Source organism: Colwellia maritima, assembly GCF_022669015.1.
Taxonomy (GTDB): domain Bacteria; phylum Pseudomonadota; class Gammaproteobacteria; order Enterobacterales; family Alteromonadaceae; genus Colwellia; species Colwellia maritima.
The window spans coordinates 1,672,473-1,730,143 of record NZ_JAKKSL010000001.1 but is presented as its reverse complement, the minus strand read 5'-3'; the positions used below and the strand labels follow the sequence as shown (position 1 = coordinate 1,730,143).

At 36.9% G+C, this 57,671-nt stretch carries 46 protein-coding genes and 7 pseudogenes (2 of these 53 cut by a window edge); 20 read left to right on the top strand and 33 right to left on the bottom strand.

The window, feature by feature from the left end; all coding sequences use genetic code 11:
* The 6 genes and pseudogenes from L3081_RS08480 to L3081_RS08465 all read left to right on the top strand — a co-directional run.
* Window positions 1-224, top strand: the 3' portion of a protein-coding gene (locus L3081_RS08480) for an alpha/beta hydrolase family protein (RefSeq protein WP_242284873.1). The gene continues 193 nt to the left of window position 1, outside the view; only the last 224 of its 417 coding nucleotides appear in the window; the start codon falls outside the window, past its left edge; the stop codon is at window positions 222-224.
* Window positions 182-346: pseudogene (locus tag L3081_RS28995) on the top strand (lipase family protein); the annotation flags it as partial. The gene L3081_RS08480 and the pseudogene L3081_RS28995, both read left to right, overlap by 43 nt.
* Window positions 347-1,012 (top strand): hypothetical protein, encoded by a 666-nt coding sequence (locus L3081_RS08475; protein WP_338027191.1) that lies wholly within the window; start codon window positions 347-349, stop codon window positions 1,010-1,012.
* Window positions 1,013-1,059: 47 nt separating this feature from the next.
* Complete coding sequence (locus L3081_RS26645) at window positions 1,060-1,920, top strand: type VI secretion system contractile sheath small subunit (RefSeq protein ID WP_274620378.1); 861 nt, start codon at window positions 1,060-1,062, stop codon at window positions 1,918-1,920.
* Between the two features lie 16 nt (window positions 1,921-1,936).
* Complete coding sequence (locus tag L3081_RS26640) at window positions 1,937-2,509, top strand: type VI secretion system contractile sheath domain-containing protein (protein WP_338027190.1); 573 nt, start codon at window positions 1,937-1,939, stop codon at window positions 2,507-2,509.
* 385 nt (window positions 2,510-2,894) lie between these two features.
* On the top strand, window positions 2,895-3,389 hold the full coding sequence (locus L3081_RS08465; protein ID WP_242284872.1) for a hypothetical protein: 495 nt from the start codon (window positions 2,895-2,897) through the stop codon (window positions 3,387-3,389).
* 307 nt (window positions 3,390-3,696) lie between these two features.
* Here the strand turns inward: L3081_RS08465 and L3081_RS08460 are convergent, their stop codons facing one another.
* From L3081_RS08460 to L3081_RS08365, 22 genes and pseudogenes are all read right to left on the bottom strand, one after another.
* Window positions 3,697-5,613: a bifunctional diguanylate cyclase/phosphodiesterase gene (locus tag L3081_RS08460; RefSeq protein ID WP_242284870.1), complete on the bottom strand. Its 1,917-nt coding sequence runs from the start codon at window positions 5,611-5,613 to the stop codon at window positions 3,697-3,699.
* A gap of 4 nt (window positions 5,614-5,617) precedes the next feature.
* Window positions 5,618-6,295: a transglutaminase-like cysteine peptidase gene (locus tag L3081_RS08455; protein WP_242284868.1), complete on the bottom strand. Its 678-nt coding sequence runs from the start codon at window positions 6,293-6,295 to the stop codon at window positions 5,618-5,620.
* Window positions 6,296-6,370: 75 nt separating this feature from the next.
* A complete protein-coding gene (locus tag L3081_RS08450; protein ID WP_242284866.1) occupies window positions 6,371-7,009 on the bottom strand; it encodes an OmpA family protein in 639 nt (212 codons plus the stop codon).
* The gene (locus L3081_RS08445; RefSeq protein WP_242284864.1) at window positions 7,002-8,408 is read right to left on the bottom strand and encodes a TolC family outer membrane protein; all 1,407 of its coding nucleotides are present in this window, start codon (window positions 8,406-8,408) and stop codon (window positions 7,002-7,004) included. The genes L3081_RS08450 and L3081_RS08445 overlap by 8 nt, the downstream gene beginning before the upstream one ends.
* Window positions 8,409-8,470: 62 nt before the next feature.
* Window positions 8,471-9,844 (bottom strand): HlyD family type I secretion periplasmic adaptor subunit, encoded by a 1,374-nt coding sequence (locus L3081_RS08440; RefSeq protein WP_242284862.1) that lies wholly within the window; start codon window positions 9,842-9,844, stop codon window positions 8,471-8,473.
* Window positions 9,841-12,015, bottom strand: a complete 2,175-nt coding sequence (locus L3081_RS08435) for a type I secretion system permease/ATPase (protein WP_242284860.1) — start codon at window positions 12,013-12,015, stop codon at window positions 9,841-9,843. The genes L3081_RS08440 and L3081_RS08435 overlap by 4 nt, the downstream gene beginning before the upstream one ends.
* 101 nt (window positions 12,016-12,116) lie before the next feature.
* Complete coding sequence (locus L3081_RS08430) at window positions 12,117-19,142, bottom strand: Ig-like domain-containing protein (protein ID WP_242284858.1); 7,026 nt, start codon at window positions 19,140-19,142, stop codon at window positions 12,117-12,119.
* 371 nt (window positions 19,143-19,513) lie between these two features.
* A complete protein-coding gene (locus L3081_RS08425) occupies window positions 19,514-20,137 on the bottom strand; it encodes a PEP-CTERM sorting domain-containing protein (protein ID WP_242284856.1) in 624 nt (207 codons plus the stop codon).
* Between the two features lie 232 nt (window positions 20,138-20,369).
* Window positions 20,370-21,005, bottom strand: a complete 636-nt coding sequence (locus L3081_RS08420) for a PP2C family protein-serine/threonine phosphatase (RefSeq protein ID WP_242284854.1) — start codon at window positions 21,003-21,005, stop codon at window positions 20,370-20,372.
* A gap of 31 nt (window positions 21,006-21,036) precedes the next feature.
* Entirely contained in the window at window positions 21,037-21,441 is a 405-nt protein-coding gene (locus tag L3081_RS08415) for a PP2C family protein-serine/threonine phosphatase (protein ID WP_242284852.1), read from the bottom strand.
* Window positions 21,441-22,130, bottom strand: coding sequence for a type VI secretion system-associated protein TagF (tagF, locus tag L3081_RS08410; RefSeq protein ID WP_242284850.1), 690 nt, complete (start codon window positions 22,128-22,130; stop codon window positions 21,441-21,443). Before tagF ends, L3081_RS08415 begins: the two co-directional genes overlap by 1 nt.
* Window positions 22,131-22,135: 5 nt before the next feature.
* Window positions 22,136-25,194: pseudogene (tssM, locus tag L3081_RS08405) on the bottom strand (type VI secretion system membrane subunit TssM).
* A gap of 378 nt (window positions 25,195-25,572) precedes the next feature.
* A complete protein-coding gene (gene icmH / locus L3081_RS28130) occupies window positions 25,573-26,904 on the bottom strand; it encodes a type IVB secretion system protein IcmH/DotU (protein WP_242284848.1) in 1,332 nt (443 codons plus the stop codon).
* Between the two features lie 2 nt (window positions 26,905-26,906).
* Window positions 26,907-27,941 carry a type VI secretion system baseplate subunit TssK gene (gene tssK, locus L3081_RS08395; protein ID WP_274620377.1) on the bottom strand — a complete coding sequence of 345 codons (1,035 nt, stop codon included), beginning with the start codon at window positions 27,939-27,941 and terminating at the stop codon, window positions 26,907-26,909.
* Between the two features lie 34 nt (window positions 27,942-27,975).
* The gene (gene tssK / locus L3081_RS26625) at window positions 27,976-28,239 is read right to left on the bottom strand and encodes a type VI secretion system baseplate subunit TssK (RefSeq protein ID WP_274620376.1); all 264 of its coding nucleotides are present in this window, start codon (window positions 28,237-28,239) and stop codon (window positions 27,976-27,978) included.
* A gap of 48 nt (window positions 28,240-28,287) precedes the next feature.
* Entirely contained in the window at window positions 28,288-28,758 is a 471-nt protein-coding gene (gene tssJ, locus L3081_RS08390; protein WP_242284846.1) for a type VI secretion system lipoprotein TssJ, read from the bottom strand.
* 9 nt (window positions 28,759-28,767) lie between these two features.
* Window positions 28,768-30,579 carry a type VI secretion system-associated FHA domain protein TagH gene (tagH, locus tag L3081_RS08385; protein ID WP_242284844.1) on the bottom strand — a complete coding sequence of 604 codons (1,812 nt, stop codon included), beginning with the start codon at window positions 30,577-30,579 and terminating at the stop codon, window positions 28,768-28,770.
* A 231-nt stretch (window positions 30,580-30,810) separates the two neighbouring features.
* The gene (locus tag L3081_RS08380) at window positions 30,811-31,701 is read right to left on the bottom strand and encodes a prenyltransferase (protein ID WP_242284843.1); all 891 of its coding nucleotides are present in this window, start codon (window positions 31,699-31,701) and stop codon (window positions 30,811-30,813) included.
* A gap of 144 nt (window positions 31,702-31,845) precedes the next feature.
* On the bottom strand, window positions 31,846-32,685 hold the full coding sequence (locus L3081_RS08375; RefSeq protein WP_242284842.1) for a hypothetical protein: 840 nt from the start codon (window positions 32,683-32,685) through the stop codon (window positions 31,846-31,848).
* A 116-nt stretch (window positions 32,686-32,801) separates the two neighbouring features.
* Complete coding sequence (locus L3081_RS08370; protein ID WP_420839708.1) at window positions 32,802-33,782, bottom strand: NCS2 family permease; 981 nt, start codon at window positions 33,780-33,782, stop codon at window positions 32,802-32,804.
* Entirely contained in the window at window positions 33,727-34,245 is a 519-nt protein-coding gene (locus L3081_RS28990; protein WP_420839707.1) for a solute carrier family 23 protein, read from the bottom strand. The genes L3081_RS08370 and L3081_RS28990 overlap by 56 nt, the downstream gene beginning before the upstream one ends.
* A 223-nt stretch (window positions 34,246-34,468) precedes the next feature.
* Window positions 34,469-35,095, bottom strand: a complete 627-nt coding sequence (locus L3081_RS08365; RefSeq protein ID WP_242284840.1) for a TetR/AcrR family transcriptional regulator — start codon at window positions 35,093-35,095, stop codon at window positions 34,469-34,471.
* An 828-nt stretch (window positions 35,096-35,923) separates the two neighbouring features.
* On the opposite strand from L3081_RS08365, the gene L3081_RS08360 reads away from it, so the two are divergent.
* The 4 genes from L3081_RS08360 to L3081_RS08350 all read left to right on the top strand — a co-directional run bounded on the left by L3081_RS08360 (window position 35,924) and on the right by L3081_RS08350 (window position 39,277).
* Window positions 35,924-36,343 (top strand): hypothetical protein, encoded by a 420-nt coding sequence (locus L3081_RS08360; RefSeq protein WP_242284839.1) that lies wholly within the window; start codon window positions 35,924-35,926, stop codon window positions 36,341-36,343.
* A complete protein-coding gene (locus L3081_RS08355) occupies window positions 36,315-37,751 on the top strand; it encodes an SLC13 family permease (RefSeq protein ID WP_242285694.1) in 1,437 nt (478 codons plus the stop codon). Before L3081_RS08360 ends, L3081_RS08355 begins: the two co-directional genes overlap by 29 nt.
* Before the next feature lie 180 nt (window positions 37,752-37,931).
* Complete coding sequence (locus L3081_RS26620; protein WP_274620374.1) at window positions 37,932-38,285, top strand: DUF3422 family protein; 354 nt, start codon at window positions 37,932-37,934, stop codon at window positions 38,283-38,285.
* Window positions 38,243-39,277, top strand: a complete 1,035-nt coding sequence (locus tag L3081_RS08350; protein WP_274620373.1) for a DUF3422 family protein — start codon at window positions 38,243-38,245, stop codon at window positions 39,275-39,277. Before L3081_RS26620 ends, L3081_RS08350 begins: the two co-directional genes overlap by 43 nt.
* A 252-nt stretch (window positions 39,278-39,529) precedes the next feature.
* On the opposite strand, the pseudogene astE reads toward L3081_RS08350, so the two are convergent.
* Together astE and L3081_RS08340 are read right to left on the bottom strand one after the other, a co-directional pair.
* A pseudogene (astE, locus tag L3081_RS08345) lies at window positions 39,530-40,617 on the bottom strand (succinylglutamate desuccinylase).
* Between the two features lie 86 nt (window positions 40,618-40,703).
* Window positions 40,704-41,303: a replication initiation regulator SeqA gene (locus L3081_RS08340; protein WP_242284837.1), complete on the bottom strand. Its 600-nt coding sequence runs from the start codon at window positions 41,301-41,303 to the stop codon at window positions 40,704-40,706.
* Between the two features lie 268 nt (window positions 41,304-41,571).
* Here L3081_RS08340 and L3081_RS08335 point away from each other — a divergent pair.
* From L3081_RS08335 to L3081_RS26610, 8 genes and pseudogenes are all read left to right on the top strand, one after another.
* A pseudogene (locus tag L3081_RS08335) lies at window positions 41,572-42,398 on the top strand (alpha/beta fold hydrolase).
* Between the two features lie 155 nt (window positions 42,399-42,553).
* Window positions 42,554-42,775, top strand: coding sequence for a DUF2788 domain-containing protein (locus L3081_RS08330; RefSeq protein ID WP_242284835.1), 222 nt, complete (start codon window positions 42,554-42,556; stop codon window positions 42,773-42,775).
* The gene (gene ybfE, locus L3081_RS08325) at window positions 42,775-43,056 is read left to right on the top strand and encodes a LexA regulated protein (protein ID WP_242284833.1); all 282 of its coding nucleotides are present in this window, start codon (window positions 42,775-42,777) and stop codon (window positions 43,054-43,056) included. Before L3081_RS08330 ends, ybfE begins: the two co-directional genes overlap by 1 nt.
* A 37-nt stretch (window positions 43,057-43,093) precedes the next feature.
* Window positions 43,094-43,618: a flavodoxin FldA gene (gene fldA, locus L3081_RS08320; protein WP_242284832.1), complete on the top strand. Its 525-nt coding sequence runs from the start codon at window positions 43,094-43,096 to the stop codon at window positions 43,616-43,618.
* Between the two features lie 180 nt (window positions 43,619-43,798).
* Window positions 43,799-44,242, top strand: coding sequence for a ferric iron uptake transcriptional regulator (gene fur / locus L3081_RS08315; RefSeq protein ID WP_242284829.1), 444 nt, complete (start codon window positions 43,799-43,801; stop codon window positions 44,240-44,242).
* 124 nt (window positions 44,243-44,366) lie between these two features.
* Window positions 44,367-44,789: a methyltransferase family protein gene (locus tag L3081_RS08310; protein ID WP_338027187.1), complete on the top strand. Its 423-nt coding sequence runs from the start codon at window positions 44,367-44,369 to the stop codon at window positions 44,787-44,789.
* Between the two features lie 79 nt (window positions 44,790-44,868).
* Window positions 44,869-45,168: a glutamate racemase gene (locus L3081_RS26615; protein WP_274620372.1), complete on the top strand. Its 300-nt coding sequence runs from the start codon at window positions 44,869-44,871 to the stop codon at window positions 45,166-45,168.
* The gene (locus tag L3081_RS26610) at window positions 45,165-45,674 is read left to right on the top strand and encodes a glutamate racemase (protein WP_338027279.1); all 510 of its coding nucleotides are present in this window, start codon (window positions 45,165-45,167) and stop codon (window positions 45,672-45,674) included. Before L3081_RS26615 ends, L3081_RS26610 begins: the two co-directional genes overlap by 4 nt.
* 64 nt (window positions 45,675-45,738) lie before the next feature.
* On the opposite strand, the gene L3081_RS08300 is transcribed toward L3081_RS26610, so the two are convergent.
* A complete protein-coding gene (locus L3081_RS08300; RefSeq protein WP_242284825.1) occupies window positions 45,739-46,308 on the bottom strand; it encodes a PhnA domain-containing protein in 570 nt (189 codons plus the stop codon).
* 180 nt (window positions 46,309-46,488) lie between these two features.
* Between L3081_RS08300 and L3081_RS08295 the strand changes: the two genes are divergently transcribed.
* Both L3081_RS08295 and sstT read left to right on the top strand, forming a co-directional pair.
* Window positions 46,489-47,415 carry a diguanylate cyclase gene (locus tag L3081_RS08295; protein ID WP_242284823.1) on the top strand — a complete coding sequence of 309 codons (927 nt, stop codon included), beginning with the start codon at window positions 46,489-46,491 and terminating at the stop codon, window positions 47,413-47,415.
* A 57-nt stretch (window positions 47,416-47,472) separates the two neighbouring features.
* Window positions 47,473-48,697, top strand: a pseudogene (sstT, locus tag L3081_RS08290) (serine/threonine transporter SstT).
* Window positions 48,698-48,746: 49 nt separating this feature from the next.
* Here the strand turns inward: sstT and tilS are convergent.
* From tilS to fabZ, 8 genes and pseudogenes are all read right to left on the bottom strand, one after another.
* Window positions 48,747-49,763 carry a tRNA lysidine(34) synthetase TilS gene (gene tilS / locus L3081_RS28125; protein ID WP_338027277.1) on the bottom strand — a complete coding sequence of 339 codons (1,017 nt, stop codon included), beginning with the start codon at window positions 49,761-49,763 and terminating at the stop codon, window positions 48,747-48,749.
* Window positions 49,764-49,788: 25 nt separating this feature from the next.
* Window positions 49,789-50,094: a PP-loop family protein gene (locus tag L3081_RS26605; protein WP_274620371.1), complete on the bottom strand. Its 306-nt coding sequence runs from the start codon at window positions 50,092-50,094 to the stop codon at window positions 49,789-49,791.
* Window positions 50,095-50,208: 114 nt separating this feature from the next.
* Window positions 50,209-51,165 carry an acetyl-CoA carboxylase carboxyl transferase subunit alpha gene (gene accA / locus L3081_RS08275; RefSeq protein ID WP_242284821.1) on the bottom strand — a complete coding sequence of 319 codons (957 nt, stop codon included), beginning with the start codon at window positions 51,163-51,165 and terminating at the stop codon, window positions 50,209-50,211.
* Window positions 51,166-51,296: 131 nt separating this feature from the next.
* A pseudogene (dnaE, locus tag L3081_RS08270) lies at window positions 51,297-54,847 on the bottom strand (DNA polymerase III subunit alpha).
* Window positions 54,844-55,473 carry a ribonuclease HII gene (gene rnhB, locus L3081_RS08265; protein WP_242284819.1) on the bottom strand — a complete coding sequence of 210 codons (630 nt, stop codon included), beginning with the start codon at window positions 55,471-55,473 and terminating at the stop codon, window positions 54,844-54,846. Before rnhB ends, dnaE begins: the two are co-directional and overlap by 4 nt.
* 41 nt (window positions 55,474-55,514) lie before the next feature.
* Window positions 55,515-56,681: a lipid-A-disaccharide synthase gene (gene lpxB / locus L3081_RS08260; RefSeq protein ID WP_242284817.1), complete on the bottom strand. Its 1,167-nt coding sequence runs from the start codon at window positions 56,679-56,681 to the stop codon at window positions 55,515-55,517.
* A gap of 103 nt (window positions 56,682-56,784) precedes the next feature.
* Window positions 56,785-57,556 (bottom strand): annotated as a pseudogene (lpxA, locus tag L3081_RS08255) (acyl-ACP--UDP-N-acetylglucosamine O-acyltransferase).
* 21 nt (window positions 57,557-57,577) lie between these two features.
* On the bottom strand, window positions 57,578-57,671 hold the 3' portion of the coding sequence (fabZ, locus tag L3081_RS08250; protein WP_274620370.1) for a 3-hydroxyacyl-ACP dehydratase FabZ. Its footprint extends 374 nt past the window's final position; the window shows 94 of its 468 coding nt (coding positions 375-468); its start codon lies off the right edge, out of view; its stop codon occupies window positions 57,578-57,580.

The following is a 57,671-nucleotide window of genomic DNA, read 5'->3' as shown; positions in this document are numbered from 1 at the left end:
GTTTTGGTTACTGCACCCAAAGCAAAGATGCCAAGGAAGCTTTCATCGTCACACGAGGAACAAACTCCTTAGCTGATGTTTTAACTGATTTAGATGCCATTCCGATGAATACTGGTTTTAGTAATACCGCGGCAGCCGGTTTTGTTAAAACCTTCCAAAGTATTGAACTAAAAGTACAAGAATACCTGAATGCTTTGGAAATTACAATACAATACATTGTATAGGACATAGTTTAGGTGGCGCTCTAGCCACATTAATTGCCAATAAATATGCTCAAAATAGTAACGCTAATATCAAGCTTTATACTTTTGGCTCACCCAGAGTTTTTTACGGTACTGGTAAACAATTGACAAATATTGATTCATATCGCGTCTATCATGAAGCCGATCCGGTACCAATGCTAGGTCCCTTTCCTTTATCCCATTATGACGGTGGTATCAGAGTTGGATCAGGTATGAGTGTTTGTAACCCCTTTAAACATATGATGAGTTCATACAGTGCAGAATGCGGTAATAACTCATGGCAAGGCTTAATAACAACCCCTAAACCAGTGTCAGGCATTATAGATCAAGGTAAATCAATGATCAGTGCATCTGGAGCATGGATGTTTAGAGCACTACAACATATTATTACGTATGGTGTGGCAGCGTTAGGCTTAAGTGTTGGAGCTGCTATTTTTTCGACCTATACCGCTGTTGATATATTATTTAAAGTACTTCAAAAAGGCATATCTGAACTCTCATCTTGGATAATCATGCTTTTAAGAACAATGTCTAAATTTATTAAAAATGGTTGGGAGTCATCTAAAGCTAAAGCCAGTGATGCCTATTATAAATCTAAAAGTGTTATTTATTACATCATTGATCAATTTTTAGTAAAAATGAAACAATTAGCAATGAGTGCGCTAAGTGCAGCGAATAAAGTTATCGAAGCGAGTGCTAATGCAATGCGTACTATAGCTCCTATTGTAGGGGCTACTTATGGTTATACAGTTCCAATTATGTTTTTATAATGAAATAACTTCATTAATCGTTTACTCAGTTTATTTTGGAGATATCAATGTCAGGCGGCCTCAATTTTGAATATGGATTTAACACAACCACCTCTGTGCCTAATGATAAAGATACACCAATGAGAGTATACTTTTTAGGAGATTTTACAGGGGTTTCTAGTGCAAAAGAAAACACAAGTTCCCATTCAATTGTCGCTATAAATATCGATAACTTTGATGATGTCATGGTAAAGTTATCCCCCTCAATCGAATTACCCTCAGGAGAAAATCTCACTTTCCATGAACTTGAAGACTTTCATCCTGACAACCTATTTGCACATGCTATTTTTAACAATTTACGCCGTTTAAAACGAGAATTAAGTAACGCTTCCACTGCTGAACGAGCTACGCAAGAAATACTGTCTAATTACCAATGGGTAGATCAATCCCAAACACAGGGTGATAGCAGCCACACTATTTTAACCAGTGTAACGACGGAAAACGATACAGTTGAAAATAAAGATGATATGTTTGAACGTTTACTGGGACAAAAACAATCGCCACCTGATCCCTTAGCCCCCCAGACAGCAGCGAAAACAAAATCAAATACTGTAGACAGTTTAAATCAATTTTTAGCTACGCTACTCACTCCTCATATTATTAAAGAGGTGGCACCTGAACACAAAAACGTACTGAAATTTATTGATACTGCCATAGAAGAATTAATGAAATCCATCTTGCATTCAAAAGAGTTTCAAGCCTTAGAATCAGCTTGGCGTTCAATCAGAGATGTTATTTTTAATGCTCATTATGATGAAAGCTGTCAATTATTTTATCTTGTCAATACCAGTAAAAAAGAACTTAAAAACGCGGTAAGTGGTAATAACAGCTTTATAACAAAAATCAGCCAAAGATATACAAAACATTGATAGCGAATATTATGATGTGTTCATTGGAAACTATCAATTTTCTGACACAAATGATGATATTAATACTTTGAATTATTTAGCAAGCTTGGCAGAGACACTTAAATGCCAATTTATTGGAGCTGCAACGAATAGTTTAATCAATGCTGATCTTGGTTCGCTTTGGCATCAATTTAGACAAACACCTCAAGCGAAATGCACAGCGCTTAGTTATCCTCGAATATTACTACGTTTGCCTTACGGTAAAAAGCAAGATGAAATTGACACTTTTTCCTTTGAGGAATTTAGCCAAATACCCCAACATGATCAATTGTTATGGGGAAACTCTGCCTTTATATGCGCCCAAATATTGATAAATCAATATCATAATACTGAAAATATGTCTTCGAAAGCAGATACACATATCACGGATTTGCCTGCCTTTGTTTATACTGATAATGGTGAACAAAAACTCCATCCTTGTGGTGAGGCTTTGTTATCTGAACAGCAACTTATCCAGATTAATAAACAAGGAATAATGGTATTTGTAAGCTATCGAAACAAAAACAGTATTCGATTATTTTCGAATGAAATACATGCTGTTAATACCTAGCCTTTTTATATAAATAATCCACTATGATAAAGTTATGCAAATAAAAAGGGGCGTTTTCAATGCAGATATACACTTGTCAAAATTGTAATGATGAACTGCCTTACGTTGCTTTTATAAGAAGTCGATTTTGTGAAAAACCCAACTGTCAAAGGGCAAAGGCACAGCACGATATAGTAGTAGCTAAAAAACAAATGTTAAGTGAGGTCACTTCAGAAGTAACTCAAGCATGTCATGACTATTTTTTAAAACCCCTCTTTCAGCAGTTAACTTAGATGATAAAAGTCCATTATCGCCCTCTCCTAAGCTAAAAGCCGCAAATATTGCTATATTACCAATAAATACTCGTGCTCTAGTAACACTGTCAAAAAAACAAAAAGATGAATTTTTGCTACATTTAGAAACGCTCTACCTAGATATTATTGAACAACGTCCCCCTTCAACAAAACTATATGAACATGAATTGAATGAGCCATTAGAAGATGAAGAACAACAACTATTAGGGAAAGCTTGTGCTACCTGTTTAGGGGAATGCTGTAGTTTAGGAAAAAACCATGCTTTTCAAGATATTATTTCACTAAGTCACTTTTTAGATAACCAACCTAAAACACTGACACTTAATGAACTCACTCATTTGTATAGCCAATACTTTCCACGTAAAAATTATAAAAATGCTTGTATATTTCAAGGTAAAAAAGGGTGCACACTTCCTACAGAGCTACGTTCATTTACGTGTAAAAATTACCGTTGTCCATCACTCAGAAGTTATCATCAAGAATTACTAACAACTAATCAGGGATTAACAATTGCTGTTGGGGCGTTAGATAGAGACATTAAAAAGATTAGTATTTTCGACGAAAACACTTTTATAAGCATCAAATAACAACTAAGCCACACCTTAATCAATTTTATCGTAAAGCCACCTTATTCCAAACTTCAATATAAAAATAGAAACATATACCCAATGTCGTTGGCATCTTCAATAAAGAGGGTGTTATACCAATTTCACTAACCTCAGCTCGGCTTAATAATAACAATCTCAGTAACTATGTGATCATTTCTACTTGCCAAAACACCAACTACTTCGTTATTTATCTAATAATTAGAACAACTCGTTATTGAAATAAATGCCTTGTATTTGACAATTTTTTCTACGTATAAAATAGATCACTTAATTAATAAAACTGGTATTAGACGTCTTCTATTGGCGAAATATACCCTTGATAGCCATCTGCTTTCAATAAATTGAAATGTGCTAGCTGCTCCTCATCTTCAATACCTGTAATGATAACATCAATATTTAACCCTTTAGCTACATTGAGTAGTGCTCTACATAATTCTTTATTTTGATTTGTTTTTTCATAATAGGCGAAAGATTGGTCTAGTTTTATATAGTTTGGTTGTAGCTTTTGTAAATACTCCATTGATCCCAATTGGCGACCGCATTGATCAATACCTATTTTAGCTCCGGCAGCTCTAATAACATCGGCTAATTTATCGCATTTATCAAAAGAAGTGATTACTGCTGACTCAGGTAATTCAAATAATATCCGCTCAGGGTAGGTTGTTCGAGTAAGAAATCCTGATAACCAAGGCATAAAGTTAGCATCTTGTAAGCTATCATGCGTTAAATTAATCGCAACGCCTTCTTCAGCTAACGCTAAAATATTTTGCTTATCAATTGCCTTTAATAGGCATTTATCGAGTTGAGCGCCTAATGATAACAGCTCAATAAAAGGCATAAACTCTGCTGCTGCAACAATTTGATCATCGACATTTAACCGACAGAATATCTCGCGCTGAATAACCTCTTTATTCTTCATTCCTCTAATAGGCTGCCATTGAAAAGCAAAATGGTTATTTTTTATCGAGTCTTCAAGTTTTATTCGCCACTGCTCCCTGCTATATTTTTGAGGTTGTTCAGAATCTATCCAATGACTTATTTTATTGTCCCGAAGAGCTTGCTGTAATGCGTTATCTGATTGAGCCAATAGATCAGATGATTTCATTTGTCCAATTCGCTCGCTTACACCAAGTACAAATCGTTCATTTGGTGTACAACCTGCTTTTGTTATCTCCTGATTAATTAGTCTAATTAATGTTTGTAAATATTGCTCAATTTTATTATGTTCGGCTTTAGTTAACAGAAAAGCAAATTCAGTATTTGCAATGCGAGCGATAATACTTTCAGATATTTCAGGTAACTCTTTCTGCATTCTTTTTGATAAAACTTTGATTATTTCATCACGTCCTTGATAGCCATACTTGCTATGGATATCTTCAAGCCAATCAAATTTAGCTAATATTAGACCACCTAACCCCGGCTCATTTAACCAATTATTAATTTGTGCCGATAAATACTGACGATTAGGTAAACCTGAAACCTGATCTACAAGTTTATCCTTTTTTAAATCATCCACTTCATCGTCCAAAGTAGAGAAAATTTGCTTTAGCTGCCCAGACATAGAGTTAATTGCACCCACTACATCTTTCAACTCAGTAGTTTTAGGTAATTCAATATCATTACCAAACTTACGTTGCGCAATTTGTTTAGCTTGAAAAGCGACATCGTGCAAAGGTCTTAGTATTCGATTGAGTCGTATTCTTAACGTAAAAATAGAAAGAATGAAAAGTAATGACAAAATCATCAAAGTATCATTCATTACACGCCATAATTCGCGGTAACCTAGTGCAGGGTGCCCTTCAACCTCTAACGTTGCTAATTGCATCCAACCAGAGGTGATTAAACTTTCTTTTTTTTGCGTTTTGAATAAATTCAAATCAATAAACCATTGAGGTACCCCATGAATAACGATTGGATTTTCCCAGGTTTGTTCCTTGCCATCTGCCAACCATTTAAGGGTAACTTTTCGATAGAAACCACCTTCAAAAATCACATTAACAAGGGTCTCTGCCGTTGCCATATCTCCAGATTCAATATGAGGTTTAAGCATTAATCCCAAAGATGTAATGGTATTGTTTAGGTCAGACTCCATCTGTTGATTCATAAAATCACGAGTTTGAGTAAATTGAAAATAAACTAAGCTAGACATTACTAATAAAAAGAGGCCGAACAGTAGCGAGTTTATCTCTCTAAATAAGGTCATTATCTTAAAACTCCATTTTGAATTTCGGTTGTTTAAGCTTCGAAGTGGTTATACGTTGTCGTAAATCTCGCCATAATTTAAGTCGTGACGATTTTCCGCTAAGAATACCCCGTCCTTTTTCTTTATTTAACCACAATTGACTCGCATTAAAGCTGTAAACCGGAATAAGGTCGTTGCGCTGACTAGCCGGCTTGATTTGACCATCAAGGTTATCTAAAATTAACGGTATTGCACTTGGGGTATCATAGTAAGCGAGAACCATATGGTATTGATTAAGTGTTACTGCTTTAACCATAGTAATCCTCATTTTTTCATCCGGTATACCCAGTTCTAATAAGGTGAAATATTTGGCAATTGAATAATCTTCACAATCTCCACCATTAACACCAATAAACTCGATGGGAGTCGCCCAATAATTGTTAACTCCCCAAAGCTTAATATCATCAATAAATCTAAACATATTGAAGAATTGATTAACACTCTCTAACGAGTCTCTTTCTGTATTTTCAGCTTTGGGTTGCATTAACTTAAACCAAGCCTCCCCTCTTTTAGCCGCTCTTTTACCGTAACTTTTATCAAGCGATGTGATTATTCGCTCTTTATTTAAAGGTAATGTTGATTGAGCAAAAATTAGTGATACAGACAGTAAACTTATGAGTAGTATTTGAATAGGTCTTTTCATTATCCATTTAAGAATTATCCATCTCGGTTTAAACCATGGAACTAAGACGCTTTGTTTCTTACTACCCATTGATAATTAATTTACTGTATCTACGCTATAAATGTCCCATTTAAGTACATCCATATTTTCGGTATGTGATAATCTTCCTATAATACGGCGGTTGGCTGCATGTGCTTCAGGTGTGTCTCCCTCTTCTTCTAGTCGTGTAAAACCATAACCAATAGAAGACACTCTTTCTCGCGCAATATTGAAGTCATTAACTAAAACAAACACAACGGCCTTTGCACGATTTTCTGATAATGCTTGGTTAAGTGCTTCCGAGCCAATTTTACTAGTATGCCCTTCAATTAAAATATCAAGTTCAGGATGCTTTTCTAAAAACTCTGCCAATTTTTTTATCTCTGCATAGCCATTCGATGGAATAACGGCAGAGTTATTTCTAAATTTAATATCTATCTTAAATGGCTCTATTATGGCGGTTTTACTGCCACATCCATAATTATCGACGGCAGCTCCTTCAACAGTAAAATCACATTTTTCACGTGCTTTAACGACACCATCACGATCATAATCTATTAAATCATTCGTTTGTTTCACTGATTCTTCTAAGGTAACGATAGTTGTATCAGCACAGGCCGAAATAACCATTACAAAAACGATGGCAACTAAATATTTTGTTTTGGATAGCATTCTAATTAATATTAAATTATTCATTGTAAGCTCCTTGCTCATATGAATGTTCACCTTGCCATGCGGTTGAGCGGGTAACTCTTAATGAATCGAGCAGTTGACCTGTGGCATTTAGTAATCGGTATCTTGCGCTCAACTCATTAAATTCAGCATCTAAATAATCTTTACGCGCTTGAAACAGTTCATTTTCAGTATCGAGTAAATCAAGCAGACTTCGTTGTCCAATATCAAATTGCTGCTTGTAAACCTCTTGCGTGTCTTTTGCAGTTATAATATGTTGTTTTATGTATTTTTTTTGCAAGCCTAACATTTCAAATGCATTCCAAGCTAGCCCATAACTTTCAGTAACCTGACGATGTGCACTATAATTAATTTCTTGTGCCTCAGTTACTTTATAAGCAGCATTTCGCTTATTGGCAACATCCTTACCGCCAGAGAATAAATTATATCGCATACGTAGCATCACAGTAGCATCATTACGATGTCCACCAACATCAGTTCCAAAACGATTAATACCACTTTCACCGGCAAGATCATTATCAGAGTTAGCGTCTACTTCAAAGGATAATGTTGGATAATTACTGGCATTTACTGAGCTTTTAAATGAACGAGCAGCGTTAATATCTTGTTGAGCTGATTTGATAATGGGATGTTGTTCAAGTGCTAATTCTAACCCTCTATTTTTATCCTGAGGTAACATATCTGCATCAGGTACAGGTAATACAAGCTCTTTAGGTTGCGAATTCACTAAACGAATAAATTGTGTTCTTGCATCTAAACTATTATTACGTGCAGATATCATGTTTGATTGAGCTCTAGCTAATCGTCCTGTCACTTGTGATAAGTCAGCGACACTACCTAAACCAGAATCTGTACGTTCTTTAATTTGATCATAAATCTCTTGGTGTGAGGCAATATTTTTTTCTGCCAGTGTAATAAGCGCCTCTGTTTTTAAATAATTTAAATAGGCTTTACTTACTTGTAGAGCGAGATCTTCAGCATTTGCAATGAGTGTCCATTGTTCTGCGCTTGCTTCAAATTTTGTTCTCTTAACTTCATTACTTGTTAGCATGCCATCAAAAAGCATTTGCTTGATACTGATGCCAAATTCACCACGCGCTAGTTCAGTTTTACCATCATCACCATCAACCGCACTGCGACGATATCCTGGAGTATCAGTATATTCATAGCCATAGCCGCCGGTTAAATCAATGGTAGGTAAATATCCGGCAAAAGCTCGATTTACATCTTCTTCTTTTGCCTTAAACCGTGCAAATGACTGACGAATATCAGGATGGGTATCTAGTGCTGTAGCAACAGCTTCTTCTAAGCTTTGTCCATTGACGTTCAGAGAATACAATGTTGATATACTTAAAACGCCTATCAACACTTTTCTATTCAATTTAAACATAACGTTATTCATAAATATTCCATATTTGTATTATTTGTTGTTATTTATCGTTATTGACCATTATTGGTTTTACGTTACCGCTCTCTTAGTGCAGCTTCCTTGGCCCGTAATATAGGGTTCAAAATATATTCTAAAATTGTACGCTTTCCAGTAATAACGTCAACCTCAGTTAACATACCGGGGATAATAGGCATTTCTTCGCCTTTTTTATTCTTAATACTAGAAGCATCTGTTCGTACTCTAATCAAGTAAAAACTATTACCTTCTTCATCTTGAGTGGTATCTGCGCTTATATGTTCCACTTTGCCTGTTAAGCCACCGTATCGAGCAAAGTCATAAGCCGTTATTTTTACAACTGCAGGCAATCCAGGATAAATAAACCCTATATCGCGAGGTTTTATTTTTGCTTCAACCATCAATTTATCTTCAGTAGGCACTATTTCTACAATCGTTTCTCCGGGTTTTACTACCCCGCCCAAGGTATTAATATGTATTGTTTTAATAGTACCAACAACAGGCGATAATATTAATGCTTTTGTTACTTTATCTTGAGCACCAACTTGGGATTCATTAATTCTTGATAGTTTATTTTGTAACTCATTAAGCTGAGTTCTTGTTTCAGCTCGATAAGCAAGAATGGTCTCTCGACGATTTAAAATCGATTCTTGTTGAGCAGACTTTAATTTTGGAGCTAAAAGCCGCACAGCACTTAATTCGCCTTTCAGTTCGTTAACACTACGCTCTAATTTGTATAACTCAATTTTAGAAACTATATTTTTTTCTGCAAGTGGCCTTGTTAAATCAAGTTCTTTAGTAGCAATACGATAACTAATACTGAGAGTATCTATTTTTGATGCTAACTCAGCAACTTCTTGCTCTCGTTGCTGTATTTTTTGACCCTGAATTTCAAGTTGATTAATTAAGTTATCAAGTCTCTCAGAGTATTCATTTTGTTGCCTTTCTACCATTAAAGGCGCATTTTTGATAAGATCTTCCGGATAAACAGGTACTTTTTTAGTTATTTCTATTTGCCTTTTCCACTGTTCATTATTACCAATTAAAACACTCGACAATTCGGCTCGAAGTCTAATAACATTTGCTCTTAAACTATCTACTTCTTGTTTTTGTTCCGCAAAATCAGAACGAAAACGCGTATCATCGATTCTCGCAATGGGTTGATTTTTTAATACCTGCATACCTTCTTGTATAAATAATTTCTCAAGTACCCCGCCATCTAAACTTTGAATTATTTGTACTTGGGTTGAAGGTATTATTTTACCCATGCCCGAAGTTACCTGTTGAAGGGCAGAAAAATAAGACCAAATAAGAAAGCAAAACAGTAATGCTGCCATCGACCAAATAGTTAAGCGATGTAAACTTGGCACCTCGGTGAGCATTGCCCCATAAACATCATCAGCCATCTCTAAATCTTGTTGACTAACCTTCATGAATGCTTCTCTTGATTAAGTTTTCCATTCTTTAATTGTTCTAATACTTTATCTTTAGGACCATCAATGACTAATTTCCCCTTATCTAAAACAATTATTCGATCAACTAATTTAAGTAAATCCATCTTATGAGTAATTAACAACATGGTTCTATCTTTTGCTGTTGCTTTTATTGATTCTACAAATTGCTTTTCTGCACGGGCATCTAGACTTGCTGTCGGCTCATCTAATAACAATATTTGTGGCGAATTTAATATGGCTCGTGCAAGTACGATGGATTGTCTTTGACCGCGGGATAATGAACTACCATTCTCACCAACCTGTTGATCTAAGCCTTGTGTATTATTATCAGTAAATACATTGACCCCAGAAAGTTGAACAGCTCGAATTATTTGGTATTCAGTTACCTGCCTTGTACCAAAAAGTATATTATCACGAATAGTTCCATGGAATAACGTTATGTCTTGTGGTAAGTAGCCAATATTTCTGCGGAGATCACTTGGATGTATTTGTTGGTAATTTAAGCCATCAAATTGAATATTCCCTTTCGTGGGCTGATATAGCCCGAGTAATAATTTGGCTAAGGTAGTTTTACCCGATCCATTGTGGCCAACAATAGCTATTTTTTCGCCTTGTTTAATGTTCACCGACATTTGCTGCAATGAGGTAGTTTCACAATTTGGGTATTTAAAACTAATTCCCTCTGCATTTATATTCCCTGAGAGTTTTCTACGACTTACTAAATGTGCTTTATCTTCAAATTCACCTTCTTGCTCCATTAACTTATCAAGTTGTCTTAATGCACTAATCGTTTGATTGGAGCGTGTCATTAACCCTGCCAGTTTTGCAATGGGTGATATAGCTCGGCCAGTTAACATCACAGATGCAATAATACCTCCCATTGAAATCAAATTATCAGAGACTCTATACACACCTAAAACAACAACCGCTACAACAGATATTTGTACAATGAAACTTGCAAAGTTTAATACTTTATTTGTGATTATTTTCGATTTTAGTAACCAAGTTGATGTATGACCGATCATTTGCTGCCATGCATTTTGTACAACCCCCTCTGCTCCGTTAGCTTTAATCGATTCCAACGCACTTAAGCATTCAATGAGGTGCCCATGTCTTAAACTAGAAAATTTATTACTTTCTTCAATAGCTTTACGTAACTTTGACTGATTTAATAAGGTATAGCCAATAATCAAAAATGAGGCAATAATAGGAAACAGCACCAAATCACCGGCGACAAGCCAAATACAAAACATAAATAGTAACGCAAAAGGTAAATCAACAAGCGCACTGATTGTCGCCGAGGATAAAAACTCTCTAACATTATCAAATTCACTCAGTTGCTTAGCCATTCCGCCTACGCTTGGTGAGCGTTTTTCAAGTGGGACACCAATAACTTTTGCAAATAATTTTGATGACACTTCAATATCTATTTTTTTGCCTGCTACATCAATTAAATAGCCACGCAGCTGTTTTAAAATAAAATCAAAAACGTAAGCGATACTCGCACCGATAGCTAACACCCAAAGTGATTCAAAAGCAAGGTTAGGGACAACTTTGTCATAAATATTCATAACAAATAGTGGTGAAACTAAAGCAAAAATATTAACCATTACCGAAGCAATGATTACGTCTCTATAAATTGCGGAAGTACCCTTAATTTTTTGCCAAAGCCAATGTTCTTTGCTGTTATCAATATGAACATCAAAATTTCTATCGCCACGATATTGTTGTTTTATTAAAAACAAATAACCAACAAAATTCGACTCTAGCTCTTCGATAGTCAATCGCTCTTCACCACCAGTTTCAGGTAACGAGACAATCGCTTTGTTTTCTTCTATATTAAGTTCTTGCAATATAAGTGCTTTTTTATCTTTAAGCATTAAGATGCAAGGTAATAGCATTGAAGGTAATTCATTTAAACCTTTACGTACTAATTTTGCGCTTAATCCGGCACGAGAGGCAGCTTGTGGTAAAAGTTCAGGTGTTAAATTGGTACCCGTGAGAGGTAAGCCGGCAGCGAGGGCATCAGCAGAACACGGATTACCATAATGTTCCGTTAATACCACAAGGCAATCTAAGAGAGGATCGAAACTTAACTTTTGTGAAGCGCTAATCTCCCATTGAGTTGAAGGTTGAACTGTTGATTGCACTAAGAATTTGCTCCATTAAACAAACGTATGATCTAATGATGTTATAAAAGCATACTACATCATTAGATCATTGTAATTATTTACAAAATTTAAATACTTAATTATAAAAAATCACTCGAGTCAAGCTCAGTTTGTTTTGGCAAATGTTCTGGTGTTGAATCACTCAATATTGTTGCCCCTTCATTTAAGAAACCATTAGTAACGATTGTCTCTTCATCTCCCTTAATATTATTAAGATCGACACTTTCAAGAACTAAGGCTTCATCAGAGGCATTTGTTTCAGCATTAGCCGATGGCTCATCAAAGTTTAAATAACTGTCAAGACTCTCAATATTTTTATGAACAAAAAGGTCACTTAGGTCAACATTATAATCAGGATCATTACCTTCCTTATTCACCATAAAGTCAGTTACTTGATCACTTAAAGATAAATCAATTAACTCTCCTTCATCAGAAGTTGTAGACCGTCCGCCACTAACAACATGCGTAAAATGAATAGTTAACACTGCATCATCAGTTTCTGCATTAAGCGCATCACCATCCTTAATGGTATAGTCAAACTGAAGTGATGAAGGGATTGTGGTAACATCAATACCTGCATCTAAGATAAAAAAGTACTTTCCTTGATTATCAATTATAAATCGGCCAAAATCAGTATTTATAGTAAATGATGTTGTCGTGTCATCAAAAGCATAAACTTGTCCGGCAAATTCGACTTGCGTTAATATGACAGTACCATCTGGAGAACTATCAGCTCTATCACCTGAACTACCGCCTGTAGCAATACTTTCAAGTATAATCCCCCTAACTAGTGTACTTACACTTAATCCCGCATTATCTTTATAATTAACATAATTATTATCATCTACAGCTAATGGTGCGGTATCTTCTACAGAGATCACAACCTCTGCCGTATCAGAATCCGTTCCATCCGTTACTGTATATTCAAAACTGGGGTAAGTGGAACCTAATACAAAACCTTCACTATTTTGGTAGGTAAATTGCCCTTCAGCGCTAATGGTTAAAATACCACCGTCAACCGTTACAGTCGCCTCACCATTCTGTGCAAATACTAAGGCATTACCATTAACGTGTGTTACCGTTAATGTAGCACCATCGCCGCCGTCATGATCAACTACGCCGTCACCATCATTGTTGGTAATGACATTGCCAGTAACGCTTCCACCCTGGTAAATACTAAAATTATCATCTGCGGCAACAGGTGGGATGTTCGCAGGCACAACGTCAATTGACACCGTCGCCGTGTCAACGTCAGTGCCATCACTTAAGGTGTACTCAAAGCCGGCATCGCTACCATCGTTACTGCTGTCTGTAAATTCAAAACCACCATCAGCATTGATTAATAACGTCCCGGTGGCTAGGGTGACCGTTGCATAACCGGTTACCGGATCAAACACTAACGGGGTGCCGTTTACGTGCGTTACCGTTAATGTAGCACCATCTCCACCGTCTGTGTCAGCAACACCATCATTATTATCAATATGGGTAATAACATTGCCTGTCACTTTTTCACCTTGATAGACCGTAAAGCTATCGTCAGCGGCAACAGGTGGGATGTTTGCAGGCACGACGTCAATTGACACCGTCGCCGTGTCAACGTCAGTGCCATCACTTAAGGTGTACTCAAAGCCGGCATCGCTACCATCGTTACTGCTGTCTGTAAATTCAAAACCACCATCAGCATTGATTAATAACGTCCCGGTGGCTAGGGTGACCGTTGCATAACCGGTTACCGGATCAAACACTAACGGGGTGCCGTTTACGTGCGTTACCGTTAATGTAGCACCATCTCCGCCGTCTGTGTCAGAAACACCATCATTATTATCAATATGGGTAATAACATTGCCTGTCACTTTTTCACCTTGATCGACCGTAAAGCTATCGTCAGCGGCAACAGGTGGGATGTTTGCAGGCACGACGTCAATTGACACCGTCGCCGTGTCAACGTCAGTGCCATCACTTAAGGTGTACTCAAAGCCGGCATCGCTACCATCGTTACTGCTGTCTGTAAATTCAAAACCACCATCAGCATTGATCAATAACGTCCCGGTGGCTAAGGTGACCGTTGCATAACCGGTTACCGGATCAAACACTAACGGGGTGCCGTTTACGTGCGTTACCGTTAATGTAGCACCATCTCCACCGTCTGTGTCAGCAACACCATCATTATTATCAATATGGGTAATAACATTGCCTGTCACTTTTTCACCTTGATCGACCGTAAAGCTATCGTCAGCGGCAACAGGTGGGATGTTTGCAGGCACGACGTCAATTGACACCGTCGCCGTGTCAACGTCAGTGCCATCACTTAAGGTGTACTCAAAGCCGGCATCGCTACCATCGTTACTGCTGTCTGTAAATTCAAAACCACCATCAGCATTGATTAATAACGTCCCGGTGGCTAAGGTGACCGTTGCATAACCGGTTACCGGATCAAACACTAACGGGGTGCCGTTGACGTGCGTTACCGTTAATGTAGCACCATCTCCGCCGTCCGTGTCAGCAACACCATCATTATTATCAATATGGGTAATGACATTGCCTGTCACTTTTTCACCTTGATCGACCGTAAAGCTATCGTCAGCGGCAACAGGTGGGATGTTCGCAGGCACAACGTCAATTGACACCGTCGCGGTATCAATATCAGTGCCATCACTTAAGGTGTACTCAAAGCCGGCATCGCTACCATCGTTACTGCTGTCTGTAAATTCAAAACCACCATCAGCATTGATTAATAACGTCCCGGTGGCTAAGGTGACCGTTGCATAACCGGTTACCGGATCAAACACTAACGGGGTGCCGTTTACGTGCGTTACCGTTAATGTAGCACCATCTCCGCCGTCCGTGTCAGCAACACCATCATTATTATCAATATGGGTAATGACATTGCCTGTCACTTTTTCACCTTGATCGACCGTAAAGCTATCGTCAGCGGCAACAGGTGGGATGTTCGCAGGCACAACGTCAATTGACACCGTCGCGGTATCAATATCAGTGCCATCACTTAAGGTGTACTCAAAGCCGGCATCGCTACCATCGTTACTGCTGTCTGTAAATTCAAAACCACCATCGGCGTTGATTAATAACGTCCCGGTGGCTAAGGTGACCGTTGCATAACCGGTTACCGGATCAAACACTAACGGGGTGCCGTTTACGTGCGTTACCGTTAATGTAGCACCATCTCCACCGTCTGTGTCAGCAACACCATCATTATTATCAATATGGGTAATAACATTGCCTGTCACTTTTTCACCTTGATCGACCGTAAAGCTATCGTCAGCGGCAACAGGTGGGATGTTTGCAGGCACGACGTCAATTGACACCGTCGCCGTGTCAACGTCAGTGCCATCACTTAAGGTGTACTCAAAGCCGGCATCGCTACCATCGTTACTGCTGTCTGTAAATTCAAAACCACCATCGGCGTTGATCAATAACGTCCCGGTGGCTAGGGTGACCGTTGCATAACCGGTTACCGGATCAAACACTAACGGGGTGCCGTTGACGTGCGTTACCGTTAATGTAGCACCATCTCCGCCGTCTGTGTCAGAAACACCATCATTATTATCAATATGGGTAATAACATTACCTGTCACTTTTTCACCTTGATCGACCGTAAAGCTATCGTCAGCGGCAACAGGTGGGATGTTTGCAGGCACGACGTCAATTGACACCGTCGCCGTGTCAACGTCAGTGCCATCACTTAAGGTGTACTCAAAGCCGGCATCGCTACCATCGTTACTGCTGTCTGTAAATTCAAAACCACCATCAGCATTGATTAATAACGTCCCGGTGGCTAGGGTGACCGTTGCATAACCAGTTGCCGGATCAAACACTAACGGGGTGCCGTTGACGTGCGTTACCGTTAATGTAGCACCATCTCCGCCGTCCGTGTCAGCCACACCATCATTATTATCAATATGGGTAATAACATTGCCTGTCACTTTTTCACCTTGATCGACCGTAAAGCTATCGTCAGCGGCAACAGGTGGGATGTTATCATATGGCACGACGTCAATTGACACCGTCGCCGTGTCAACGTCAGTGCCATCACTTAAGGTGTACTCAAAGCCGGCATCGCTACCATCGTTACTGCTGTCTGTAAATTCAAAACCACCATCGGCGTTGATCAATAACGTCCCGGTGGCTAAAGTGACCGTTGCATAACCGGTTACCGGATCAAACACTAACGGGGTGCCGTTTACGTGCGTTACCGTTAATGTAGCACCATCTCCGCCGTCTGTGTCAGCAACACCATCATTATTATCAATATGGGTAATAACATTGCCTGTCACTTTTTCACCTTGATCGACCGTAAAGCTATCGTCAGCGGCAACAGGTGGGATGTTTGCAGGCACGACGTCAATTGACACCGTCGCCGTGTCAACGTCAGTGCCATCACTTAAGGTGTACTCAAAGCCGGCATCGCTACCATCGTTACTGCTGTCTGTAAATTCAAAACCACCATCGGCGTTGATTAATAACGTCCCGGTGGCTAAGGTGACCGTTGCATAACCGGTTACCGGATCAAACACTAACGGGGTGCCGTTGACGTGCGTTATGGTTAACGCGCCGCCATCACCGCCGTCTGTGTCAGCCACACCATCATTATTATCAATATGGGTAATGACATTGCCTGTCACTTTTTCACCTTGATCGACCGTAAAGCTATCGTCAGCGGCAACAGGTGGGATGTTATCTAAAGGCTCTACGGTTATTGAAACCGTGGCGGTATCAATATCAGTGCCATCGCTTAAAGTATAGTTAAAGCCGGCATCACTTCCTTCATCAGTGTTATCGCTATAAGTGAAATCACCACTAGCATTAATAGTAAGAATACCGTTAGGTAGTGTAATTGATGCGTAACCACTAGGATCAAACACCAAAGGAGAACCATTAACGTGCGTAATACTCAACGCGCCGCCATCACCGCCATCAGTATCAACAATGCCATCACCATCATTGTGAGAAATCACATTGCCTGACGCAATTCTACCGTCATTAGTATCAATCAGGATAAAGCTATCATTAGCAGCAACAGGTGGGTTGTTCCCCACCCCATCAACGGTTATTCTTAAAGAAGATAAATCAGTATCCCCCGCACCATCAGTTACGGTATAAGTAGCAACAGGAACAACCCCAGTGAAATTATCACTTGGTACAAATGTATAACTACCATTTGAATTTATAGTTAAGTTACCCTCCAGTAGCTCTGCCGTCGAACCAACCACATAGTTAATACCACCAACCGTAAAATCAGTTACTGATACAGGATTATCTGGAGTTGATGCATTACTTAACACATTACCTGTTACACCAGTATTTTCATTTATTCTTACTACTTCATCACCATCAATTAGATCGCTTACTGGATTAACAGTGATTGTCAACGTCGAGATATCTTCATCACCTGCGCCATCTTCAACTGTATAAGTTGCAACAGGAACGTCACCATTATAATTATCACTAGGTACAAAACTATAACTACCATCAGCATTGATAGTTAAGTTACCTTCAACTATGGACGCTGTCTCGCCAATAGCATAAGTATTTCCCCCAATTTCAAAACCTGTAACGGTTAATGGTTCATCTGGACTTGAGGCGTTGTTTAATACATTACCTGTTAACGTAGTATCTTCATCTATACTGACGACTTCATCATCGTCTGTTAAATCCTTCACCGACTCAACAGAGATAGTTAACGTTGAGGTATCTAAATCGCCCGCACCATCTTCCACCGTATAGGTTGCAACAGGTACATCGCCGTGATAATCGTCTGTTGGCACAAAGATATAACTACCATCAGAATTTATTGTTAATTCACCTTCATCTAGAATAGCTGTATCACCAATATTATAGATTTCACCGCCAACCTCGAAACCATTCACACTAATAGGATTATCAGGGTCGGAAGCATTTGTTAATACATTACCCGTTAATGTAGTATCTTCTTCAATAGTGACAACTTCATTTTCATCAATTAAATCACTAACAGGATCAATTACAATAGTTAATGTTGAGGTAACTTGATCGCCTGCCCCATCTAGTACAGAATAGGTGGCAATAGGAACTGGTCCATTATAATTTTCAGTAGGGACAAAGGTATAACTTCCATCTTCATTTAATGTTAAATCACCTTCATCAAGGATCGCGGTATCACCAATTTCGTATGTCTGCCCCCCGACTTCAAACCCAGTTACACTTAACGGGTCATCAGGACTTGAAGCATTAATGAGTAGATCCCCCGTTATCGTAGTGTCTTCATTATTATTGGTAACTTCGTCGTCATCGGCTAGATCTATTACTGGTTCAACAACAATAGATAAAGTCGAGATATCTCTATCACCGGCACTATTTTGCACAGTATAAGTGGCAACTGGAACATCACCATTGTAATTGTCGCTTGGTAAAAACGTATAACTACCGTCGCTATTTAACGTTAACTCACCTTCGTCTAATGAAGCTGTAGAACCAATGCTGTAAGTAATACCATTGACTTCAAACCCTGTGACAGCCATGGTGGGGGTTTGTGCATTATTTAATATATTACCGGTGATGATAGAGTCTTCATTTGTCGAGACGGATTCATCGTCATCAATAATAGAGGACGATGTAAGAACATCTAGCTCATCTGTTTCAGGTATAGTATTTTGCTGTTCGCTTGTATCATAACCCGCTTCGGCTAAAGTTTCATCGCCTGTTCTGTTTACGGTAACAAAACTTGTACCTTCATTCCCGTTTACACCAACAGCTGTATCAGGAAGTTCAACATCTTCTTCTGAAGCAATTAAGTCCTGAATTGCCTCAATTTCATTCTGGATATTGTTAATATCTGCATCAACCGCATCAGAATTTTCAATGACTTTTTCATTTCCTACAGACACAGTTTCAACAAGTATTTCGCCCGACAATTCATCACCAGATTTATAAATACGTTGTTGACTGCCATCAGCTAAAACAACAGTCATTTCACTATTATTTGCTAATATCAAGATGGAACCTGATTCTACGGTATCACCAACTTGTAATAAATTAGTAGCTAAGTTCGAGCGAACATCACCGCTAATATCGATGATTTGTGCATTTTGAGGGTTGGTATAAGTTTCCATGGACAACATTCCTAATAAATTGGTTTACCAGATATATAAAATTATCTAAAAAACTGAAGTTGACTGGTAATTGTTAAATACTACAATAAACATTTTTACAGCATTGTAATGTTTATTTTAACTACCCTTTATGGGCTAATTGGCGGAAAAAGTCAATAAATAGCATTGAGTCTATTCCTTAGAAAAGTGATCTTAGAACTTTATATTAATAACAAAATCTAAGTAAGGCAATTTAGTTTTAACTAAAAGAGGATTGTTATTAAACATAAAACTTTCAATAACACTGAACTGATGAGTAAACAACAACGATGATAGTTAACTATAAAAGGCGGAATTTATTAACACCGCCTGATTCACAGAGTATAAATATATTATCTTTTTAAGCGACGACTTGCTAAACCAACTAAAGCTAAAGCAAAAATAGCAAGAGTAGAAGGTTCAGGTACTGAAGTAGTCACTGCTTTAAATACATGATTTACATATAATGGTGGTAGATCCGTTTGTCCAAGAGATTCTAAAAAAGCAATATCGCTTCTAGTTGCAGCGCGATCATGGACATTTGCAGAAATATCCCCAGAATAATCATAGTTTGAATTTCCATTAACATCAGTAGGTGATATATCTTCCAACTTTTCAACTATTCCATCTACACCTAACGCACCACCCTCATATGTATCATAAAAAGCTTGATGATTAACAAGGAAATTAGCGATATCTGCATAGTCACTTTCTTCATTGGTACTTAGTGCAATATCATTTGCTGTAAGTCCAGGAAAGAAAAGCAATGCCGCCTCAATACCGTTATAGGATTTTTTTGATCCCGCAGGATCAAACTCATTTGTCAAATCAAAACTACCAACATATTCCCAATACAGTCCTGATTGAATGGAATCTTCATACAAATCACCAACAACCAATAACCCTGCATTAGCTTTTCCCATAAGACAAAGCGTTAACAAACAGGTTAATACAGCATTTAATAATTTAGAACTCATACTACTTCCTTAAGCCCTTAATGGGACAATAATTTTCTGAATAATGACATACATTATTTATATAAATCAATAATGCAAGATAGAGACCAAAAACAAAAAAACCTTAAAAATCAATAAACAATAAAAATATAACAATACCTTTAATCTTCCAGTGTAAAAAAAACGGACAATTAAAACTGTTTCTATTATCTAAAACGTTACTGCACTATAAAGTAATCAATACAGCATAAAATTAACTTACAACTAAATAGATAAGGACTAGCAGTAAAGTAACAATTATCGTTAATAAAAAGTGATACCTAGTATCCAATTGAGAACGTACTGATTCTGATTTTGTTATTTTAGGAAACTCAGCCGTAGTCGACTCTCTTTCCTCATCGTCTATTTTTATTGACGGAATTTCCTGTGTCTCTTGCCCAATAAAACTATTATGTGATGATATGGAGTGGTCAATAATTTCCGCCATTTTATAATAATAATGATCTAACCCTATATCACGATTGAATAAGGCGGCAGAAAGCTCATTTAACTTCTGGCTATAGGATGCAACAAGCTTACTTTCATGAGCATTATGTGGGCGACGCTTACTATTGGACACAAGTATAATAGAAACATTATCTTTAGCACCATGATCCAATGTTTCAGTCAATAGCCGTTCAATATCATCTTGAGAGCACCCTTTAGGAACAACAAGCTCACTAATCTTTTTATCCGGCACTTCATTTGTTAATCCATCACTACAAAGTAGAAAAGTATCTTCATCAGAATAAGGAAAAATTACGTGGTCAAAGAACACCTCTTCATGTGCACCTAATGCTCGAGTGATCACATTGGATAACTTACTGGTAGCAGCTTCTTCTTCAACCATATGCCCAGATCGTAATAATTCATCAACGTAACTATGGTCCCGCTAATTTGACTAATTTGACCATTGTTAAGCTTATAACATCTCGAATCACCACCCAAATAACAGCACAGATCCCCTGACAAACGGTTAAAGCGACAACTGTGGAGCCTATCAATTGGCCATTAAGTGTATTAGTAGAATAATTTTGTAATTCAACATTTAATGCACGTAAACTTTTTTCGATTTGGATCAATCGTTCAGACATAACATTACTAAATGTTAATTGTTTGAAAGCATTTACAATAGCCTGACTAGCTTTATCTCCGTCCCTATGCCCTCCCATTCCATCAGCAACGACCCAAATTTTTTGATCATCATCAACATATATTGAATCTTGATTTACGGTGCGTTTTTTTCCAACATCCGAGACAGAAAAGCTATACCAAGCATTACTCATTAATTATCAGCTCCAATTAAAAACGAATAGTAATTATCCGTTGGGGGCATTCCTGAAAAATACCGTTTTTTTGCACCTACACCTGAAATACCTTCCATTGACCAAATAGAAATATTTATATTTTGCATCATCAATAATTTCTCTAAAAGCGTGTCATTACTCAAACCAAAATCAAGCGTATTTATATCTGACATTGCTGCAATCTCCATAATTGATGATGTTGCAGCTAAATCAGCACCAGTGAAAGTCAAGGTTTCAACCTTTTTATATATATCAGCAAGCACGATGGCTATTTCATCAAGATCGGGCCGATCTTTTTCCAATAAACTTAACACAAAATCTTCAGCTGATTCATGAAAAGCTTCTGTCTCTTTCGCAAAGACAAAAGGATTAACTGCACAATCTGCTTGGCAGATAACCGTAAAAGGATAGCATCTACCACTTTTATCAACACTTGGCATCATAAATCCAGTTATTGGCGCATCAATCAATCCTTTTTGGGAAATAACAAAACGCCATATTGGACTATTAAAGTAACTTCCCCGCCACTGCTCTCCGAGTTGCGTACGTGAACTTTCAATAGATTTTAGTAACCAGTTATCCCATTGTTTAACAAACTCAGGCGACACATTACGTTGAATGAAATCTCCATAACCTGGTAATTTTCCGAAATATCCTATTTTCATCATTTATTTTATAGCGCTGTTAGACATTTATAATTAGCCAATTGGGAAAAAATAACTGGATTTACTTTACCTTTTCCTGACAATTCATATATCGCTTTAAAATTATTTTTGGAAAAAGTTACTTCTACTTTATTGCGATTTACTTGATTGATATCAGCTCCATCTAACAATCGGAAAAAAGCAAACAGACCATTTTTAATTTCTACCACTTCACTACCATCACGTCGAATAAAAGTAAACTGGCTATTCGCACTGAAATTTTCAGGTGGCCATGACACATTAGTTGTTATTGGTCGACCAAATTGATAACTCATACTTCGTCCATGAATTGACATTTTAAATTTAGCTAAACGTGAGTCTAAAAATATTGGTTTGAGTGAGAAATCGAGTTGCGCTCTATTGCCATCCATAACAAATAAGCTGTCTCGAATTCTATTTTGTTTTTCAAAAAACGCCAATACTTCTGGGGTGAAACCATGTGTTTCAGCAACATTATCCTTCCATTGCCATGGATAAGCTTTACTCTTAATTAGGGGTTGTATATGTTCAAGAAAGAACTGATGTATTACACCAGATGTACCGAACAGATCTTGTAAATCTCGTAAACTTGCATCAGCTCTAGCCGATTTTTCAAATGGATATTTAAATGAAATAATATCATTACATTGAGCGAGAATTTCTTCCCGCCAAACTTTGTCTATTTTATTTTTAAGTAGTCGACTACGCATGTTTTTAATATTGCTTGATAATTGACTTACCCATAAGTTCAATGGTTCAATCTGCACATACCCAAAAGCATCCAGTGAACTGAAAGCGCTTTCGTCAATCTTAGTTTGTTCGTTTTTCATGCTAAAAGTTAGCGCAACAGAAATTTCAGATATCACTGCCGACATTTTTTGCTGTACAACCGTTTTTCTCTCGTCGCTCATCAATTCATGCAATTTATTAAATTGTGACGTTATAAAGTATTCAGACGTATCATTATTACGCAATGCATTTACTTTTTTTGACTTATCAAGAAGAGCACTGCCTTTTGCAGATAAATTAGCTAATGATGACGTTGATGTTTCCTCAACTAATTTTGTTGCTTGAGAAGCTGAATCTAGCAATAAAAACAATGGCGAATCAACACTGCTTAGTAACATGAGGGCAGAGTTTAATGCATCTATATTGTCAATTTTATTCATAGAAATAGAATTAAGTAAACCTTGCCAATTATTAACATAGTCCCTTGCATAGATTCTTTCTAACTGCTCCCCTAGGGCGCCTTTATTTATTACGTTACCTTCACCTAAAACCCATGATTCAGTTTCAACTTTTTGCAAATATTTTTTGATATCGGATGAGGTGACTTGTGCAAATACGTCTGGTGTATATAGTTTTGCAATAGTCAGAATGTCATCTTTATCAGTAGACATAACCGAACGCCAATCCGTTCCTGCCAGTTGCGCCATCGATAACATCTCAGTATCTTTGATATAGTTAAGCTTAAATTGCTTGTAATAGATGTCAGCGATAGGTTGTGAGCGTAAGTTTTGCCTCGTTTTAGCAACAAGTTGTTCATCTATCGACTCTAAAACCATCTTGTTTTGGATTAAGTTCTCAATATGAGCAGACAATTGTACAAATTCTGTAGCCGTGAAATATTTGTTGTTATTCAAATTTCGTCGCAACCAAAAAATTAAAAACTCATCATCTCTTTTGTCTGTTTTTGACAACATCAAGTATGCTTTTAAAGCTTGATATTGCTCACTTGCCTCTTGAGTATTACTCAATTGCAATTCTACTTCAGTTTTTACATAGGGCAAAAGTACCGTACTTAGTAATCGTCCATAACTGGCTGTTAATGCACCTTGCAATGAATCAGATTGCGCTAAGCCTAAACCAGAAAATTGGGCGTCATCAAGTTCGATTAATGCTGAAATGTTATTTGAAAAGTCATTTAATGCCGGGATATAACTTCTAATATCTCCACTATTATCTGAGTTTTCATATTGCTCACTCCAACTATCAACTGATTTCTCACTTAACGTAATATAATGATCATTGTTGCTATAACTAATAAATAAACCAATTGAGAGGGCTATAGTAAAAACTCCCGCTACAGCCATAGACACTTTTTTGATTGTATTTTTACGGTTTTCATATCCTGTTAACACACCAAATTGATCTGATTCAGGAAACACAACGTCTTTTAGTAATTCTTTAATAAAATAGCTGCGCTGATCATTGTTCCATAATGCTTTTGCTGTATTCTTCAAACCAAAATTTTGAGATACTTTAGCAATCATTCTATCAATAGGTGCACCATATTGCGTACCACTTGTAAAATAAAGACCACGTACAATCCCTGTGGTTAAGCCATCATCTTGTTTAGATAAATTTTCAATTACATTAGCAAGCGCAGGCTTTAAATCTGCAAACTGATCGCTAAAACTATAAATTAAAGACTTACGACTCGCATCTCGCTCTAGCGAAATACGTTGCCACTGCCTTCGGGTAATTGACTGCATAAGCGCACTAAATTTTTGTGTGAACGAGGCAAGTAAATCACCCGCAACACTTTCATTTCGCTCAAATGTAATACCAAAGGTTTGTTCTCTTTCTTTGTGCGAAAAAGTTTCATAAAATTGACTAAATCCGGAACCATGTCCGATTTAGTAATAATGATATAGATAGGAAATTTGGTAGCAAAAAAATCATTAACCTCTGCAATACGTTGTTTCATTTGCATAACTTGTTGGTTAAGATCATATTCACTTAAAGTCATCAAATCAGACATGCTAAAACTAACGAGTAAGCCACTAACTGGTTTTTTCCGATATTTTTTGATTAAACTTAGAAAATTCGTCCAACCCGATTTATCTGCTTCTTGATGACTATCTTGAGAGGTATATCTGCCGCCTGTGTCTAATAAAACAGCATCTTGCGTTATCCACCAATCACAATTTTTCGTACCACCAACCCCTTGAATCGCTTGATTAGAAAACTCATTAAACAGTGGAAACTTTAAGCCCGAGTTAGACAGTAATGTTGTTTTACCACTCCCAGGAGAACCAATTATCATATACCAAGGCAGCTCCGTAAGAGAACTAGGCCCTGCTTTATTGTTTTTTAGCAAACTAAACGCTTGATTAAATTTATCCTTAAGCTCTGTTGATTCCGCATTAATTACATCATTGACACTGTTATCCTCAGTGATGTCAGCAACCATATTTTGTTGATTCTTAACTTTACGATGATATTTTACTAATTGAATCAAAAAATATACGAGTAAAATTGTAATGATGACGATAATTCGATTACTTACTGCCTCAAGGGGATAATAATCCGCGAACGCGAAATAAGGCCCTGCAAACCAAATGATCAAAAAGATTAAGATTAAAGAAATGGTTGGAATAAACCACACGCTACTGACTATTTTTTTTATTTTGTCCATTGCCAATTATAATCCTTTCAAAACAAGTATTAATTCGACACGTCGATTTAGACTTTGGTTATAGTCATTATCGGTATCTTTAACAAAAGGCTCTGTATCTGCAACACCGCGAGTAACAATATTCGTTAATTTATTATTACTTTTCTCTAACCATTTCGCGATTGCTTCAGCTCGTTTACGTGAAATCACCCAATTTGAATCGGCTTTTCCAGTTGAATCTGTGTGCCCAATAACAAGGACTCTATCCGCATAATCTTTAATTGAATTTACAAGTAAATTCACATCAGGCAATGCGTCTTCATTAACATGACTACTACCTGATTTAAATAAGTCCGTACTAATGAGACGAATGATAAGCATATTGTCCCTAACATCAATTGCCACGACTTTATCATCCACAGATTTTTTCAATGTCAGTTTTAATGAATCCGCAATAGCATTTACATCAATTGATTTAGGCCGGTTTTCATTAATTTGAAGGACAAAATCATTCCAACCGACTGATTCTATTTTTTGATACAGGGGTTCAACTTTGGTTTTTAAACTTGTTAACAAGCCTATATACAATGCAATTAAAACAAAGCCAAATAATATGTATACAAATAATGTAGGTAAACGTCTTCCAAAACTTTTTTCAGATTTACCAATACCTTGCCAATTAGGTGATAAATCACGATCAATGGGACGATACTTCTCTATTGGTTGATAAAGTTTTTGACTAATTTGCAGTAACTCCCCCTCGCCTTGATTAACTACCCTATATTTACCACAGAACCCTGTGGATATACAAACATAGCACAATTCAATCAGGTCAATATTACGTTGGGGTTGCTCCAATAACTTATTGACAATGAGAAAAAACTTTTCTCCTCCAGAGGTTTCATTATGAAACTTACCTAACAAGGTTTGATGACTCCAAACACTGTCCGATCCCCACGGAGTTGAAAGCACTAACTCATCAACTAAACAACAAATCAAATAACGAGCCGTCAGCACAACCTCTTTATTCAATCCTGAATCTTGCATTTGTTGATCAAACTTAGTCACAAGTTTTTCAATATCTAAGCGTAACTGCTCAATACTATTATTCGGCTCTAAAGACCTAAGATTATTCGCCAACATTAAAATGTTACTAGCATAAGATAGAATAACGTTTTCGCCCTTGCTTATTGATTCATTAAAGTCAAATTGATTCGGGGTAATTCGAGGTTGTGGCGCTTGCGGGACTACTGGTTCTGGATTTGAGGGAATAGAAGGAGATACAGCCGTATTGCTTGGCTTTCTTCTTCCGCCCGGATTTGGAATAATTAACGTTTTAGATAAGTCATCATTGTTCACTCTTAACTACTCCTTATAGCCCAAAGTTCCATATTTAAATTTGGAAAATTTGTGCCTATATGAAATGCAATACCACCGGAACCAACTAAAGCATTCCAATACTCACCATTTTGAATCAGTTCAAAATAAACATAATTACGTTGATACGGAATTTCCCTAGGCGCTACGGCTAAATTATTTAATTGAATACCAGGAAGTTGAACATTAACGAGCTCTTTAATTTGTTCAACTGCTCCAATTTTAACTTGTGGTGGAAAATATTGACGTATTTCTTCGGTTGATATATCCGCAGTTACCGCGAGAATAAAAGAAGCTGAAGTAAACAAGCTACTATCAGAAATTGTACCGATTCTAATACCGTATTTTTTCTCAATTAATGGAATGTTCAGAGAGTTTTGTTCTAAAACGACACTAAATACTTGTCTTAATTCATTAATTAACACAGAAAATATTTCTGTTAAGTTATTTTGTTGATAGACAGGTAAATCAGGCACGAGTTTGTCATGCTTTACAAACGTGCTCATATCACCAATTAACCCGATAAATTTCTCATATAAATCATAGGGAGAAATCCGCTCTTGGCTGTCCAAATTAACTAACGATGGATAATGCCTATTTAACGATTGTAGCATTAGAAAGTCTGTAACTTCATTCGTGGTGGCCTTACCTGCTACTGACACGCGCGCAGCTAAGGCACTAATACGATGTTGTGTTAATTTAACCAATTCACTTAAAAAAGTAGAGACATAGCCGTTTGTTTTAATATTTAAGCACGGAGCAATAAAATGTTCTTTTAACGAAATTTCACCACTTAAACTCACATCTTCAATTACAGCAATAGCAATGCAGCTAAATTCATTATTATCGTCTTTGTCTGTTCTCAGCGAAAAACTTAACCCTGCAACTTCAAGCGATTGTGGCATTGTGGATGTGCCAGAAACGTCTCTAGCTTCATGTTCAACAAGGCCATAGCGGCTTTGCGTTGCATTATCTCTAAAAGTTTCAGTGTTACCGTAACGTCTAATAGTAACAGCCAAATAAACAGTAGTGTTTAAAAAACTCTCATCTATATCAAGTGTCAGGTGGCATGTTATCAATATCGGGAAAATTAAAGTAACTACCATCGGGCAAAATACCTTGAGCTGAGGATAAACAAAGCTTCCCATTTTTCAAATGTGATTTATCTATTTCAATAGATGAGATACCCCAAAAATGTGGTTGGCATAAGCCAATACTCTTTTGAAGTTGAGACTCATGGAATCTAGATTGCTGCTGAAAATGTTGTGGTTGCAACATCATCCCTTCAGACCAAACGACTCGCTTTTCCCATGCCATATAGACTTTTCCTTTATTTACTGGTTAGTAGCTTACTGGTGAGCGACATTAAATTTCGATCACACGAACTGACAGTTTTTCAACTTTTATTTCTAATCCTGAGCCACGCCAAAAGCTTCCTTCGGGTACTTTCATCACAGTACGCCATGTAACCATATCAACGCTTCGATAACCTACAACAACACCAATAAACTTTGCATTTTCAGAAATTTTTAAATCTACATCATTCTTACTATCTGGATCCACAAAATATTCGTTGAGAGTAATAAATTCAGTACCTAACGCATTGTGATTACTTTCAAAGAGTTCATTATAATTTGCATTTTCAAAATTTATTTTATTGGTTAATTGGTATACCCTTACAATAACCGAAGAGGGCTTTCCTTCTATATCAGGATTGATATCTGAAGCTGCACTTATTAAATATCTAAAATCAACATTATTTTCAGTTGTTGAACTACAAGCGGTTAAAAATAGACACAAGCTAACAATACACAGTTTTTTGAAGAGATCTAACATGCCTTTTCCTTATTTTTTATCGTTTTTAAAATTGTTGATTTGCGCTTGATACGCTTCGGAAAAATAAGTACTTAATACTTCATTTAGATTTTCCGTTACACTTTTAGCGAGCAATTCTTGTTTTTCTTTATAAAGTTGCCAATATTGTGAACTAGCTTTTAACCCCATAAAACTACGACCCTTTTCATTGATTTGCTTTTCTATTGACTCCGGCGAAATTTGATTTAACACACCCGTAACTGTTGCTTGCAACCCTGATAAAAAGGCCATTTGATGTAATTGAATATCATTCACCGCTTCATCATAGGATTCTTTTGCTGTGAGATATCCTTTTTTCTTTTTCAAAAGTAACATTTCTAACGTATCAGCCGGATCTATAGAGAATTTAATCGGGTTATTTGATCTGGGTTGAACTGATGTGAGTGACAGTCTTGATTCTTGTTTAAAAACCGTTCGACTATTGAGCAGTGACATCAAGCCTTTAGTCGTTGATAGCATCACAGTGGCAATATCTTCAGCAAATACATCTTCATCAATAGAGGCTAAATATTCTTTAGGTAAACCTAATTTGTTGTACAACTTAAGCAAGAATTCATTTGAACCACTTTGCATCGGCTGCTCAATTTTAGCATCAATGCGTTTATCATGTTCATTCGAGGATTGAGTCGGTGTAGCTACCTTTGACACGACAACTTCTTCTTGTAAAGGTATATCAGCTTTCGGTTCCATTTCCAACTCTGGCGTATGAGAAACTGGTGTATCAATAGCAGCTGCTTGTTCCACAGGTTTAACTTGCTCAATAGGGGCAACCGGCTCGATAGGCGCAACCGGCTCGATAGGCGCAACCGGCTCGATAGGTTTAACTTGCTCGATAGGCGCAACCGGCTCGATAGGTTTAACTTGCTCGATAGGCGCAACCGGCTCGATAGGTTTAACTTGCTCGATAGGCGCAACCGGCTCGATAGGTTTAACTTGTTCAATAGGCGCAACCGGCTCCATGAAAGTAGGTTGTTCGGTCTGTGGTTCTACCGTAGGCTCTTGAGCTATTGGTGCATTAGGTTTCGGTGGTTCGTAATCTTGAATGGCAGGTAAAATCCCTGACAATTCCCAATCTTCAGGAATGCTAGCATCATTCGAGACATAGTGTTGATTACTTTGAGGTTGATTACTTTGAGGTTGATGGCTTTGAGGTTGATGGCTCACAGGATGCTTATCAGACTCAGTAAATACAGGTTTATTCTGCTCTGAATTGTCAAAAGTAGAGGCAGAAGGGCTACTTACTGGAGGTGTTTTATAATTTGATGAGCCTGACAGTATATCACTCAAACCAAGCCCCTCATCAGCAGACGAATGATGATCGTAATGATCATTTGTCGAAATCTTTAGATAATCTGTTTCTTGATCATTATTCATGGAAGAGTCATCGCCCATGACTAACCCTAATAAATCACCGTCACCCACTTGAGATGATTGATTACCAACTTGTACGGGTGTATCGACAATTTGTAAATTTTCAACTTCTATTTCGTAGCTACCAATTTTAATACGGTCTGATTGATTTAAAATATGGGTGTTTTGTTTTCCTAACGGAATGTTGGCATTATTAATAAATACGCCATTACTACTAATGTCAGTTATGATGAATTGTTCATTTTGATAACTTATCAGCGCGTGCTTATTGGAAATATAACGGTCAACATCTAATAGTGTCCAATCACAATCATTAGACCGTCCGATAGAACCACCTTGATGAGAAAAACTACATGTGCTGTTTTGACCTATCTCAATTTTTGAAACAAGTTTTAGTTGCAAAAAAGGCATAAATACCGACCAATCCTTATTATTATTTATAAATATATAGCTGCACAAAATCTAAATTAAATAATGTGATTTTACAAGCATAACACTAATAATAGTTCAATTAAGTAATAACTGGCATTCTTAGCAAAAATATTTAGCGCCAAGTTAATTCAATTTTTGTCTATGCATTTAGCATTAAACCTACTTAATATGACAATAGATAGAAAAAATCCTCATAAAATCGGTTTGGAATTAAAAATATATATAAAATAGCAGTGTAATACCCAATACTAATGGTGTTAAAAGGCTACAAGCAACATTTGCAGCTAAAAACTGAGGCTGCATTGCGATATCTTTTCCTAGTTTTATCATTCCCATCATAGAAAAATAACTTAATAGCATAGGAAGTATTGTAAACAAAGCCAATGTTGGCAATTGCTTTGTTATAACCAAATATACGAGCGTCAACTGAGCAACCATAGCAAACAAACCATAAACAACGGTACTTGCCTTTATTCCATATTTTATCGGGAAATGCTTTCTTCCTGTACTTTTATCTGCATCAATATCAGGAAATTGATTCAACAAAAGTAAGTTATTAATAAGTAAAAAGGGAATAATGGTAATCAGCCACATACTATTATTAAAATGTCCTGTTATACAAAAATACGTCCCACCAATGATCAAAGTACCAAAACCTAAACCCGGAGCAATTAAACATAATAAGGCTGCTTTATTAATCCACTGAGTATAAGTAACGATGATAAGTAAACCTATGATACCTAGTGGTAATATTGAATAACCATATAAAAATATAAAATAACATCCTATGAGGATCGTAATCAAAATAGAGAATATACCTAGCACCAACACTTTATTCGCTAAATGCGGGTTAGGCGGCAGTAAACCACTACCACCGCTAAAAGGGGTTTGTTTGGTTTCAAAATCTAAACCGCTTTTAAAGTCTTGATATTCATTAATTGTGTTCACCGCAATGTGTGCGGCTAAAGCACCAATTAAAGCAATACAAGTAGAAAAAATTGAATAATCAACTTGTTGGTATGATGCTATTGCCATTGCCAAAAATACACAAACGGGCGTTAACACTAAAAAAGGGAGGCGCATTGACTGAATTATCGACATATTTATTTCTCAATTAACATTTTTAAATAAATGGTTCTTTAATAGTAGTATTATTGACAACAATTTAGTTAATAACCTGTACAACCCATTTCGATTGCTATGCGCTTATTTTAAACTAAAAATACTAAACGTTTACTTAATTCCTTAAAACCGCCAAACCGCTAGCAATTGTGCTGTGCTATCATCAGTGCCTTTTTCACCCAATTTATTTTTCCAATATTGATACTCAATTCCTACAAACATTTTGCCTGAATTACCGCCTAATAACTCCCCTAAATCTAAACGTATTTGAGGTTGAAATAAAATCCAAGATTCAAGCTCCGTGGTGCCAAAACTATTCACTTGTTGACGCCCATCAATATACTCTAAGTGTCCCTCAATAGACCAATTCGTTGAACCAATTGTAAAAGGATATGCCCAAGCAAAATCAAGCATAAAACTAGAGTCTTCATCTACTACAGTAAAAACAGGAGAAGATTCACTACCACCACTTTGATGTAAATATCCAGTCAAACTTAATTGTGCAAAAGCAAAACCAGGTAAGTCGAAAGAAAATCTTATACCAGGCAATAACCATACGCTGTCTACTTCGGGTGCAAAATTTGCGCCTGCAACAATACTCACATCACTAACAGGTCCAAATATTAATTTCTTACCCGTAATAGAGCCTAAACTAAAGTTTGAATACCATTCGCCATAAAATTCACTACTATCATCAACAGGAAAATTTGCATCATTATTAACACTGTAACGTGAGTGATCAATAAAGAAAAAATTATCTCCATACTCCCAACCACCCGCATGCTGAAAAGTGATAATAGTTGTTTCTGCCGCACCACCTGTTCCAACGCGCTCTAATGTGCCAAGGGCTTGCAGCTGTATTTCCGTATTGCTCCACGTTTCTGATAAAGCAAACGTACTGATTAATGTCGAGGTTACAATCAAAGCTCTACTCGAAACTGCTAATAGATTAAAAAATTTCATGTTTTATATTTACCTTAGTTTTTATCTTTTTTTTAATATTCACAAATACATTGATGCCTTTTGCAAATAGTTTTTCGATTAAGCATATGCCTTGTAACTAACACTACACAAACTATTTAGACTGATGACAAAAAGATAAACTTAGCTATAAACAGCATAGTCAATGCCCAAACACCACCTGATATTTCAGCAGATTTACCTGCTCCCAGCTTTAATACCGTGTAAGTGATAAAACCAAAAGCTATCCCATTAGCAATAGAAAAAGTGAATGCCATCATAATTGTAGTACATACTGCCGGTGCGTATTCTGTTAAGTCATCCCAGTCTAACCCTCTTAAAGAACTCATCATTAACATAGCAACATAAATAAGTGCGCCATCAACCGCAAATCCAGGTAGCATTTGGGCAAGAGGTAAAAAGAACATTCCTACAATAAACAACACCCCAATGGTAATAGCGGTTAAGCCTGTTCGTCCACCAACGGAGACACCTGCAGCAGATTCCACATAAGAGGTTACAGGAGGACAACCAAAAGCGGTACCAATAACAGAGGAGATAGAATCAGCTTTTAAAGATTTACTTAAACCGTGTATTTTTCCATTTTTGTCTTGTAGGTTAGCCCGCTCTGCAACGCCCACTAATGTACCTGCTGTATCAAAAATATTGACAAAAAGAAAAGTTACAATGACAGGAATTAAGGCCACTTGAAAAGCGCCTATTATGTCAGCTTTCCACAAAATAGGTTCAAGCGCAGAAAATTCAGGTATTGCCATTAAGCCTTTGTAAGTAACAAAACCCGATTCAGGTGCAAAACCTTTAGCGGCATCAGCGACAATAAAGAACTCTACTGGCAAAACCCATGTCATCGCAAATGCAATAAAAGTGGTGATAGCAATCCCAATCAACACGGCACCAAAAACTTTACGATAACTCAGTACTGAGATAAGCAAAAAACTAAGAAAACCAAGTGCGGGGGCTTCTGGGCCGAACTCACCAAAACCAAAGTGGGTTAAATCTGCAATCGCAACAATATTATCGGGGTTAGGAACAACAATCCCGGTAAAGCGTAAACCAATAAAACCGAGGAATAAACCCACACCGGCCGGTCATCGCTAAACGTAAACTCATTGGAATACTATCTAACATCCATTCCCGTAATCGAGTTACACTCATTAAGACAAACAGCACCCCGGAAAGAAAAACAGTACCTAAAGCTATTTGCCGCCTATACCCCATTGCCCCCACAACCGAAAAAGTAAAAAAAGCATTTAGCCCCATTCCAGGTGCAAGCCCTACAGGCCAGTTGGCATAGAGCCCCATTAAGATAGTTGCAATAGCAGCACCAAGGCAGGTAGCTAAAAAAAGCCCATCAAAAGGCATACCCGTTTTAGACATAATAATAGGGTTTAAAAACATAATATAGGACATAGTGACAAAGGTCGTTATTCCCGCCATAATCTCAGTTTTTATATTAGTTTTATGTTCTGATAGCTTAAAAAAACGCGCGATCCCCCCTGCATCATTCATTCGTTGATTATTATCCTGACTTGTCTGTTCCATTGTTATATTACCCTTTTAATTCTTTCAAAAAAATTATCAGTTGTACAAAGAGATGATAATTAGCCAAAGTACCTATTATGCATGGCTCAATTGGCCTGGCTAAAGTATTAGTGAATCTAAACAAATCGTCTATCAATAAGCCAAAGCTTGGCTTAAATAAAGTCATGAAGTTTAGACTAGATAGACAGTTTTCCCTAAAAACACTGTTAACAATATGTCAATGCTAGTCTATCCCACAACCTTTAAGAATTATTTCCGTTAAAGAAGTAACAACCGCTTCATAATCATCATCCAACATTTCATTTTTTTCTAAAGCTGCCAAAACTTGTACATTAAAATCAGCATAATGTTGTGTTGAACTCCAAATTAAAAAGAGCAGATGATGAGGATTTACCTTGTTAATTAAACCTTGATCTACCCAAGTATTAATAATAGCGACTTTACTTTTCAACCACACTTTAAAATCAGTATTCAAATAGTTGTTTAATATAGGTGCACCATGAATTAGCTCACTGGCAAAAATTCGTGATGAATATGGGTCGTTTTTTGAATGCATTACTTTTGCACGAATGTATGCACTTAATGCAACTTTGGGAGGTTGATTTGCATTGAGCGTATCGTAATCGGTATTCCAAAGCGCTATGATATTACTTAATAACTGCTGATACAGGTCAGTTTTATCTTGAAAGTAATAATGTATATTTGAACGAGGAATAGCTGCACGTTCTGCAATACGTTTAATAGAAGCACCTTTAAAACCATAAGTAACAAATTCTTCTTTGGCTGCATCAAAAATCAGTGCTTTATTTTTTTGTCGAATGTTACCTTCTACTACTTTACTGTTAGCCACAAACAATCCTAATAAAATTGGAATAAGCCGTTTGCATAATTATAAAAACAGCGCAGAACTCATGGCTAAACATTACCCTGAAGTAGGCGTTATCCCAATAAAAATCATCATGTAGACTCAATACAAACGGTAAAAACATACTGCTAATAAAATGTTCCTTTATCACACTTTATTTAATTAGCTTTATTACTCGGTTTCATTAGATAATAAAAGTCTAATAAATTCAAGCGGCTTCTCAATTAACAATTCACATTAATTCAAGTGGGTTCAATAAACAAAACTCTCGACATTCTATTTATGCAGCAGTGCACTTCGTTCCAATTACCTAACATTGAGATTTATATTGATAGAATGGTCGTGTGAATTTTATTTGTCATAACAAACCAAATTAATCTATTTCTTGTCTGCAACCTTTTAGCCTTCGCTTTATGTCGACGTTGGTTACTTATAAATTTTTTATTCATGGTTGTGTTTAACCTATTAGTATATTTTTTGTTGATTTGTTTAGTTTATCCCTAAACTGAAAACAGCAGTACTTACTATCAAAGATAGCAAGTACTAAACAACTAAAATTACCATCTTTAAAACGCCCTAAGATTTATCAAAACTCATTTGATGATTACAATCCATCAAAATATAACAACTATGGTTAGATATATTACCCACGTCAAGCTCTGGTGCCTTTACAGGTGACTTTATTGAGTCAATGATTTACTTGAAAAACATTTTATTCTTATCCGCTAACTAAAATAGTTGATTAGTACCAATTATATTAATGTTAGGTATATACTGAGCGTATAAGCCAAATAATTAACACGGTATACCTCTTTGAATATTCCAGATTTACCTAATAATCATGCTTTAGCTATTTTATTAATCACCGTTTTAGCTCTCTATTTGTTTCGTCGAGACGACATACCTTTAGAAACCTCTTCCCTTGCTGTCATAACAATTCTGTGTGTGCTGTTTACCTTATTTCCATTTTACAGCGAAGGTGTACATTTTGAGCCAAGCGCTTTATTTTTTGGTTTTGCTCACGAAGCCTTGATAACTGTTTGTTCTCTGATGATTTTAGGGCACGGCATTGTAAGAACGGGTGCATTAGAGCCTATTGGTCGATATTTAGCTAAACTATGGAAAATTAGCCCAACATTGTCTTTATTATTAACCCTCATTCTTCTTTGGAGCCTTGAGTGCTTTCGTCAACAATACCCCTGTTGTGGTTTTACTCTTACCTATCTTAATTAGTGTATCCCTGCGGAATAAAACAGATTCATCCGGCATGTTATTACCTATGGGCTTAGCAACTTTAGTAGGTGGCATGGCAACAACAATTGGTACATCAACTAACTTATTAGTGGTTAGTATTGCAAAAAATATGGGCGCAGTAGAATTTGGCTTGTTTGATTTTATTCAACCAACCCTTATTGCCTCGGTTGTCGCGGTGTTATATTTATGGTTAGTGGCACCCAAACTATTACCAAAAAGAACGCCATCAATGCCTGATACTTCACCACGTTTGTTTAGCGCTTATCTTAATATAAATGAAGAAAGTGACGTTAATGGCAAATCCATCGCTGAAATTATTAAATTAACCGATGGACAACTTAAAATAGAAAGTATTCAACGAGGGCCTAATTACCGCAGTATTATGCCTTTACCCGATACCATACTCACTGAAGGTGATAGGCTTAAAGTACATGATTATCCTGATCGACTAAAAGAATATGAAACGGTATTAGGCGCAACTTTATTCACTGGACAACAAAAAGTTGATGATGAGCACCCTTTAAACGCAGATAAACAAACATTGGCTGAAATTGTTATTATCGGTTCAGGAATAGAAGGAAAAACCTTACAGCAAGCTAATTTCATCAATAAATACTCTATTTCTGTTATTGCATTGCATCGAGCCGGCAAGGCGATGGAAATAGGCCGAAGCAGTATAGGAAACACTCGATTGAAAATCGGTGATGTATTACTTGTACAAGGTGAAACCGAACAGATTAATTTATTAAAGTCCAAACAAGGCCTATTAATTATTGATGGCGCAGAGGCATTACCACAAACAAGTAAAGCGCCAATCGCATTAAGCACACTACTCGCAGTCGTTATTTCGTCCGCATTAGGTATTTTACCAATTGAAATCAGTTCGGTTTGTGGCGTTCTTATCTTACTTATTACTAAATGTTTAAATTGGGAAGAAGCCTCTTCAGCCCTAAGTACCCAAGTTATTTTAATTGTCGCGGCATCGCTTGCCTTAGGCTCCGCAATGATGATAACAGGAGGCGCAGAATATATAGCGCAGGTATTTGTCGCCTTATCGTCTGGTTTACCTCCAGGAGGCGTTTTATCTGCTCTAATGTTGTTATTAGCAATATTAACCAATATTGTTTCGAATAATGCCGCCGCAGTTATTGGTACGCCAATTGCTATTTCTGTTGCAAGTCAACTTAATCTTCCCCCTGAGCCTTTTATCTTGGCCGTATTATTTGGTGCAAATTTGAGTTATGCCACACCTATGGCTTATAAAACAAATTTATTAGTGATGAACGCCGGCGGTTATCGATTCTCTGATTTTATGCGCGTTGGTATTCCGTTGATTTTACTGATGTGGGTAACTCTGTCTTTTCTTTTAAATTGGTTGTATCTATAACAATAGTTTACAGGTTATATACCTGCTTACCCTAACACATTTCATACTAAAGTTTTGTTTACAAGTAAGCGTTTGAGAGACAATCTTAAAGGGTAATAATGTTTATTCACCGTTGAAATAAGCATATTTAAATTTAACCCTTTAAGATAAAACCTTTAACTGTACTGAAGTGATTAATAAATGTTACCAAGCAATACATCTGAAAAAATAATAAGCCCCTCAGCACCGACTTTAACAACCTTAAGTAATATGACAATTCATCCCTTAAGAGAAAAACTGTACAGTGAATTACATAACCGCCCATTTAGATCTATCACTAACCCTGCGCAAATAACGCATATTGCTATTCAACATGAAGGGAAGTTAAAACAAAAAGAACATGATTTTATATCGCTGCTATGTAATCGTTTTCAAGTAAGTTTACCCGCTAAAACTATGCCCTGCTTTTACCAAAACTTTGGTTTATTTAGTTTGCGGGCCGGGAGCGACATATGGAATATTCAACCTATACCATTATTCATGAGGCCCCTTTAACCAATCAACCTTTTATTAAAAATGCAATAGACTATGTACCAAGTGGTTGGCTAGAACACATGCCTGGTCAAGTTATTGCTGCTTTACACCTTGTTATTGAGCCTGGCAATCAATCACCTGGAACTAATATTGACCAATATTTTGACAATATGCGTCTTACCGCTAGCGCACCTTATAATGGATTAGCTAAAGTTTGGACTTCTTATAAACTTCATGATGATGGTTTTGGTCGGTTTTTAGTCTTTGAGAAAACATTATCACCTGAGCAGTTAGGTCGATTGGTGCAGCAATTATTACAACTTGATACATACCGATTAATGGCTACTTTAGGATTACCTCTAGCTCAAGCCATTAATAGCGAATTGAATCAATTAGACTTACAGTTACAACAAGTAACCACCTGTATTGCACTAGGTAAAGATAGCGATGATCGTCAACTTTTAACACAAGTATCAACCATTGCCGCAAAAGTTGAAGATTTACGAAGTCAAAGTAATTATCGCTTCTCAGCAACTAACGCTTATTATGATGTTGTTTTACAGCGCATGGATGAACTAAAAGAAGATGAAATTGATGGTCATATGACCTTACAAGAATTTTTAATGCGACGGATAACGCCTGCCGTAAAGACCTGCCAAACAGCAGCCAATCATTTGGAAGATATTTCTCGACGTGTCAATCGCGCCAGTGATTTATTACGCACAAGAGTTGAAATGCTCTTACAGGAACAAAATCAGAAACTGCTTAAATCAATGAACCGTAGAGCTTTTATACAAATGCGTTTACAGCAAACTGTTGAAGGCTTGTCGGTCGCAGCTATCAGTTATTACGGTATGCAGCTTTTTGAAACGATGCTTTCATCTTTGCCTTCTTTAGGCATTGAGTATAACCATGAATTGGTCAGCGGTTTTGCAGTACCTGTAGTTATCGCTTTAGTCTTTGTAAGCACTCGAATTATTCATAGTAGATTAATGAAGAATGTGGATAATTAACCTCAGCTCGGCTTAATGCATCTTTCTATAATGGCTATTTTTGCTAACTTCTTCGTTAAATTCACTTGCAATAGGCCGGCTATTGGCGTGTAAGTTTGCCTTACTTATTTTACGGACTAAAGTAGCAAAAATATCTCACTATGGTAAACAAAGGGAAATTATACCAATCTCACTAACTTTCAATGAGTTAAAAACTTATTGACCCGAATTAAGGTTAGTCATTCTAAGTAACAAGTTCACTTATATTGTGACTTATATTGGGTTAACTTCCACAGGTATCACTGTCAACAATGCACGCTGACCAACAGCGACATTAGCATTGGGGAAAATGATAGCTTCTCCCGGTTTAAGTGTTTTAATTTCATCTTTACCATCAGTTGCTATCACCGTACCAACAGGAAAGTCAGTGAAGTTTTCTACGTCGTCAGCAAAATGCAGCGTGAAATTTTCATCCTGCCTATCAATAATTTGATTGATTTCAAAGAAACTAAAATCCGCTTTATCATAGGCTTTTAATTCTAATGGCTGCCCTGATACTAATGAAGTTAAGCTTTCTTGTACACCTAAAAAGTTAGCCATATTATTTTCACCGAAGGGCTTAACTTTACCCAGTTCAACAGTAAATGCATGAGCATTAAATTCATTAGATGAAAAATAACTAAAAGTTGTCGTTGGCGAGTTTGAAAATAAAATAGTATTTACACCACAAGCCAACATAAATTGTAGCTGTGATTTCACCCAAGGTTTATTATGTCTAAAAGGATAAACCGCAAACTTATCGTTTTTAGAGCCTCGAATAGCCGTATGCAAATCATAATGGAAGCGCTCTCCTTGACCTTGATTAAAAAAATCTGCAACGGTATTTTCTAATAATAAAGCACGATGGCGCTCATTATTTATCAGTCCTGCGCCCTGTCCTTGATCTACAGAATGCCCCCCGAAAATAAGCGATTTAAATTTTCTTCTACAAAACGCTTACCAATATTTATTGACGGTGGATTCCCGAACAAAAATAAGGTTCGATGTTCTAAATGTAATGCACCTAACACGATTTTTTTTATTAAAGCATTACAAATTTCAATTGGTGCCGTTTCATTACCATGAACTGCACTAGACAACACGATATCCTTGCTTGAATTATTGCTCATTGGTTCAAACATAATAATACCCGTATCAAGCACTGATACTTTTGTTTTAGCTTGGCTGCTCGCACAAACCACGTCAAAGCAAAATGCAGACATTGAAAGTTCATGGCTTCGGGTTAAATGTAAAAAATCACCATTGATTAACAAATGCGCTTTTAATTGTGCTACTGATAATTTTTCTTGTAAATATGGCATTGGAACCTTTATGTTAAATAACTTTATTCAATGTTGACTTTATTCTGCATTATATCGCCCGCTTGATATCGATAATCTCGTTACAACTAAAGCAACTCACGAATTTTTATGACATCACCTTCATTATAACCTAACAAAGTGGCCGCTTCTGTAAGCATCATTTTTTTACGTGTTGTATTAGAATTAGTTATGACCCAATAGGGACTTTGTGGGATCTGTTTTGGTTTAGTGCTACTTCCACTTGCTGTTAACAATGCCTCGCTCAATGCAAAATATAAACGCTTGGTTTTTCTAGCACTCACTTTAGGGCCTATATTTGTTACAACATTAAATTTCTTTGGGTGTGCTCTATATAACGCAGCCAGAATTAGTAAAAATCGGCCCACAGCACCACGCTGCATTGCCAGTTCTTCTATATTTATAAAATTAAAAACGGTTTCAGAACCATGTTCCTCATCATCAATTTCAACGGGCTCGGCAATAGTATCCTGTTCAACGGCAACGTTTTCAGTCAACGAAGTTTTTGACTGTGATTCCGTTGCTCTTTCATTTAGTGAAACTACTTTGTCGCTTTCCTCATCAAAATCAAGTAAACGGCGTAAAATACTTGAAGCATCTTCACCAATAGATTGTGTATTGGCAACAATGTGAAGATATAACTCATCATCAATTTCAATGTTTTTCATTTTTCACTTACTTCTATAATTTAAATTACCGCAGGATTATACCAATTAAATTAATTAAGGGTATAGGGGTACATAAGAATAAATGTTTAGTATCAAACTGCTTAATTGAATATTAACCAAAGATAAGGGGAATAATTTAGTGAAATTAACATGAATACAGATATTTATGTTTATATTTACATAAGTTAGATAGGTATTAATTTCAAATTACTTAAAATTTCATGATAAAATTGATCTCAGTAACCAATTTAACAATATGAACGACGTCATGACAGCTAAAAATTTTTCAGCACAGAGCTCATCGCTCTCAAGCTATCCAGAACTAAACTACCAACAGCGTGGTCAAGGCGATCATATCGTATTAATTCATGGTTTATTTGGTAGTTTAGAAAACTTAAACATGATTGCAAGAAACTTAAGCCAACATTATTGCGTTACCAGTGTTGATGTAAGAAACCACGGAAACTCATTTCATCAAGAAGGTATGGATTATCAAGTTTTAGCACAAGACATCATTACTCTACTGGATAATTTGGATATTAAGTCTTGTCATATTTTAGGACATTCAATGGGAGGTAAAATTGCGATGAAGTGTGCGCTTTTATACCCTAATAGAGTACACAAGTTAGTGGTTGCTGATATTGCTCCCGTTGAATACCCTGCCCATCATTTAACTATTATTGAGGGTTTGCAAGCAATAGATTTAACTAAAATAAAAACACGTAAAGAGGCAGATATTCAATTAGCATCTTATGTGGAAAATTTGGGGGTTAGGCAGTTTTTATTACGTAACCTTATATTAAATGATCAAAACCAATTTAGTTTTAAATGTAACCTTCATTATATAGAGCAAGGTTACCCACAAATAATGCAAAGTATAGAGAATTCTTCTTCTGACGAAAAACAGTCGTTTATCGGCGAGACGCTATTTATTAAAGGGGGGATTCTGACTATATCCGACCTGAACACCAAAGCATCATAAAAATACTGTTCCCAAAGGCTAGAGCTAAAATAATCCAAGGTGCGGGTCACTGGTTACATGCTGAAAAAACAACAGCCTTTAACAAAATACTTTTAGATTTTCTAACCAAATAATTTTACATAAAGCATTTTGATAGAGATCAATAATTCCCCCTGTAAAATAAGCTAGAATCACGAGATAAAGCCTCACGATAATAACGAAAAAAAATGAGATTATATTGACACTATGCTATAGTGCCGCCAATTTTTAGACTGACTCACTGACTAACATGCTAGCTGAACATTTAGAGTTAATAGAAACTATTGGGCTGAATTTATTTTTTCTTTTTATTTTTGGTTTTATTGGCTTATCCATCCATGATGTAATGAATAAAAATGACGTACCAAAAATGGGCAGAGTAGTCGTCTATTTTGTATTATTTTTAGGTTGCGCAGGCTTTATAGCTAAAGGTATCATTCAATTTATTTGGGAAAATCAGGGGGTTGGATAGTGGCAAAGGAAGTATCTGACTTAACCACTATTGACTTATTTAGTGATGAAAAACGCCCTGGTCGTCCAAAGACGAGTCCGCACCCTCGCAGTGTTCAAATACGAATTAATAAGCGAAACCAGGTAAAACGAGACAAAAGTAACGGTCTAAAGCGTGTGGAGTTTAAAATTCATCACAGCATATTTGAACAGTTAGAAGAATTAGCTAAAACTAAAAACATTAGTCGTAGTGAGTTAATAGAAAGATTATTGATTGACTCGTTGACGAAAGAAAACAATTAATTTTAATACTAAATTTGAAGTAATAAGGTAAATTCCCATGGCAATCGTAGGTTTATTTTTTGGTAGTGATACTGGTAATACTGAAGCTGTAAGTAAAATGATTCAGAAAAAACTCGGCAAAAAAATGATTGATGTAAAAGACATCGCAAAAAGCACAAAAGAAGATATCGCTGAATTCGATTTACTCATTTTAGGTATTCCAACATGGTATTATGGCGAAAATCAGTGTGACTGGGATGATTTTTTACCTGAACTTGAAGAAATCGACTTCACTGATAAATTAGTGGCTATTTTTGGTTTAGGTGATCAAGAAGATTATGCTGAATATTTTTGTGACGCCATGGAACCGCTACGTGATATCGTTGAAAGCAAAGGGGCAATAGTTGTTGGTAATTGGCCAACTGAAGGTTATGAGTTCGAAGCCTCTAAAGCGTTAATTGATGAAAATACCTTTATCGGTCTGTGTATTGATGAAGACAGGCAATCTGAATTAACCGAAGAGCGTGTTACCAAGTGGGTAAATCAACTTAATGATGAAATGTGTTTAGCTGATCTAGCATAAAATAATCTTACCCCCCATAATATTAAAGTTATTTACCTCTATCAAAAGCTCATTTAATGAGCTTTTATCATTTAAAAGCAAAAAAAATAGCAATTAGCCAAACTAACCCTTTCACCAAACTTAATAACACCCTATACTTTTATTTTTATTCCTATTACCTTAATTAGAGAAATTAATTACATGGCAGATCAAAATGAAGAACTAAAAAGAGCCGGATTAAAAATCACCCTGCCTCGTATTAAAATTTTAACCATCCTACAAAACCCAAATAATCAACATATTAGTGCAGAGGATGTTTATAAAATATTACTTGAGCAGCATGAAGAAATTGGCTTAGCTACTGTATACCGTGTGCTTAACCAATTTGACGATGCAGGTATTGTTACACGCCATCATTTTGAAGGTGGTAAGTCTGTTTTTGAATTGTCTCATAAGCAACACCATGACCACTTAGTGTGCTTACAGTGTGGCAAAGTTGTGGAATTTGAAGATAACGTGATAGAACAAAGACAAAAAGATATCGCTGAATCTCACAAAATCACCTTAACAAACCATAGCTTATATCTGTATGGTGAGTGTGAAGATAAGATAGCTTGTGAAACTTATAGAAAAGCCAACCTTTAATATATCATTAACTGTTAGAAAACAATCACTAGCTCAAGCCCACAGTTGGTAAAGAAATTGAGATAGTGATCATCATTGTGGCATAAAATGAATTTAGAATTGAAAGTTATCCCACCAAAGACAATTGTTAATTGCTGCAGGATTAATGTTTGCTCTAGCAACCCGCTTCCCTCAATATAACCTATATATAACACATCACTTAGTTATCAGTATTGTCTTCGTTATCGTAGGAAGTGTTATTGGGTTGTTAGCACTTTATGATTTTCATAAACACCAAACCACCTTTCACCCTCACACACCAGAAAAAACCCGTACTGTAGTTGACAGTGGTGTTTTTGCTTATTCTCGAAACCCTATGTACTTAGCATTAATCATTACTTTGTTGGCTTTAGCTGTCTACTTACAAAACTATGTATGTTTGATTATTATACCGCTATTCATCCGGTACATAACTAAATATCAAATTATTCCTGAAGAAGAAATGCTCAACAAACTTTTCCCTAATCATTACCAAGCGTACTGCAAAAAAGTAAGACGTTGGTTATAAATTAAAATGTGTATTTTAAAAACTAAACGTTTTTGGGATTATAAACTTAAACAATACTTGTTAGCGACGTTACCTTAAGATGGAAAGACATAAATCAATCGGCATATTTGATTCGGGCGTAGGAGGGCTTTCTATCGCCGAGGCAATCAATGAACTGCTTCCTGAAGAAAACTTAGTTTATTTTGCGGATATTGAGTTTTCTCCCTATGGAAATAAATCCACAGAAATAATCGAAAAACGCTCAAAAGAAATTGTAAAATTTCTTATTAGTCAGAATTGTAAGCTTGTTGTTGTTGCTTGCAATACGGCTACCGTTAATTCAATAAGTAATTTACGGGCTGAAACTTCCATTCCAATTATAGGAGTTGAACCGATATAAAACCTGCAGCTTTACAAAGCAAATCGGGCATTATTGGCGTATTAGCAACGGAACAAACAATTGCAAGTAGGTCTTTTCAGAACCTCTGTGACAAATATGGTGAAAAAGTGAGCATAAGAACTAAAGCTTGCCCTAAATTTGTCACTTTAGTAGAGAGCCTAAATCACAATAGTGAGCAAGCTCACACAACGGCTGAACAATACATCCAACCACTATTATCGCAAAATTGTGACCAAATAGTGCTCGGCTGTACTCACTTTTCATTTCTGAAAACTACGATTGAAAATATTGCAGGTCTTAACGTTAATATTATTGACACAGCAATTCCTGTCGCAAAAGAAGTAAAGAATAAGCTACAGAGCAATAATTTAGAAAATACAGAGAACATAAAGGGTATTGTTGAGTTCTGGGTTAGCGGAAATTCGGCACAGGCTGCGGAATCTATAAATAAATTATGGGGCCAAAATGTGAAGGTGTCATCAGTTCAAAAAATAACACCAACTTAACAAACATCAATTTATATTCCATAATCATAATATAAATTGATGTGAGTGTTCTTTAGCTAATTCGTTAAGCCTTTTTCAAATAAGCAGCAACAAGTACAATGCGCGTACCATTGACTTTACCTTCAATATGCTCAGGGTTATCGGTTAAGGTGATACCTCGCACCAACGTACCCTGTTTGGCTGTAAAATTGGCGCCCTTAACTTTTAAATCTTTAATTAAGGTTACATCATCACCGTCTTGTAATTCAGCACCATTACTATCACGGGTAGGACCTTCTCGCTGCTCAGCAGCTATCCCTTGCTCAGCCCACGTTTTTACGTCATCTTCCATATAAATCATATCAAGCGCATCTTGAGCCCAACTTTCTGACGACAACTTATGCAGCATACGGTATGACATAACTTGTACTGCCGGTTCTTGATTCCACATACTATCATTAAGACAACGCCAGTGATTTAAATCCGGCTCACTTTCACCGTCAATTTGACTTTGACAAGTTTGGCAAATATAAATAGATTGCTGCGCACTTAAATCACTTGTCGGCGGTACGGGATAAACGACTAAATTGTCAGTTGAGGTACAAAGTTCGCAGCTATTATTGCTCCGTTGAATTAATGCTTGTTTGCTAGGCATATTGGTTCCTAATATTAATCTTATTTGGGTACAAATTTAGTGCTTCAATTATACCTTAAAGTAGGGCAATAATTAAAATAATTTGATATAAATCACTGTGTTTAATCAAATATGGCTTATTATTCACTCTGTTTCTTTGTTATTCTAGGCAAACCAATAAAGTGGAGTTAATATTATATTGTGAAACCTGAGTTACAATTAGCACTTAGCCAAACAGACTTTGACAAACTCACCCAAGCCCTAAAACGCGCTTTTGATGACCATTTGCAATGGCTCAGCGATTTAAACTACGCAATGGTTTGTGATCATCAAAACTTATCCTCATTTTGTTGTTGTGATAAACCACACTATTTGTGTAATTTCGGGAGATGGTATTATAGTGTTGACAATATTGATATTTGTGAACACATTGATTTTATTAATTTGGGTATAAGACACAAGAAACTTCATCTTGTTGTTTGTAACCTCATAAATGAATTTAATGAACACGGCAAACCGGCTAAATCTACCTACTTAGAATTTAAACAAATTGAAGAGTTATTTTTAAAAGAAATTAAAAGTTTCTTACATTCAAATCTAGCGGCATTTAGAAATACCGATCATTTAACACAATTACCAAACCGGCATGCATTAGAGATGTTTTTGGAACGAGAGTTAAGTCGATTGCAACGTAAATCGTATCAAAGTTGTATCGCTATGCTTGATATTGATTTTTTCAAATCTATTAACGATAAATATGGTCATAGCACAGGCGATGAGATATTGAAAAAGTTTGCTGATTTACTGACATTAAATATTAGAAATTTTGATTTTGTTGCTCGCTATGGCGGTGAAGAGTTTATTATTTATTTTCCTGATATAGATTGTCAAACAACCTATATGATTACAGAAAAATTACGTAAATTAATTCAGCATGAACTTTTTGTCACATCAGAAAATCATGTTATTAATATAACCTGCTCTTTTGGTATTGCTTCATTTAATGAAGGTAAAACAATTAAAACATCTATCACTGATGCTGACAAAGCACTCTATCAAGCTAAAAATACTGGTCGTAATAAAGTTATAATTAATAAACAACCAACTCCCTGTAGCGTTAATCACTAGACAAACATTCACAGCAATGTTAAAAACTCTGCCTATAATATAATAAAAAGGCTTAGTATGACGGCTGAATCATCAATCTCTAATCGTTCACTTATCAATAAATTAAAATCTATAGGCTTAGTATCGCAAATAATTGTTGCCATTATACTTGCCACGCTAGTCGCGACTATATCCCCTGACATCGCAAAGTCGTTTTCAATACTGGGCAGTTTGTTTGTTTCCGCGCTGAAAGCAGTAGCACCCATTTTAGTATTAGTCTTGGTTGCTGCAAGTATCGCCAATCAAAAAACAAACAGTGACGCTAAATTAAAACCCATTGTAGGATTATATTTACTGGGTACGCTTTGTGCCGCTTTTGTTGCGGTGGTTTTAAGCTTTATCTTTCCAACCTCTCTAACATTAGATATAGCCGCAAGTGCTAACCCACCACAAGGATTGAGTGAAGTACTAGCTACATTAGCGTTTAAAGTGGTAGAGAACCCAATTAGCGCCATTGCTAATGGCAATTTCATTGCTCTATTAGCGTGGGGGCTTGGTTTAGGTTTTTCACTTAAACATGCTAATGAACAAACAAAGACTACTCTTCATGATTTTAGTGAAGCAATTTCGAGCATTGTTCGTTTGGTTATTCGCTTTGCGCCAGTTGGTATTTTTGGTTTAGTCGCTAATACACTTGCTACAACTGGATTTACAGCTCTAGCTGAATATAGCCATCTAGTTTTTGTGTTATTAAGTGCTATGCTAATTATTGCCCTTGTCGTCAATCCATTAATAGTATTTATAATAATGAAGACAAACCCCTACCCTTTAATCTTCACTTGTCTACGTGAATCAGGAATCACCGCATTTTTTACTCGTAGCTCCGCTGCAAATATTCCAGTGAATATGGCACTGTGTAAAAAGTTAGATTTACATGAAGATACCTATTCAGTTTCTATCCCCCTCGGCGCAACAATTAATATGGCCGGAGCAGCAATAACAATAACCGTATTATCTCTCGCAGCGGCAAATAGTTTACACATTGAAGTTGATTTTGGTACCGCAATATTACTGTCAATTGTCGCCTCCATTTCAGCTTGTGGCGCATCTGGGGTTGTTTGGTGGTTCACTATTATTAATACCATTAGCTTGTGGCTTATTTGGCATTGAAAATGATATTGCGATGCAAGTGGTGGCTATTGGTTTTATTATTGGAGTAATCCAAGATTCAGCCGAAACTGCACTGAACAGCTCTACTGATGTGGTATTTTCCGCTGCGGCTTCACATCACATCACAAAATAGCAGTTAAACTTCAAGTTCTTTTGTTTTCTTGCAACTTAAAACAGATGATTTAAGAAGCCCAGGTAATATGTAAACTGGGCTCACTTTCCTGAAGTACATATGCTTGGCAAACAAAAAAACCAATCGCAGCAACAAGTTCATCATCGTAATATAAAAAAGGAATGCGCTTACGTTGCCACGTTGGTATATTAAGCTCTTGCAGTACCTTTTTTAAACTACGAGAATGATTTCGATAGTCAGGTAAACAACTTGGATTGTTATGTGAAAAACGCAATGTCACTTTTTGCATTTTTCCCGGCAATATAATACCTTGTGTCGTTTTTTGATCGTTATAAAGCACGACTTTTACAATATTCAATTTACCTAAATCATCTGGTAATTCTATAAAACTTTCATCATCAGATAAATCAAGCTCCACCTGCCAGTCACTAACATCCCCAAATTGAGGCGTTAAATATAAAACACCTTTATACCGTCGTAGGTAGTTATCACCTACTTTAACCACTGGCGTTTTATCATCGGCGGCGTTAAGTTGCAGGTAAAGTTGAACTAATTGTTCTGTACTTGGCATTAAACACTGGTGTTGTGCTAAAAAATAACGAATAAGGTTATTGAATCGACTTTGAGATAATTGCTTTAAACATCCTACAGACAAGTTTTTACCATCCTTTTGGCAAAACTTAAGATCGTCAGCAGCTAATTCCTCCAATAACAACTGACCTTCACGGCAATGGTCACTGCTACGATTAATCGTATTAACAATACTAGGCCAACGATTGGTTAGTAACGGTATGATGTCATTTCGCAAAAAATTTCGATCAAAACAGATATCAGTATTTGACTCATCTTCTACCCAACTTAATTGCAACTGTTGAGCATAATCGAGAATCTGTGCACGCGTAATGTTTAACAGTGGGCGCAGTAATACATCTTTGCCCTGTTTAGTTTCACTTGTCATTGCGGATAAACCTTTTAGGCCTGATCCTCGTTTTAGCGCCAGTAAAAATGTTTCTGCTTGATCATCGCTATGATGCCCTGTGAGTATTAATGAGGGTGAGGTATTGATAGATTGTAAAGCTTGATACCTAGCATTACGGGCTAATGCCTCTAATGATTGTTGAGGTCCGGGCTTGAACGTTAACCTGACAGACTTTTAACTTTAGTTTCAAAGCTAAGCAAGCTTGCTCGGCAAATACCTGCCAATCAGCCGCATTCTTGCTCAATCCATGATTAACATGACAGACAGTAACAGGATTAGAAATGATAAATCTTTGCGTTAACGATGCTATCGCATGTAGTAATACTTGAGAGTCAACACCACCACTGTAAGCAATAACCAGAGGCATATCTGGATATTTACTGATTGTGTTAAGTACTGTTGACTCGATAGGATGCATAGTTACGATTACGCGTAAATTTACACGTTAGTTCAAATGAATAGTAGCGAGACTCATAGGTAGTTCGATAAACATCAAAACTAGCTAACTCGCTACGTAAATCTATAATACTTCTTAGCAATAACCAAAAGACATTAATTTATCATAACGCTTTTCAATCAATTGCTCTTTATCAAACACATCTAATTCTGCTAGGTCACTTTTAAGCGCTTGTTTTAACATTGCGGCCATTTGATCGACATCACGATGTGCTCCACCTAATGGTTCTTCAACAATACTGTCTATCAGACCTAATTCTTTAATACGTTGTGCTGTAATGCCCATCGCTTCTGCAGCCGTTGATGCTTTTTCAGCTGTTTTCCATAAAATTGAAGCACAACCTTCTGGAGAAATTACCGAATAGGTAGAGTACTGAAGCATGTTCACTCGATCGCCAACACCAATGGCTAGCGCCCCGCCTGAACCTCCTTCGCCAATAACAGTGCAGATAACAGGTACCGTTAACCGTGCCATTACTTTTAAATTAGTTGCTATAGCTTCACTTTGGCCACGTTCTTCAGCACCAATCCCAGGGTAAGCGCCTGGCGTATCTATAAAGGTAATGATTGGCATGTTGAAACGTTCAGCCATTCTCATTAAACGCAATGCTTTTCGGTAGCCTTCTGGGCGTGGCATACCAAAGTTACGTTTAACTTTTTCGTTAGTTGAACGGCCTTTTTGATGGCCAATAACCATCACAGCTCTACCGTCTAAACGCGCAGTACCCGCAACAATAGCACTATCATCAGCATAAGCTCTATCGCCGCCTAATTCATCAAACTCGGTAAAAATTCGTGGTAAGTAATCTAACGTATAAGGACGTTGTGGGTGACGAGCAACACGCGCGGTTTGCCAAGGGTCTAAATTGGCAAAAATTTTCTTGGTTTGCTCTTTATTTTTTTCGCGCAACTGCGTAATTTGATCCTCTAAATCAAGATCTAACTCTTGACCAGTATTCACAAGTTGAAGCTCTTCTATTTTTGCATCAAGCTCGGCAATAGGTTGTTCGAAATCTAAAAAATTTAATGACATATGCTGCTTTGCACCTAAAAAATGGTCTTAATATTCTCTTATTACCAATATTATAATCGATAATGCTTAATTTTTAATTCTTATTGTCGTTGATATAGTTAAAATATTGTATATGTTTGTTAATAACCGCGTTATTTAAATTGTAGAGTGACTCTTTCGTCACCTAATAATTCTTTTAAATCATTTAATAACATATCAGTTGGCGTTACCCGCCATTGTACTCCAAGTTCTAACATGCCGCGAGCTTCTTCTCGTTGATAAAAAACTCTAACAGGACAAGTGCCTTCTTTATGCGGTGTTAAAACGTGGATAAATTGTTCAAAAAAATCACAGCCAATTATACCTTTATTTACCTGAAGATCTAATGAGGTAACATAATTTTCTCGTGCGTCAGTAATTGTCATGATATCTCGGGCGGTCATTGTATTACCTCCTGAGTAATCATCAAAGCTGACCTGTCCGCTGCAGACTAATATGGCATCAGTTTCAAGTAGCTCTGAAAATTTATCATAATCATCAGGAAACAAACGTATATCCATACGCGCACTTTTATCATCAAGTGTTACCAATGCCCGCCGACGCCCACGCTTATTCACCATAACACGAACACCAATGACTAACCCAACTGCTACGGCTTGCTTATCTCGTCCTGTTGGTTGCATACCCACTAAACGGTCAGGTGGAATATTTTTTAATTTCGGTTAAATAACGATTAATGGGGTGTCCGGTAAGATATAAACCCAAGGTTTCTTTCTCACCATCAAGCCAAACTTCTTCAGGCCATTTTTTAACATTTTTGAAACTTTGACGGGAATCTGTTTGTTCATCATTGATCAAACCAAACAGGTCATTTTGCCCTAACGATTCAGCTTTAGCGTGTTGTTCTGCCGCTTTTATAGCTTCGGGTAAGGTTGCGAACAACACAGCTCTATTGGGTAAGTCTTTGCCGTCGCTTGTTAACTTATAGGTGGGCCCAAGTGCATCCATAGCACCAGATTTAACCAATTTTTCTAATACTCGCTTATTCGTTTTTTTTAAGTCTAAACGCGCACAGAAGTCAAATAAGTCAGTAAAAGGACCACCGGCTTGACGCGCAGCAATAATCGCTTCAATTGGACCTTCGCCAACACCTTTAACTGCACCTATACCATAGACAATTTGGTTATTATCATTAACCGTAAATTTATACTGACCTGCATTAACATCAGGGGGCAATAAATCAATCCCCATATTGCTACATTCATCAACCAAGGTCACAATCTTCTCGGTATTGTCCATATCCGCAGACATAACCGCAGCCATAAACGGTGCAGGAAAATGCGTTTTCATCCATAAAGTTTGATACGACACCAAAGCGTAAGCAGCAGAATGTGATTTATTAAAACCATAACCGGCAAATTTTTCCACGAGATCAAAAATTTTAATCGCTAATTCGCCATCAACACCACGATCTTTAGCGCCTTGTTCGAAACCCTCACGCTGCTTAGCCATTTCTTCTGGTTTTTTCTTACCCATAGCTCGACGCAGCATGTCTGCACCGCCAAGAGAGTAACCCGCTAACACTTGCGCGATTTGCATTACCTGTTCTTGATAAAGAATAATGCCGTACGTTGGTTCCAGTACAGGTTTTAAATCGATATGCTGCCAGGTTTCATCGGGATAACTTATCGCTTCTCGACCATGCTTTCGTTCTATAAAGTTATCAACCATCCCAGACTGTAAAGGTCCAGGACGGAATAAAGCAACTAAAGCGATGATATCTTCAAAACAATCCGGCTTTAATTTATCAATCAGCGATTTCATACCGCTTGATTCCAATTGAAAAACAGCTGTGGTTTTTGACGCTAATAAAACATCAAAACTATCCTTGTCATCTAACGGGATAGCGGAAATATCAATAGGATCTTTTCCCGCTTTTAGCAGTTTTTCATCGGCCATTTCTATAGCCCACTGCAAAATAGTCAGTGTTCTTAGCCCAAGAAAGTCAAACTTAACCAACCCCGCATCTTCTACATCATTTTTGTCGAACTGTGTGACGGGATTTTTGCCTTCATCATCACAGTAAAGCGGCGCAAAATCGGTAATAGTTGTGGGTGAAATAACAACCCCCCAAAGATGCTTGCCCGCATTTCTTGTAGTGCCTTCCAGTATGCGACACATATCAATAAGATCTTTTACATCGCTATCTTGCGCATATAATTCAGGCAGCTTAGGCTCTTCTTCAAACGCTTTAGCTAAAGTCATACCGGGCGTTGTCGGGATAAGCTTGGAGATTCTGTCTACAAAGCCGTAAGGATGACCTAAAACACGACCAACATCTCGAATTACTGCTTTTGCCGCCATGGTACCAAAGGTGATAATTTGTGACACAGCATCACGACCATATAACTCAGCGACATGATCAATCACCTCATCTCGCCTATCCATACAGAAATCAATATCGAAATCAGGCATAGATACACGTTCAGGATTTAAAAAGCGTTCAAAAAGTAAATCAAACTCTAGTGGATCAAGATCAGTAATATCTAAGGCATAAGCAATTAAGGAACCAAAGACCTGAGCCTCGACCAGGACCAACGGGAATATTGTTATCTTTACTCCACTGAATAAACTCCATTACAATTAAAAAATAACCGGGAAATCCCATGTTATTAACAACTTCTAATTCTATTTTTAGTCGTTCATCATACGGTGCTCTTATTTCGGCAAAGTTTTCCGCTTGACGATCAAATAATTGATCCAGTCGTTTTTCTAAGCCTTTTTCAGACACTTTTATAAAATAATCATTAATTTCTAAACCATCTGTTGGAAAATCTGGTAATACATATTCCCCCAACGTGACGGTAACATTACAACGTTTAGCAATTTCTACACTGTTTGCCAGAGCTTCAGGAATGTCGCTAAATAATTCACACATTTCCTCTTCACTGCGCAAATATTGTTGTTCGCTATAACGTTTAGGGCGGCGTTTATCGTCTAAGGTGTAGCCATCATGAATAGCAACGCGAATTTCATGAGCGTCAAAATCATCAGGTGAAAGAAACATTACCTCATTCGTGGCAACAACGGGCAGTTCATATTGAATAGCTAAGTCAACGGCTAGATGTAAATAGTTTTCTTCGTCAGCTCTACCTGTTCTGATCAATTCAAGATAAAAACACTGATTAAAATGTTGCTGATAAAAGCCAACCATCTGCTCTACAAGGGTAGAATTCCCCTTTATTAATGCTTTACCTATATCACCTTCTCGGCCTCCCGATAAAAGCAATAAGCCTTGTTTGAATTCAACTAACCATCGCTTGTCAATGACCGCTTTATTTTGTATATGCCCACGCATATAAGCTTTTGAAATTAATTCAGTGAGGTTTTTATAGCCCACATTATCTGTAGCTATCACAACAATACGGGAAAGTTCATCGCCAAGCTCTTCGCTCAGCATCCAAAAATCACAACCAATTATCGGTTTAATTCCTGCACCATGAGTGGCATGATAATATTTAACGAGACCACATAGGTTAGTCTGGTCTGTTAAGGCAAGCGCCGGCATCTTTAATGCGGCAGCTTTGGCAACAATAGGCTTTACTTTATTTAAGCCATCACACATTGAATAATCACTGTGAATACGCAAGTGAATAAACTTCGGCTCAATAAATGTGGTTTCTTCAGCTACTTGCTCACTCATTTGATTTGACCTAATACCCGAGCAACAGGCTTAAAGCTCTGTCGGTAGCAATCTAACACGCCATACTCAATAATTTTTTCCAAATGCATTTTTGTTGGATAACCTTTGTGTTTAGCAAAGCCATATTGTGGATATAATTTATCGAGCGCTATCATTTCATTATCCCTAGCAACTTTTGCTATTATCGAAGCAGCACTTATTTCATCAACACGATCATCACCTTTAACAACAGCTTGGCTCCTTATTGGTTCTTCCTTACCGGTAAATGTTGGCGTTCGATTTCCATCAACTAGCACATAATCAGGCGTGACACTTAACCCTTGTACAGCACGTTGCATTGCAAGCATAGTGGCATGGAGAATATTTAAGGTATCAATTTCCTCAGGACTCGCTCTGCCTATTGACCATGCAATAGATTTTTCTTTAATTTCTTCACTAAGTAATAAACGCTTTTTTTCAGATAACTTTTTTGAATCTCTCAAGCCATTAATAGGATTATCAGGATCTAAAATTACCGCAGCAGTCACCACATCACCAACAAGTGGTCCTCTGCCCACCTCATCTACTCCGGCAATACAATATGCAATAGGGTATTCAAATTCAGGAAAGATTATTTTTTTAGCCATATCAATTCTTATTTTATTAAGCTTTGTTCAGTTGAAAGGATTTAATTAGGTGTATTGAGTAAATCAATCACTGCCTTGGCTGCTTGTTTGCTTGCATTACATTTTAACTGTTGATGAATCGTATTAAAACTATCATTCAATTGAGTTTGATCATGATATAAACGCGCTTTAACTAAAGGTATAATTTTTTCAGAACATACCTCATCTTGTAATAACTCTGGCACTAAGGTTTTATTCGCTAATAAATTAGGCAAAGAAAACCATTTCAGTTTTACTAACCATTTTGCCAAAAGATAAGTCAACAACGTAAACTTATAACATATCACCATGGGCCTTTTAATTAGGGCTGCTTCTAACGTCACAGTGCCTGATGCCGTCAACAAACAATCACTTGCCGCCATCACCGCTTGCGTTTGGTCAATAATGACCTGTACTTTTAAATTGGGTGCGAATTGGAGCTTAAGTTTACTAAATTGTTCAGCACGTTTTTCGCTGACCATAGGCGCAACGAAAAGTAAGGTTTCATCTTCTTTTTGCAATTGAACAGCACTTTGTAAAAAAGGTTCAAGTAAACGGGATAACTCCCCTCCTCGACTACCTGGCATTAGTGCTAGAATTTTATTTTCAATAGGAAGGCTGAGTTGATCTCTCGCCTGTTTTTTATCACTTACCATAGGGATATCGTCAGCAAGTGGATGCCCAACAAAAGTACAAGGCACCTGATGTTTATCATAAAAATCTTTTTCGAAAGGTAATAACGAGAGCACCATGTCAGTAGCTTTTGCTATTTTGAAAATACGTTTTTCACGCCATGCCCAAACAGAAGGGCTAACATAATGAATAGTTTTGATGCCCTGTTCCTTAAGACGTAATTCTAAACCAATATTAAAATCTGGAGCATCAATACCAATAAATACATCAGGTCTATTCTGGATGAAGTGATGTACAAGGGATTTTCTTACATAAAGCAAGCGATGAATACGACCAAGTACTTCAACAATCCCCATAACTGCGAGCTCTTCCATAGCAAATAAGCTTTCAAAACCAAGCTTTTCCATTTTAGCGCCGCCAATACCAATAAACTGTGCATCGGGATAGTCTGTTTTTAATACTTGCATTAAACCAAGACCAAGGGTATCCCCTGAATGCTCGCCTACAACGATGGCAAAAACAGGAGATAATGTATTAGTCGTTAAGGTTGATGACACCGGGTTAGCTCCTGGGTTTATCTTTTTGCCTGTAATTATAATCATGAGTTTCTAGGAGCTAAACCCAAGAATTTAGCACTATAAAACTGCACTACCTATAATATTATCTGATAATACCGCGTGTTGATTTTTCTATAGAATGCGTAAAAAGCTCAAGTTCTGGGGAGGACTCCCCTTGTGCTGATATCGCCATTAATGCATCGTCAATTGATTGTTTTTTACGGTAAATTTCTTTATACGCACGTTTAATTGATAAAATAATACCACTATCAAAGCCACGTCGTTTTAAGCCTTCGCTATTCAAACCAAAGGGTTTAGCCGGATGACCAGAGGCCATTACATAAGCCGGAACATCTTTTAATACTAATGCATTTGCCGCAATAAAACTGTGCGCACCAATATGGCAAAATTGATGAACTCCTGACATACCACCGATGATGACATGATCACCAACATGCACATGTCCTGCAATTGACGCATTGTTTGCCATAATACAATGATTCCCTACTATACAATCATGTGCAACATGAGTATAAGCCATAAATAAATTGTTACTACCAATTTTCGTTAGGCTATTATCCTGCAATGTACCTCGGTGAATAGTACAACATTCACGAAAGATATTATCATCGCCAATAATCAGCTCAGTAGGTTCACCAAAGATATTTTAAATCTTGGCAATCTTCACCTATACTGGCAAATTGGAATATACGGTTACCTTTGCCTATTTTAGTCGGTCCATTAATAACAACATGCGAACTAATTTGGCAATTATCACCAATGACAACATTGCTTGCTATATGAGTCCACGGACCGATAGTTACATTTTTACCAATAATAGCGCCGGGTTCAACAATGGCTTGAGGATGAATCATAGATGTTTTTTAACCTAATATTTAAAGTTTTCGTTTTGCACACATAAGCTCAGCGGAACAAACAACTTTACCATCAACTTTTGCTTCGCCATAGAATTTCCACATACCACGTCTT

Excerpts from the sequence above, each read along its gene's own strand:
- L3081_RS08415 (WP_242284852.1), bottom strand. The coding sequence starts at position 21,441 with ATGAGTAATGCTTGGTATAGCTTTTCTGTCTCGGATGTTGGAAAAAAA.
- L3081_RS08375 (WP_242284842.1), bottom strand. The coding sequence starts at position 32,685 with ATGAAATTTTTTAATCTATTAGCAGTTTCGAGTAGAGCTTTGATTGTA.
- L3081_RS08340 (WP_242284837.1), bottom strand. The coding sequence starts at position 41,303 with ATGAAAAACATTGAAATTGATGATGAGTTATATCTTCACATTGTTGCC.
- rnhB (WP_242284819.1), bottom strand. The coding sequence starts at position 55,473 with ATGGCTAAAAAAATAATCTTTCCTGAATTTGAATACCCTATTGCATAT.
- L3081_RS08440 (WP_242284862.1), bottom strand. The coding sequence starts at position 9,844 with ATGAAGGTTAGTCAACAAGATTTAGAGATGGCTGATGATGTTTATGGG.
- L3081_RS08450 (WP_242284866.1), bottom strand. The coding sequence starts at position 7,009 with ATGAATAATTTAATATTAATTAGAATGCTATCCAAAACAAAATATTTA.
- accA (WP_242284821.1), bottom strand. The coding sequence starts at position 51,165 with ATGTCATTAAATTTTTTAGATTTCGAACAACCTATTGCCGAGCTTGAT.
- L3081_RS08300 (WP_242284825.1), bottom strand. The coding sequence starts at position 46,308 with ATGCCTAGCAAACAAGCATTAATTCAACGGAGCAATAATAGCTGCGAA.
- tssK (WP_274620376.1), bottom strand. The coding sequence starts at position 28,239 with ATGGCATGGGAAAAGCGAGTCGTTTGGTCTGAAGGGATGATGTTGCAA.
- tssJ (WP_242284846.1), bottom strand. The coding sequence starts at position 28,758 with ATGTTAGATCTCTTCAAAAAACTGTGTATTGTTAGCTTGTGTCTATTT.
- L3081_RS08350 (WP_274620373.1), top strand. The coding sequence starts at position 38,243 with ATGGAATATTCAACCTATACCATTATTCATGAGGCCCCTTTAACCAAT.
- L3081_RS08420 (WP_242284854.1), bottom strand. The coding sequence starts at position 21,005 with ATGGTTGAAGAAGAAGCTGCTACCAGTAAGTTATCCAATGTGATCACT.
- fur (WP_242284829.1), top strand. The coding sequence starts at position 43,799 with ATGGCAGATCAAAATGAAGAACTAAAAAGAGCCGGATTAAAAATCACC.
- tagH (WP_242284844.1), bottom strand. The coding sequence starts at position 30,579 with ATGCCTTTTTTGCAACTAAAACTTGTTTCAAAAATTGAGATAGGTCAA.
- L3081_RS26620 (WP_274620374.1), top strand. The coding sequence starts at position 37,932 with ATGTTACCAAGCAATACATCTGAAAAAATAATAAGCCCCTCAGCACCG.
- L3081_RS08430 (WP_242284858.1), bottom strand. The coding sequence starts at position 19,142 with ATGGAAACTTATACCAACCCTCAAAATGCACAAATCATCGATATTAGC.
- L3081_RS08330 (WP_242284835.1), top strand. The coding sequence starts at position 42,554 with ATGCTAGCTGAACATTTAGAGTTAATAGAAACTATTGGGCTGAATTTA.
- L3081_RS08445 (WP_242284864.1), bottom strand. The coding sequence starts at position 8,408 with ATGAATAACGTTATGTTTAAATTGAATAGAAAAGTGTTGATAGGCGTT.
- L3081_RS08425 (WP_242284856.1), bottom strand. The coding sequence starts at position 20,137 with ATGAGTTCTAAATTATTAAATGCTGTATTAACCTGTTTGTTAACGCTT.
- fldA (WP_242284832.1), top strand. The coding sequence starts at position 43,094 with ATGGCAATCGTAGGTTTATTTTTTGGTAGTGATACTGGTAATACTGAA.
- L3081_RS26615 (WP_274620372.1), top strand. The coding sequence starts at position 44,869 with ATGGAAAGACATAAATCAATCGGCATATTTGATTCGGGCGTAGGAGGG.
- L3081_RS08380 (WP_242284843.1), bottom strand. The coding sequence starts at position 31,701 with ATGTCGATAATTCAGTCAATGCGCCTCCCTTTTTTAGTGTTAACGCCC.
- L3081_RS08460 (WP_242284870.1), bottom strand. The coding sequence starts at position 5,613 with ATGACCTTATTTAGAGAGATAAACTCGCTACTGTTCGGCCTCTTTTTA.
- L3081_RS08455 (WP_242284868.1), bottom strand. The coding sequence starts at position 6,295 with ATGAAAAGACCTATTCAAATACTACTCATAAGTTTACTGTCTGTATCA.
- L3081_RS28990 (WP_420839707.1), bottom strand. The coding sequence starts at position 34,245 with ATGGAACAGACAAGTCAGGATAATAATCAACGAATGAATGATGCAGGG.
- L3081_RS26605 (WP_274620371.1), bottom strand. The coding sequence starts at position 50,094 with ATGCATCCTATCGAGTCAACAGTACTTAACACAATCAGTAAATATCCA.
- tagF (WP_242284850.1), bottom strand. The coding sequence starts at position 22,130 with ATGATGAAAATAGGATATTTCGGAAAATTACCAGGTTATGGAGATTTC.
- L3081_RS26645 (WP_274620378.1), top strand. The coding sequence starts at position 1,060 with ATGTCAGGCGGCCTCAATTTTGAATATGGATTTAACACAACCACCTCT.